Source organism: Pelagihabitans pacificus (genome assembly GCF_009371985.2).
Lineage (GTDB): Bacteria > Bacteroidota > Bacteroidia > Flavobacteriales > Flavobacteriaceae > Pelagihabitans > Pelagihabitans pacificus.
In genome coordinates, this window is the sequence record NZ_VIKU02000002.1 from 632,458 (window position 1) to 690,128 (window position 57,671).

51 protein-coding genes and 2 tRNA genes (1 of these 53 running past the window's edge) are annotated in these 57,671 nt (G+C 44.4%); 21 read left to right on the forward strand and 32 right to left on the reverse strand.

Features of this window, described 5'->3' with window-relative positions; genetic code table 11:
• The 11 genes from FK220_RS10205 to FK220_RS10255 form a co-directional block, all read left to right on the forward strand.
• A protein-coding gene (locus FK220_RS10205; protein WP_152574205.1) for a response regulator crosses the window boundary here: on the forward strand, positions 1-156 show its final stretch. The gene continues 897 nt to the left of window position 1, outside the view; only the last 156 of its 1,053 coding nucleotides appear in the window; its start codon lies beyond the left edge, outside the window; it ends in the stop codon at positions 154-156.
• 77 nt (positions 157-233) lie between these two features.
• A complete protein-coding gene (locus tag FK220_RS10210; protein ID WP_152574206.1) occupies positions 234-1,070 on the forward strand; it encodes a universal stress protein in 837 nt (278 codons plus the stop codon).
• A gap of 93 nt (positions 1,071-1,163) precedes the next feature.
• Positions 1,164-2,009 (forward strand): universal stress protein, encoded by an 846-nt coding sequence (locus FK220_RS10215; RefSeq protein ID WP_152574207.1) that lies wholly within the window; start codon positions 1,164-1,166, stop codon positions 2,007-2,009.
• A gap of 17 nt (positions 2,010-2,026) precedes the next feature.
• The gene (locus FK220_RS10220) at positions 2,027-2,893 is read left to right on the forward strand and encodes a universal stress protein (protein ID WP_152574208.1); all 867 of its coding nucleotides are present in this window, start codon (positions 2,027-2,029) and stop codon (positions 2,891-2,893) included.
• Positions 2,893-3,735, forward strand: coding sequence for a universal stress protein (locus FK220_RS10225; protein WP_152574209.1), 843 nt, complete (start codon positions 2,893-2,895; stop codon positions 3,733-3,735). The genes FK220_RS10220 and FK220_RS10225 overlap by 1 nt, the downstream gene beginning before the upstream one ends.
• Before the next feature lie 151 nt (positions 3,736-3,886).
• Complete coding sequence (locus tag FK220_RS10230) at positions 3,887-4,723, forward strand: universal stress protein (RefSeq protein WP_152574210.1); 837 nt, start codon at positions 3,887-3,889, stop codon at positions 4,721-4,723.
• A gap of 93 nt (positions 4,724-4,816) precedes the next feature.
• Complete coding sequence (locus FK220_RS10235; protein WP_152574211.1) at positions 4,817-5,734, forward strand: mechanosensitive ion channel family protein; 918 nt, start codon at positions 4,817-4,819, stop codon at positions 5,732-5,734.
• Entirely contained in the window at positions 5,718-6,563 is an 846-nt protein-coding gene (locus FK220_RS10240; RefSeq protein WP_152574212.1) for a restriction endonuclease, read from the forward strand. The genes FK220_RS10235 and FK220_RS10240 overlap by 17 nt, the downstream gene beginning before the upstream one ends.
• Before the next feature lie 3 nt (positions 6,564-6,566).
• The gene (locus FK220_RS10245) at positions 6,567-7,937 is read left to right on the forward strand and encodes an MBL fold metallo-hydrolase RNA specificity domain-containing protein (RefSeq protein ID WP_152574213.1); all 1,371 of its coding nucleotides are present in this window, start codon (positions 6,567-6,569) and stop codon (positions 7,935-7,937) included.
• 168 nt (positions 7,938-8,105) lie between these two features.
• Positions 8,106-8,549: a hypothetical protein gene (locus FK220_RS10250; protein ID WP_152574214.1), complete on the forward strand. Its 444-nt coding sequence runs from the start codon at positions 8,106-8,108 to the stop codon at positions 8,547-8,549.
• A 27-nt stretch (positions 8,550-8,576) separates the two neighbouring features.
• Positions 8,577-9,233, forward strand: coding sequence for a hypothetical protein (locus FK220_RS10255; RefSeq protein WP_152574215.1), 657 nt, complete (start codon positions 8,577-8,579; stop codon positions 9,231-9,233).
• Here the strand turns inward: FK220_RS10255 and FK220_RS10260 are convergent.
• Complete coding sequence (locus FK220_RS10260) at positions 9,230-9,379, reverse strand: hypothetical protein (protein WP_166204859.1); 150 nt, start codon at positions 9,377-9,379, stop codon at positions 9,230-9,232. The two genes, FK220_RS10255 and FK220_RS10260, sit on opposite strands and share 4 nt — an antisense overlap.
• Positions 9,380-9,553: 174 nt before the next feature.
• On the opposite strand from FK220_RS10260, the gene FK220_RS10265 reads away from it, so the two are divergent.
• Together FK220_RS10265 and FK220_RS10270 are read left to right on the forward strand one after the other, a co-directional pair.
• Complete coding sequence (locus FK220_RS10265) at positions 9,554-10,234, forward strand: dienelactone hydrolase family protein (protein ID WP_152574216.1); 681 nt, start codon at positions 9,554-9,556, stop codon at positions 10,232-10,234.
• On the forward strand, positions 10,215-10,850 hold the full coding sequence (locus tag FK220_RS10270) for a phosphoribosyltransferase (protein WP_152574217.1): 636 nt from the start codon (positions 10,215-10,217) through the stop codon (positions 10,848-10,850). Before FK220_RS10265 ends, FK220_RS10270 begins: the two co-directional genes overlap by 20 nt.
• Here FK220_RS10270 and FK220_RS10275 read toward each other — a convergent pair.
• The 7 genes from FK220_RS10275 to FK220_RS10305 form a co-directional block, all read right to left on the reverse strand.
• Positions 10,847-12,292: an RtcB family protein gene (locus FK220_RS10275; protein WP_152574218.1), complete on the reverse strand. Its 1,446-nt coding sequence runs from the start codon at positions 12,290-12,292 to the stop codon at positions 10,847-10,849. The two genes, FK220_RS10270 and FK220_RS10275, sit on opposite strands and share 4 nt — an antisense overlap.
• A gap of 10 nt (positions 12,293-12,302) precedes the next feature.
• Positions 12,303-12,716 (reverse strand): archease, encoded by a 414-nt coding sequence (locus FK220_RS10280; RefSeq protein WP_152574219.1) that lies wholly within the window; start codon positions 12,714-12,716, stop codon positions 12,303-12,305.
• Entirely contained in the window at positions 12,713-13,351 is a 639-nt protein-coding gene (locus tag FK220_RS10285) for a class I SAM-dependent methyltransferase (protein ID WP_152574220.1), read from the reverse strand. The genes FK220_RS10280 and FK220_RS10285 overlap by 4 nt, the downstream gene beginning before the upstream one ends.
• 197 nt (positions 13,352-13,548) lie before the next feature.
• On the reverse strand, positions 13,549-13,755 hold the full coding sequence (locus FK220_RS10290; RefSeq protein ID WP_152574221.1) for a dodecin family protein: 207 nt from the start codon (positions 13,753-13,755) through the stop codon (positions 13,549-13,551).
• A 36-nt stretch (positions 13,756-13,791) separates the two neighbouring features.
• Entirely contained in the window at positions 13,792-14,310 is a 519-nt protein-coding gene (locus tag FK220_RS10295) for a nicotinate-nucleotide adenylyltransferase (protein WP_152574222.1), read from the reverse strand.
• A 152-nt stretch (positions 14,311-14,462) separates the two neighbouring features.
• Positions 14,463-15,635 carry a baeRF7 domain-containing protein gene (locus FK220_RS10300; protein WP_152574223.1) on the reverse strand — a complete coding sequence of 391 codons (1,173 nt, stop codon included), beginning with the start codon at positions 15,633-15,635 and terminating at the stop codon, positions 14,463-14,465.
• 128 nt (positions 15,636-15,763) lie between these two features.
• Positions 15,764-16,144 carry a response regulator transcription factor gene (locus FK220_RS10305; RefSeq protein WP_152574224.1) on the reverse strand — a complete coding sequence of 127 codons (381 nt, stop codon included), beginning with the start codon at positions 16,142-16,144 and terminating at the stop codon, positions 15,764-15,766.
• A 296-nt stretch (positions 16,145-16,440) separates the two neighbouring features.
• On the opposite strand from FK220_RS10305, the gene FK220_RS10310 reads away from it, so the two are divergent.
• Together FK220_RS10310 and FK220_RS10315 are read left to right on the forward strand one after the other, a co-directional pair.
• On the forward strand, positions 16,441-17,307 hold the full coding sequence (locus tag FK220_RS10310) for an OmpA/MotB family protein (protein WP_152574225.1): 867 nt from the start codon (positions 16,441-16,443) through the stop codon (positions 17,305-17,307).
• Between the two features lie 45 nt (positions 17,308-17,352).
• Positions 17,353-18,369, forward strand: coding sequence for a S1C family serine protease (locus FK220_RS10315; protein WP_238718972.1), 1,017 nt, complete (start codon positions 17,353-17,355; stop codon positions 18,367-18,369).
• A gap of 905 nt (positions 18,370-19,274) precedes the next feature.
• On the opposite strand, the gene FK220_RS10320 is transcribed toward FK220_RS10315, so the two are convergent.
• On the reverse strand, positions 19,275-20,339 hold the full coding sequence (locus tag FK220_RS10320; RefSeq protein WP_317168324.1) for an AI-2E family transporter: 1,065 nt from the start codon (positions 20,337-20,339) through the stop codon (positions 19,275-19,277).
• Positions 20,340-20,423: 84 nt separating this feature from the next.
• Complete coding sequence (locus tag FK220_RS10325; RefSeq protein ID WP_152574228.1) at positions 20,424-21,116, reverse strand: RNA polymerase sigma factor; 693 nt, start codon at positions 21,114-21,116, stop codon at positions 20,424-20,426.
• Positions 21,117-21,715: 599 nt separating this feature from the next.
• Here FK220_RS10325 and FK220_RS10330 point away from each other — a divergent pair.
• A complete protein-coding gene (locus FK220_RS10330) occupies positions 21,716-22,924 on the forward strand; it encodes an OmpA family protein (protein ID WP_152574229.1) in 1,209 nt (402 codons plus the stop codon).
• A gap of 115 nt (positions 22,925-23,039) precedes the next feature.
• Here FK220_RS10330 and FK220_RS10335 read toward each other — a convergent pair whose 3' ends face one another.
• The 8 genes from FK220_RS10335 to FK220_RS10370 form a co-directional block, all read right to left on the reverse strand.
• On the reverse strand, positions 23,040-23,609 hold the full coding sequence (locus FK220_RS10335) for a lipid-binding SYLF domain-containing protein (protein WP_238718973.1): 570 nt from the start codon (positions 23,607-23,609) through the stop codon (positions 23,040-23,042).
• A gap of 151 nt (positions 23,610-23,760) precedes the next feature.
• Positions 23,761-24,861 carry a CapA family protein gene (locus FK220_RS10340; protein ID WP_317168325.1) on the reverse strand — a complete coding sequence of 367 codons (1,101 nt, stop codon included), beginning with the start codon at positions 24,859-24,861 and terminating at the stop codon, positions 23,761-23,763.
• A 128-nt stretch (positions 24,862-24,989) separates the two neighbouring features.
• Positions 24,990-25,268 carry a hypothetical protein gene (locus FK220_RS10345; RefSeq protein WP_152574230.1) on the reverse strand — a complete coding sequence of 93 codons (279 nt, stop codon included), beginning with the start codon at positions 25,266-25,268 and terminating at the stop codon, positions 24,990-24,992.
• Positions 25,269-25,350: 82 nt separating this feature from the next.
• Entirely contained in the window at positions 25,351-25,803 is a 453-nt protein-coding gene (locus tag FK220_RS10350) for an SRPBCC family protein (protein ID WP_152574231.1), read from the reverse strand.
• A 60-nt stretch (positions 25,804-25,863) separates the two neighbouring features.
• On the reverse strand, positions 25,864-26,595 hold the full coding sequence (locus tag FK220_RS10355; RefSeq protein ID WP_152574232.1) for a DNA alkylation repair protein: 732 nt from the start codon (positions 26,593-26,595) through the stop codon (positions 25,864-25,866).
• 13 nt (positions 26,596-26,608) lie between these two features.
• Positions 26,609-27,235 (reverse strand): hypothetical protein, encoded by a 627-nt coding sequence (locus FK220_RS10360; protein WP_152574233.1) that lies wholly within the window; start codon positions 27,233-27,235, stop codon positions 26,609-26,611.
• A gap of 15 nt (positions 27,236-27,250) precedes the next feature.
• Positions 27,251-27,619 (reverse strand): VOC family protein, encoded by a 369-nt coding sequence (locus FK220_RS10365; RefSeq protein ID WP_152574234.1) that lies wholly within the window; start codon positions 27,617-27,619, stop codon positions 27,251-27,253.
• A 34-nt stretch (positions 27,620-27,653) separates the two neighbouring features.
• On the reverse strand, positions 27,654-28,163 hold the full coding sequence (locus FK220_RS10370; RefSeq protein WP_152574235.1) for a hypothetical protein: 510 nt from the start codon (positions 28,161-28,163) through the stop codon (positions 27,654-27,656).
• A 196-nt stretch (positions 28,164-28,359) separates the two neighbouring features.
• On the opposite strand from FK220_RS10370, the gene FK220_RS10375 reads away from it, so the two are divergent.
• Positions 28,360-29,325, forward strand: a complete 966-nt coding sequence (locus FK220_RS10375) for a ribose-phosphate diphosphokinase (protein ID WP_152574236.1) — start codon at positions 28,360-28,362, stop codon at positions 29,323-29,325.
• A 45-nt stretch (positions 29,326-29,370) separates the two neighbouring features.
• Here the strand turns inward: FK220_RS10375 and FK220_RS10380 are convergent, their stop codons facing one another.
• Positions 29,371-30,246: a universal stress protein gene (locus FK220_RS10380; protein WP_152574237.1), complete on the reverse strand. Its 876-nt coding sequence runs from the start codon at positions 30,244-30,246 to the stop codon at positions 29,371-29,373.
• A 354-nt stretch (positions 30,247-30,600) separates the two neighbouring features.
• On the opposite strand from FK220_RS10380, the gene FK220_RS10385 reads away from it, so the two are divergent.
• Positions 30,601-31,923 carry an ATP-dependent 6-phosphofructokinase gene (locus tag FK220_RS10385; protein ID WP_152574238.1) on the forward strand — a complete coding sequence of 441 codons (1,323 nt, stop codon included), beginning with the start codon at positions 30,601-30,603 and terminating at the stop codon, positions 31,921-31,923.
• Between the two features lie 16 nt (positions 31,924-31,939).
• Here the strand turns inward: FK220_RS10385 and glgP are convergent, their stop codons facing one another.
• The 11 genes from glgP to FK220_RS10440 form a co-directional block, all read right to left on the reverse strand.
• Complete coding sequence (glgP, locus tag FK220_RS10390; protein WP_152574239.1) at positions 31,940-33,604, reverse strand: alpha-glucan family phosphorylase; 1,665 nt, start codon at positions 33,602-33,604, stop codon at positions 31,940-31,942.
• 133 nt (positions 33,605-33,737) lie between these two features.
• Positions 33,738-35,576 carry an SLC13 family permease gene (locus tag FK220_RS10395; protein WP_152574240.1) on the reverse strand — a complete coding sequence of 613 codons (1,839 nt, stop codon included), beginning with the start codon at positions 35,574-35,576 and terminating at the stop codon, positions 33,738-33,740.
• A 20-nt stretch (positions 35,577-35,596) separates the two neighbouring features.
• On the reverse strand, positions 35,597-36,376 hold the full coding sequence (locus FK220_RS10400; protein ID WP_152574241.1) for a universal stress protein: 780 nt from the start codon (positions 36,374-36,376) through the stop codon (positions 35,597-35,599).
• Positions 36,377-36,754: 378 nt separating this feature from the next.
• Positions 36,755-39,049, reverse strand: coding sequence for a glycoside hydrolase family 3 protein (locus FK220_RS10405; RefSeq protein WP_152574242.1), 2,295 nt, complete (start codon positions 39,047-39,049; stop codon positions 36,755-36,757).
• Between the two features lie 23 nt (positions 39,050-39,072).
• Complete coding sequence (locus tag FK220_RS10410) at positions 39,073-40,689, reverse strand: carboxylesterase/lipase family protein (protein WP_152574243.1); 1,617 nt, start codon at positions 40,687-40,689, stop codon at positions 39,073-39,075.
• 159 nt (positions 40,690-40,848) lie between these two features.
• Positions 40,849-41,760, reverse strand: coding sequence for a sugar phosphate isomerase/epimerase family protein (locus FK220_RS10415; protein ID WP_152574244.1), 912 nt, complete (start codon positions 41,758-41,760; stop codon positions 40,849-40,851).
• 34 nt (positions 41,761-41,794) lie between these two features.
• On the reverse strand, positions 41,795-45,418 hold the full coding sequence (locus tag FK220_RS10420) for an alpha-L-rhamnosidase (protein ID WP_152574245.1): 3,624 nt from the start codon (positions 45,416-45,418) through the stop codon (positions 41,795-41,797).
• Positions 45,419-45,726: 308 nt separating this feature from the next.
• Positions 45,727-45,852 (reverse strand): hypothetical protein, encoded by a 126-nt coding sequence (locus FK220_RS20195; protein WP_262887900.1) that lies wholly within the window; start codon positions 45,850-45,852, stop codon positions 45,727-45,729.
• A 446-nt stretch (positions 45,853-46,298) separates the two neighbouring features.
• Positions 46,299-46,376, reverse strand: a tRNA-Pro gene (locus FK220_RS10430).
• Between the two features lie 203 nt (positions 46,377-46,579).
• Positions 46,580-46,663 (reverse strand) — tRNA-Ser (locus tag FK220_RS10435).
• A 124-nt stretch (positions 46,664-46,787) separates the two neighbouring features.
• Positions 46,788-48,836, reverse strand: coding sequence for an HD family phosphohydrolase (locus FK220_RS10440; protein ID WP_152574246.1), 2,049 nt, complete (start codon positions 48,834-48,836; stop codon positions 46,788-46,790).
• 116 nt (positions 48,837-48,952) lie between these two features.
• Between FK220_RS10440 and FK220_RS10445 the strand changes: the two genes are divergently transcribed.
• A complete protein-coding gene (locus FK220_RS10445; protein WP_152574247.1) occupies positions 48,953-50,128 on the forward strand; it encodes an acetyl-CoA C-acyltransferase in 1,176 nt (391 codons plus the stop codon).
• Between the two features lie 22 nt (positions 50,129-50,150).
• Positions 50,151-50,900 (forward strand): C40 family peptidase, encoded by a 750-nt coding sequence (locus tag FK220_RS10450; RefSeq protein WP_152574248.1) that lies wholly within the window; start codon positions 50,151-50,153, stop codon positions 50,898-50,900.
• Positions 50,901-50,956: 56 nt separating this feature from the next.
• On the opposite strand, the gene FK220_RS10455 is transcribed toward FK220_RS10450, so the two are convergent.
• Together FK220_RS10455 and gyrA are read right to left on the reverse strand one after the other, a co-directional pair.
• On the reverse strand, positions 50,957-52,219 hold the full coding sequence (locus tag FK220_RS10455) for a tetratricopeptide repeat protein (RefSeq protein WP_152574249.1): 1,263 nt from the start codon (positions 52,217-52,219) through the stop codon (positions 50,957-50,959).
• A 32-nt stretch (positions 52,220-52,251) separates the two neighbouring features.
• Positions 52,252-54,786, reverse strand: a complete 2,535-nt coding sequence (gene gyrA / locus FK220_RS10460; protein ID WP_152574250.1) for a DNA gyrase subunit A — start codon at positions 54,784-54,786, stop codon at positions 52,252-52,254.
• Positions 54,787-55,045: 259 nt separating this feature from the next.
• On the opposite strand from gyrA, the gene FK220_RS10465 reads away from it, so the two are divergent.
• A complete protein-coding gene (locus FK220_RS10465) occupies positions 55,046-57,595 on the forward strand; it encodes an ATP-dependent Clp protease ATP-binding subunit (RefSeq protein ID WP_152574251.1) in 2,550 nt (849 codons plus the stop codon).
• Positions 57,596-57,671: the final 76 nt, after the last annotated feature.

The following is a 57,671-nucleotide window of genomic DNA, read 5'->3' on the forward strand; positions in this document are numbered from 1 at the left end:
ATCAAAATTTCAAGAAGTGATCTTGCCAGTGTGGCGGGTATTGCAACGGAAACCCTTATCCGAACCCTTTCCGGTTTCAAGAAGGAGGGGCTCATCAGCATTGACGGAAGAAACATAAAAATCAAGGAATTAAAGGCCCTTCATTACGTAAGTTAGAATAAGATTATAGCTGCTGATAAATATCATACTTTGGCCCTCATCAACTTTTTATTTTTGCCGACACGACTAACCAAATGAAGCAAGTTTTAATCCCCACCGACTTCTCAAAAAACGCCTGGAATGCCTTAATGTACTCGGTAAGGTTGTTTGAGGATGTACCTTGTAATTTTTTTATACTACACGTAGCGCAATTGAGGGATTCCCCGGTCGAAAGTATGTCATTTTCCATTCCTATAGCCAAAGCGCGTGTCCATCCGAAGGAAAAGATGAATGAACTCATGAAGGATACTGCTCTACTGGCTACGAACGATCACCACTATTTTTCCAGTTCTTTACAATATGGGAACTTCATCGATGCCATTAGGAAAGAGGTAGTTGAAAAAAAAATAGACCTGGTCGTCATGGGCACGAAAGGGAAAAAAGCCCTTCAGCGACCCATTATAGGAAGCAATACGGCAGATGTGATAACGAAGGTACGTTGCAATGTATTGGCCGTCCCGGAGAAAGCCAGCTTTACTCCTCCCTTGGAAATGGCGTTCCCGACCGATTTCAATATTTTTTACAACTACAGGATTCTGGAAACCCTCTCGGAATGGTTGCGAACCCACAAATCCCATCTTAGGGTAATGCATGTGCTCAGGTCCAATGGCGGACTCACTTCCCTTCAAGAGGAAAACAAAGCCTATTTGAAAGACTATCTGGAAGAAACGTTTCCCGAATACTACAGCTTTCATACCACCGGAAAAAAGAAAATCACCAAGGCCATTCAACTTTTTGTAGAAGCCAAAAAAATAGACATGGTCATTATGGTGGCCAAAAACCTTAATTTCATTCAACAGTTATTATTCGATTCGACCGTGGAAAAAGTAAGTTTCTCCACTACAGTTCCCTTTTTGGTATTGCACGAATAAATCAATACGTATTCGCCTGGTGTAATGACCAATATCATAGTTTTTGATATGCCCTGCCTCTATTTTTGGATTTCCACCTAAATGTTTGGGCCCATGAAAACAGTATTGATTCCCACCGACTTTTCAGACAATGCACTACATGCCATCGAATACGCGATGAACCTTTATAAATGTCAGCGAACCCATTTTTACTTTTTACATGCCTATGCCGATGAGGTTTACGGTCCGTTCAAAAAAAACAATGGCGCTTCCTTTGAGCAACAAAAGGAAACCATCAAAAAGAACACGGACAAGGCTTTGCAAAGTCTTGTGGATCAACTTCGTGAAAAATGGCATAATCCCAAACATGACTATGACAAGGTATCGGCCTTTGAGTCTTTGGTAGATGCCGTAAACGATTTTGTGCAAGAGGTCAACGTTGATTTGGTGATCATGGGTACCAAAGGGCAGACGGCCGATAAAAAAATCACTTTTGGCAGTCATACCGTACAAGTCTTTAAATACGTGCAATGTCCGGTATTGGCGGTTCCCGAGAATTGTGAATACCAACAACCCAAGAAAATACTTTTTCCTACCGATTACATGCTCCCCTACAAAAGAAGGGAACTAAAACTCTTGAACGATCTGGCCGCTGAGTTCAAATCGGAGATTCATTGTCTTTACATTTCCGATTTCGATGTTTTGAGCGACCGACAGATCGACAATAGGCGTTTCTTACGGGAATCTTTGCCCAATTCGTTTCTCTTTCATGAAACGACCCCAGTGACCAACAAGGCGGAGGCCATTTTGGGGTACATTTCTCAGCACGACATTCATTTATTGGTGATGGTGAACTCCCGACATTCATTTTTGGAAGATATGCTTTATCGATCTACGGTTGATGAGATTGGACTACATATCACCCTTCCATTTATGGTAATGCAGAACCTGCCTAGATAACCTATAAATTTCTAGCAATGAAGAATATTTTATTGCCTACTGATTTTTCGGAGAACGCCTGGAATTCCATCTCCTACGCCTTGGAGTTGTTTAAGGCCGAAACGTGCACATTCTATTTGTTGCATACCTACACGCCATCGCTTTATCGGGTGGATTATCTGATCGGCGGACCGGAATTCAGTGTCATAAGAGATCCCAAGGTAGATGAGTCGCTCGAGGGCCTGGACTATACCCTGGTAGAAATCGAGCTCAAATACCCGAATAACAAGCATCGATTTGAGATCCTTTCGGCCTTTAATACCCTCACCGATGAAGTCGAGGAGGTCTGCACCGATAAGCAAATTAATCTCATCGTTATGGGAACCCAAGGGGCGACAGGGGCCAAGGAGATTTTTCTAGGCACCAATACGGTACATGTCATTCGCAAGGCAAAAGTACCGGTCTTAGTGGTTCCAGTAGACTATACCTATCAAGCAATAACGTCCGTTTTGTTCCCGACCGATTATCGGAGCCGTTACAAAAAGGAAGAGCTTCAACTCTTGATGGACTTGGTCAACATGCTCGAGGCCGAACTGATTGTTCTTCACGTGAAGGAGGAATATGAACTCACGGCGATACAGGAGGCGAATCGGCAATCGTTGCGTACCAATTTTGAGTCATTACATCCCTCCTTTGTGGAGCTAAAGGGGGCCTTGATGCCCGATGCCATTCATGAATATGTAAGGGAACGTGAAATAGACCTCTTGGCCATGATGAACCGTAAACACTCTTTTTTGGAACGCCTCTTACTAAAACAGAATGTCGATTCCGTGGGATATCATACCGAAACCCCCTTTCTGGTAATCCCGGAAACCGCACCCATCAACCTTAAAGAGAAGCACTGATGAAGAATATTTTGATACCTACCGATTTCTCCGACAACGCCTGGGGCGCCGTTTTCACTTCCATCAAACTATTTGAGGATATTGAATGTCGATTCTACCTGCTTCATGCCTATGAACCGGACATGTTCAGTCCTAGGGGGAATAAGAAACAACAGGAATTGGCAGAGACCTATGACTCTTTGGCCCAATACTCCGAACAGGAACTGCAAAAGGTACTGGAGTATCTTAGGAAACACCACCAAAACCCCAATCATCGATTTGAGGTTATTTCCCGATCGGATACCTTGGTCAGCTCGGTTAAGAAGGTAATATCCAAACAAGATATCGATTTAACGGTTATGGGCACCCAAGGAGCCTCAGGGGCCAAGGAAGTATTTCTAGGCAGCAATACCGTTAAGGTTATGAAAAAGATTTTGAAATGCCCCTTGTTGGTCGTGCCGGAAAGCTTTAATTTCCAACACCTGAAGACCATTGTTTTTCCAACGGATTTCTCAAAAACCTATGAAAAATTCCAGTTGCTACCACTTATTAAATTAGCCTTGCTTTGGAAAGCGAAAATCCTGGTGTTGTATGTATCCCTTGAACATTCCCTTAAGGAAAAGCAAAAAGACAATAAGAAGTTGCTAGAAGAACGTCTTTACGGCTTGGAAGTAAAGTTTCGAGATGTGGATTACGAATCCAATATAGCCAGGACCATTGAAAAATTTATCGCTGAAAATGATACGCAACTCATGGCCTTGGTGCGCTACAAACATTCTTTTTGGGAAAGAATCCTGAGAGAACCGGTCGTAAAGAAGATAACCTTCCATACTGAAGTGCCACTGCTCGTATTGCCCGAATAAAACCTGGAAAACCAACTATCATAGCCTGCCTTCGTCATGGTCGTGCGGCAAGACCGGAAACCGTATTCGGGGAAATCGACCGACTGACCAATATCATAGGTTTCAGTTTGGTTCCCGGCTACATTTATAGTATCAACATTAATGTACTGTCATGAAAAGAATCTTGTTGCCAACCGATTTTTCGGATAACTCTTTTGAAGCCATTCGGTATGCCCTTTTGGTTTTTAAGGAGGTGGAATGCACCTTTTATCTGTTGAACACCTATACGCCCCCGGTATATTCACCGGAATATGTGTTGTTCAGTCCGGGACAAATCGGATTGGGTGATATTTTCCGGGAGAATTCCATCTCCCAACTGGAAAAACTAAAAAGCCGTTTGGAAAAACAATATCCGAACCAAAAACACAAAATAGTGATTCGTTCCGCCTTGAATTCCTTGCTTAACGAAATTCTGGAAACGACCGAATCCCAAAACATCGATTTGGTGATCATGGGAACAAAGGGCGCTACTGGAGCCAAGGAAATACTATTCGGTACCAACACGGTACATGTCATTAAAAAATCAAAATGCCCGGTCGTCGCCATACCTCCCCATTTTGAATACGTGCCACCAAAGGAAATCCTATTCCCGACCGACTACGAAGTTTCCTATGAAAAGAAAAAGCTAACCCTATTGTTAGAGATTGTGGAGCATCACAAATCCACCGTTCACGCGATGCATGTATCCACGGGGTATGGGCTTTCCGACGAACAAAAAAAGAACAGGAAACAATTGGAACAACTATTGGGAGGCAAGGGGCTTTTTTATGAGGTCCCCAACAATGAGATTATCGCGGCCGTCAACGATTTTCAAGCCAAGGCCAACGTCAACCTCTTGGTAATGATCCAGAACAAGCACACTTTTTTAGAACGCCTGTTCATAGAGCCCATTATCAAGAAAATCGGTTTTCACGTCAATGTTCCTTTTATGGTGGTTCCACAAGTATAAATAAGTGCTTTCCGGGGGATTGTCCTGAAAGCATAGGGCAACCGCAACCCGGATCGGTGTGGGACCCAAAACTGATTTCATAAGTTTTCGTTCATGGATGAATTACTGGATTTCTTCAACAATCCCTTTGTACTAAGGGTGACAAAACTGCTACTTTGGATAATTGTTCTGGTTTTTGCCATTGGTTTTTTACGGAAACAAATCAAAAAGAGAATCAATGACGTTTCGATACGCTATAAGGCCCAAAAAGGGGTCGAGGTCGTGGGTTATTTTATGATAGCCTTATTGCTGTTGGTTTTCTTTACAGCCAAGAACATCTCGGATTACACCATCATCATCGGGCTGTTCACAGCGGGAATCACATTTACGCTCCAGGAACTGATACTGAGTATTGCCGGGTCTTTTTATATCTTTCTCGTACGGGTTTACAAACCTGGAGACCGAATTGAAATTAACGGAATCAAGGGAGATGTCATTGACATTGACAGTATCTACACGACGCTGATGGAAATGGGTGAGTGGGTCAGCAGCGACAACTACTCCGGGCGGGTAGTAAAGATTAGTAATGCCTTTGTGTTTAAAGGGCCTATTAAAAATTATTCCATGGACTTTCCATTTATCTGGGATGAAATAAACATTCTTATCACGTACGATTCCGACATTGCCATGGCTAAGAAAATAGTGGTTGATAGTGCAGTAGACTTATTGTCGGACTATACCGAAAACTCCAGATCTAAATGGAACGAACTTTTAGATCGCTATTACATTGAAAATGCCACTCTGGAACCAACCGTGGCAGTAAGCCTGACCGACAATTGGATTGCTTTGAACCTCCGGTATATCACCGACTATAAACTTAGGCGAAGCACCAAACACCGCTTATTTGAGTATATCGAACAATCGGTGCTGCGAACCAACGGTGCCGTATCCCTGGCCTCGACGACCCTGCAGTTGCTTAAAATACCCGAGGTGGATGTAAACATAAAAAAGGAACATGCCAAAAGAACATAATATTGAGATTATCAAATCATCCGGGGAACGCGTCAAATTTTCCATAGACAAGCTCCGAAACTCCCTTAAACACAGTGGGGCCGACCGGGATTTGATTACCCACATCCTGGAGAAGGTACAAGAAGAATTATACGAGGGCATCTCCACCACCGAAATCTATAATCGGGCCTTTGCCCTACTGAAAAGGAAAAAGTCTGTTTTCGCATCGAAATACAAGCTAAAAAAAGCTATCTACGAGTTGGGGCCAACAGGCTTCCCTTTTGAAAAATTTGTGGGGGCTATTTTAAAATATTCCGGATATAAAACCCATGTGGGACAAATTGTCCAAGGTATTTGCGTGACCCACGAAGTAGACGTAGTGGCAGAAAAAAATGGTCAGCTCACGGTCATTGAATGCAAGTTTCATAGTGAGGAAGGCCGCAACTGCAACGTAAAAGTGCCGCTTTATATCCATTCAAGATATACCGATATACAGGCCCATTGGAATACCAAAAGGAAAGAAACCAAAACGTTGGAGAAAGGGTGGGTGGTAACCAATACCCGGTTTACAAAGGATGCCCTTCAGTATGGGAAATGTGCCGAACTCTATCTGCTCAGTTGGGACCATCCGGATAATGACGGCCTAAAAGATAGGATCGACCGATTAGGGTTATACCCCATCACCGTTTCTACCCTATTGACCAACCGGGAAAAACATTTTTTGTTGAGTAGGGATGTTGTGCTTTGCCGACATTTGATAAAGGATACCTTCTTTTTGGACCATTTGGGAATTTCGCAAAACAGGAAGGAAAAAATACTTCAAGAGGTGCAAATGCTGTGTAACCAATAAGCTATGAACAAAGTTAGGATACACTTTCTAGGTGCTTCCAGAACGGTGACGGGCTCAAAATTCTATTTGGAGACCCCGGAAAGGAACATCCTGGTCGACTGTGGTATGTTCCAAGGGTTAAAAGCACTAAGGGAACGCAATTGGACACCACTGCCGATCGATGTTTCCAAAATCGACGTGGTGCTCCTAACCCATGGGCATCTAGATCATACCGGCTATCTTCCTAGACTGCTGAAAGAAGGTTTCACGGGAAAGATCATCGGTACACCCCCTACCTTGGCCATTACAAAGATAATTCTTCTCGACAGTGCCAAAATACACGAGGAAGAGGCCGAACAAGCCAACAAGGAAGGCTATAGCAAACACCGTCCCGCCCTGCCCTTTTATACCCTAAAGGAAGCTGAGAAAACATTGGCCCACTTTCAATCGGAAGAAAAGGAGAAATGGATTCCGCTATCGACGAATATACGTTTTCGGTTTCGGTATAACGGCCATATCATCGGAGCAACCTTTATCGAACTGGAAATTTTTGGTAAAGTGTGGGTTTTCTCCGGCGATGTAGGCCGATCCAATGATTTGCTCTTGACCCCTCCAAACCGGCCAAAATGGGCAGACTACCTATTTATTGAAAGCACCTATGGCAATAAACTGCATCCCGAGGAAGATGTTGATGAAATTCTTATCTCCCTGATCAACCGTACGATCAGGGAACGGGGTAATCTGATCATACCCTCTTTTGCGGTGGAGCGGTTACAATCATTGATGTACCGATTATGGCAATTGTACAAAAAGAATAAAATCCCGAACATTCCCATCTTTATCGATAGTCCCATGGGGAACAATGTGCTTTCTGTTTTTGAAAGATTTCCGAAATGGCACAAACTGCCAATCAAGGAATATCAGGCTATGTGCCGCCATTTTAACATCATAAGCTCCTACGCAGACACTTGGAAGACCATTGACGATCCCCGGCCCAAAATCGTCATCGCAGGAAGTGGTATGGTTACGGGTGGTAGGGTACTCACGTATCTCAAGCAGTTGATCGATGTTCCTTCCACGACCGTATTATTGGTAGGTTATCAATCGGAAGGTACCAGAGGAAGGCAATTATTGGAAGGTGCACATGAGTTGAAATTATTTGGTAGATACTATCCTGTTAAGGCCAAAATCGAACATTTGGAAAGCCTTTCGGCCCATGCCGACCAGAATGAATTGCTGCACTGGATGACAGCTATCAATAATATTCCCGAGACAGTTTTTTTGGTACACGGCGAACCGAATGCCCTCGATGGTTTTCGCGCCAAAATAAATGCGGTTTTTAAATGGAGGGTTCACATCCCAAAATTGAACGAAGTGGTAGAACTCATCATTTAATCTCTCCGTGCCCATACCCCTTTAGACCACCCTTCCATTGGGCAGCATGTCTATACCGATATTCAATCCTCGCAAACTGATCGTTATCATTTTAAATTTTCCATCGAAAGAGTAAATTGGAAGTTAAAACACAAACAGTGGTACCGTAAATCAAAAAAATAAATGAAAATGGAAACAAAAAAGACAAAACCGCAGTATACCGAATGGTTATACCCCGAAGAAATGCACGAAGCTTCCCTCAATTGGTTCTCGGAGTTGAACTTTATGAGAGATGAACAATTTTTCCTGAACAACCTTATCAAATCGTTTACCTTGCAGTTGGCCGATTCGGAAGTTTTCGAAAAAAGCAAAAAAGTAGTCACCGATCTTCAAAAGGTCGAACAAGAAATCGTTCCTTTGTTCAAGAAAGTGCAGACCCATGAAAACCAACTGGAAATCATGGTCGATGATGTAGATCAGCTAAAAATGGAAAAAGCATACCTAGAAACCCATAAAGAGCTGACAAATGAAATGAGGAATTATTCAACTAAATATCGAAAAATCAAAGAGCGCCTCTTCGAGGTTGTTTCGACGGTAATGAAAAAAGACAAACAAAAAAGGTTGCTCACCTAGCCCCCTAAGGGTTATCAAAACGAACTTATGAAAAAGCTTTTCCTACTATCGCTAATAGTTCTCTTCGGATGTTCTTCCGCCGAAATGGTAGACAACTGGAAAAATCCCGATATCGTTATTTTCGATGCCAGTAAAGTGCTTCTGGTAGGCATGACACAAAATGAGGATGCCCGGGTCGATTTTGAGAGTAGGTTGAAAAAAGAATTTGATGTTCGCGGAGTCGAATCCGTGCGTAGCGTCGATGTGTTCGATGTCGCTTTCACCAATTCGAAACGTACCGAAAAAGAATTGGACGCTTTTGAGCAACAACTGCTCGACAAGGATTTCGACGCTATTCTCCTGACTAAAATTGTAGGTTCGGAAACAAAGCAACCCCTTCGAAAGACGATCGCCCAGCTTTATAGGGAGGGTGATGGCTTTAAGGAAGATTACCGACGCAACCAAGATATTTATTACGACGAGGAATATTATGAGAGATACACCATCTATCATGCGGAGACCTCATTGTATTGCATCTGCGTAGACAAAGAGCGGTCGTTGATATGGAGGGGCAATATCGACCTCCTTGATCCAGAGGATATCGAAAAAACGGTCGAAGACTATGTAGACCTCATTATTACTGCCATGGAAGAACAGGACCTAATTTTTAGGGGTGAAAAAAAGGGAGGTCTGACGGGAAGTTAACCGGGAGCGGCAAGTTTAAGTTGGTTTTTCAACAAAGAGGGCATTTGAAGTATTAAAATTACCCCTTTTTCAACATCCAGAACCTTGGAAAGACCCATATCATCTATTCGGCCTTTTTGCTTATCGGCAAAAACCATGGTTGCCATATATTTTATTTAACAAATAGCACTCACGCAACTCTAACGCCCTCGACAAGTTCGGGTTTCGTGTGCGAAAATAGCCTTCCCAGAGCCATTGCCAAAAAATTGCCAAAATGATCGACATCATTTTGGCATCCGTCATAGTACGCTACTTTTAATTGGATTTAAAGTAATACTAAAATGATGTCGAAACTAACTGATCGACAGGTAACCATCAAGTTGGATGGGCTTACCCTAAACGGGAATCTATCGGTTCCCGCCAATGCCCTTGGAATCGTAATTTTTTCACATGGGAGCGGAAGCAGTCGCCTTAGTCCAAGGAATAACTATGTTGCGCAGATGCTACAGGAAAAAGGCCTGGCCACTTTGTTGTTTGACCTTTTGACCGAAGTTGAGGACCGTCTTTTTCAAAATCGATTCAACATTGATCTGCTGACCATGCGCCTTATTGATGTAACCCAATGGGTGCAGCACCAAAAAGAGACCAAAGATTTGCCCATTGGCTATTTTGGAGCGAGTACGGGAGCAGCTTCCGCACTCCGTGCGGCCGCTTTTTACGGGGAGGATATCAAGGCGGTGGTTTCGAGGGGAGGAAGGCCCGATCTGGCCCTTGATGACCTGTCCAGGGTGACCGCCCCTACCCTTTTCGTCGTAGGTGGTTGGGACAAGGTAGTGATCGAGCTGAACGAGAAGGCCTTTGAAAAACTGCAGTGTGAACGAAAACTGGAAATCATACCCCATGCGACGCACTTGTTCGAAGAGGCCGGCAAATTAGCAAAGGTGGCCAATTTATCGGCTGAATGGTTCGCCGACCATATGCAAATACAAAAAGAGGAGCAAAATGTTCAAAGATCGAATTGATGCTGGCCTACAACTCGCTGAAAAATTGGTGAAGTACAAGGACGAAAACCTAGTAGTCTTGGCCATCCCGCGAGGGGGGTTGCCCTTGGGGGCAATCGTGGCCAAATCGTTGCATTCGCCTTTAGATGTGGCCTTGACCAAAAAAATTGGGCATCCTTACCACAAAGAATATGCGATCGGTGCGGTAAGTTTGGAAAACAGAATACTTACCAACGCCATGGGGGTCACCCAAGGATATATAGAGGAAGAGACTGCCCGAATACGAAAAAAACTGGAGAAACGACATCGTCAATATTATCAAAACCGTTCTCCCGTACCTCTCGAGGATAAAATAGTGATTATCGTCGACGATGGTATCGCCACCGGCAATACCATCTTGGCCACTGTGGAACTGGTATACAAACAACAACCGCGGAAAATAGTCGTGGCCATACCCGTGGCCCCACCCTCAGCAATACGAAAATTGAAAGATACTCCCAATGTAGATGAGGTCATCTGTATCGAGACACCCCGTCATTTTCAGGCGGTAGGCCAATTTTATGAGGAATTCTACCAAGTTTCCGACGAAGAAGCCATATCCTTGTTGGAGGAAACACATACCTCGAAGAAAGCCTAGCCCTTGATGACCGCTACCGGTCTTAGCTTAGCTACTTTCTTTGCGATTCCTGAAATAGCCACGGTTTCAACTACCATATTCACATCTTTATAGGCAATTGGGGCTTCTTCGGCAATCCCTTTGAAGGAACCTGCTTCCACAAAGATTCCCTCTTCCTTGAGCTGCTCCTTTAATACTGGTGCATTTACTTGTTTTTTGGCAGCCGTTCGCGACAAACGCCGCCCTGCGCCGTGGCAACAAGACCCAAAAGTAAGTTCTTGGCTTTTGGTGGTACCCACTAGCACATAGGAACAAGTTCCCATACTCCCGGGAATGATAACAGGTTGTCCTACGGATCGATAAACCTCCGGAAGCTCTTCAAAACCGGGACCAAAGGCCCTTGTAGCTCCTTTACGGTGAACGATCGTCCCAACTTCCTCACCATGTACCCGATGCGTCTCTACTTTGGCAATATTATGGGCGATATCGTACATTAATTTTAAAGATTGATCGGACCCAAAAATGTTTTTCCATGCGGTTCTGGCCTCCCATGAAATTACTTCCCTATTGCACCAGGCGTAGTTGGCTGCAGCGCACATTGCCTTGAAATAGTTTTGGCCTTCTTCGGAGTTGAAGGGTACACAGGCAAGTTCCCTATCGGGCACTTCTATACCATAGTGGGGCATGGCAGCCATAATTCGACGAATATAGTCGGTTGCCACTTGGTGTCCCAACCCCCGTGAACCGGTGTGTATCAAAACCACCACCTGTCCTTTGGAGAGACCAAAGGCCTTTGCAGCGGTAGTATCATAGATCTCCTCGACGTAATCTACCTCCACAAAATGATTTCCCGAACCTATCGTACCCAATTGATCGGTTCCCCTCTTTTTTGCCATCTCGGAAATTAAGGACGGATCGGCATTTCCCAATCTCCCCCTACTTTCCATAAAGGCCAAGTCATCCTTTTTCCCGTACCCTTTTTCAACGGCCCATTCCGCACCGGTTCTCAGTACGTCTTCCATTTCTTGGGGCGATAGTCTAATTTGCCCTCCCTTACCCATTCCAGAGGGAATTTGGGCATACATCTCTTTGGACAGTTCTTCTAATCGGTGTCTTATATCCGTTATCTTCTGATTTGAAGTGAGCAGGCGAACGCCGCAGTTGATATCATATCCGATACCTCCTGGGGAAATGGCGCCATCGGGGTACAAAGTGGCAGCTACACCTCCAATTGGAAAGCCGTACCCCTCATGCACATCGGGCATGACAAGCGAAGCCCCCTGAATACCCGGTAAGGAAGCGACATTCACTAGTTGCACCAGGGAACGATCTTCCATAATGTCGTCAAGTAGTGGTTCAGAAGCCAATACCCTTGCGGGTACACGCATTTTTGGTCGGAACGATTTCGGTATTTCCCACAAATAATCCTCTATTTTATGAATGTCTCCTTTTCTAATTTTCATTTTTTATGTCTCAAATATCAAAAACGACCATCGTTTGCAGACCTCCGATGCCACTGTTATGTACTTCGGCCTCATGGTAGGTAACCGCCTTGATTTCCTCATCAAAACCATCGACCTTCTTCCCATAGATCTCCGCAACACCTTTGACCGATGACAACCCCAAAAATTTTACCTTGCAGAAAACAGATTTTTCCGTATACGAATGGGACAACACTTCGGACAGAAAATCGATAAGCAGGCAGGTGGGGTCGGCAGCAACGATCTCAATTTCGGCCTTCCGATCAAAAATGTGTTCTTGATCACAAATACCCTCTTTTAGAATATTACCCATTCCCAGGACCCCGGCCCGAAACAAGTCCTCCAAGCCATTACCTTGTATTCTCATACGGATATCGGCCGTATGTGGGAGGTACTCTATTTTCATTTTTTGGTTGCTTTCACCACTACGAAAGAACCTTCCCCAAAACCAGTTTTTGGCAGCTGTACTTCGTTGATTTCATTCATATCGCCGAATAGCGTCTGGTTGAATTCCAAATCTTTGAATCCCGCCTCTTTGAGTAATGATCGTATTCGCTCAACAGTATAGAAATTCGCCTTGGCAAAGAAGTTGCTACGATGGCGTTTTTCGATATATTGTTTGGCGATGGGTCGGTCTTTATCCAAAAAACCGATCAAAATAGTGCCTTTAGGCTTTAATACCCTGTGTGCCTGTTTCAAAGCGTGTCTCACGTTGTCCAAGTGACAAATCGTTACGAATAGTACAAAATCGAACTGTAGGTCGCCGTAAGGCAACTGTTCGGCATAGCCTTCTATGACCTCGATTCCGCGATTTATGGCTTTTTCTGCCATGGCTTGTGAGGGTTCAACCCCCTCCTTGATTCCAAGCGGCAGTGCAAACCGCCCGGTACCCAAGCCAACTTCAATACCCCGGATGTTTTCGGGTAGCTTGGCCAACTGTTCCCTGATAGCGGAAATCTCCGATTGGTAAACATCTTGATAATCCTCGTACCACTGCTCATATGCTTCCACATGTTTGTCGAATACTTCTGTCTGTGCCATAACGCTGTAAATTTTAATTTTCCGGAAGGTCTCAATTAATACACGCACTGACAATGATGTATATCAATCAAGCTAATTTTAACAATCACAAAGACGCGCTATCTATGCGGCGAAGACCATACTACAAATAGAAAAGGTATCATACAAAATTCAAATTGAGTATGATACCTTCTCCATGGTTAATCAAGGAATACCCGCTACATCTCTAAAATTCCAAAAGTTACTTTAGTATTTACCCTGTATTCCGAGACCTTGTTATCCTTTACGGTAACCTGCATATCTTGCACATAGACCGATTTGATATCCTTTACGGTTTTTGAAGCTTCGGTGATGACGTTTTGCACCGCATCTTCAAAACTTACCGTAGAATTTCCTAATATTTCAACAACTTTTAAAACTGACATAACGCTATTTTTTTAATTTGATAGAGGGTGAATCCTTTACAGGAATTCCCCATTTTCACTCATTTTAACCCTAAGGATTTGGTCCCCATTCTCTAATTTCAATTTGTATTTTTTGTTAACGCCCTTATGTTCGTGGTAATCGACTAGATATACGTCTTTTGTAATCGTCCATTCAGGAAAACGGTCAAGAACTGCCATCTGGACAGCCTTGGGCAAGTTGACGTTATTAAATCGTTCCACGGTTCGCAACAATTTGCCGTCCTTATCATAGGCCGCGAGAATAGTGCCCTCGGGGATGTAAAAGTTTACTTCATAAAAGTCATATTCGTCTTCATAATAATCGGAATTTTTCACATCAAATTCGGCTACTTTGCGCTCCAACATTTTTACCGGTATGGATGCCGCTTGTTCAGTTTTCACATTTTGCAAATACTTATAGTTCGTAGCATAAACTGTCACTTCCGTAAGCTTTTCCGTTTCGGTCGTTTCAGTGATTTGTGAATAAATTGGGAGGGTCAGCCCTATGGCAATTAGACCTAACAGTACTTTTCTCATGGTTTTGATTTTTAAATTAATATTCAGATAAGCCTGTAATAGAACCTTCGGTTCAACAGCCCAAAAGTAGGTAGTACTGCTTCTCCCTGCAATGATATAAGTCATTTTGGAGTAGGTTGTTTGTCTACTCTATAAGACGTGGATGGTTCTAATTAATACCGAAAAAGTGCGTTCATAACCCGCTCTTTTATCGGCATTTCGGTAGACGGTAAAATATAGACCGCACCGCCCTGTCTATAGGTTTCCAAAGCAGTTAAATTCGTTAATGAGGCGTTATTCGTATCTTTTTTGGTATCTAGGGCCACAACATCGTTTTCCCTATCATAAATACCATACACTTCGGTTCCTTTTTGGATAAAAAGAGTATCGACTTTTCCGTTCAAGGCTGCTTTGATGATACTATCGATTTCGTAGGAGGTCTTGGGGGTGTGGTACGACTCGGTAAACTTGGTCCTTTTTTCTTCCTGTATTTGCTTGAAATACGGTTCTATCAAATCCCACGAAGCTTGATGCAAGCTTGTTTTTCCCTTGAATTCGGGGTCTCCTTCCAAGTTCTTATCAAAAAGGGCAGGGTAGGTACTTGCCTCTTTGTAGACATCGTATACTTCATCAACACAAGCCAAAACCAAGGGTATATTCTGACCGGAAACGACTTTTTTTACACCCTTGTCAATTTCCCTAAAAAAGGTGATGAGCTCTTTTTTACGATCGTCCTTCCCCTCGCCATGACCATGAAAAGAACCTGCGCTATGAACATTTTGACCACTTCTGAATTGAAACATTTTGGGGGCGTAGTCATAGCCTACGGCCTCTTCCAATCGGTGTGGGGCAAAATCCTCGATGTTCTGGTCTTCAAAACCGTATCTAGACGCCTTATAGAGTCGCACATAGTCCTGACTCAGTTCCAAAACATAGTATTGGCCATCACCGTGGTATAAAGGAAGTAAGGGCAAGAGGTAAAAATGACCGGCCACATAGGTTTGTACCTCAAAGGGAATAGGTATTTGAAAATAACGCATTCCTTCCTCCGGATCCAAAAAAATGACCAGTCCGTCCGAGGGATTGCGCCAGAGGGTAACTTGATGTAGCAGTTGTTCGATCGGTTGAAGATATGTGGTTATCTGGTCCTCGTGCATTTGATGTTCGGCCAATGCCCTTTTTACTTCATTGATGCATTGTTTAAGCCTGGCCTGGGCCAGATGTCGATTCTGTTCCTTCCCCTGTTTGTCCATGGGCAGGTAGATCGACACACAATGAAGGGCGCGCCTTTTCATAAGGGATTCAAAAGTCTCTTTTGGTAACGGATGTATTTCAGAAGTATTCATAGTCAGATTATTTTAGACCAAAATACCCATTCAACAAATAATCCAAAATGATTTGAATCAGCTTGGAAGTGGAAACTCATTTGATTTTAAATTGTAAGACAAAGTGACTTTTCAGGAAAAAACCCGATTCAGCGGGAAGTACTTGTGCTATTAAGACATTTTTCAATGGATGCCAATAAATCTTCCAGTTCAAAAGGCTTGGTAAGGTACGCGTCGGCACCGGCTTCCATTCCTTTTTTAACTTCAACTTTTTGCGTTTTGGCACTAAAGAAAATAAAGGGAATTTTTTTTAAATGGGGATTCTTTCCAAGGTGCTTGAGTACCGCGAAACCATCCATTTCGGGCATGCGTAAATCGCACAGTATTACATCGGGCTTATGACGTTTAATTTGTTCCAGCCCTTTCCTTCCATCGGGTGCGGTCAGCGTTGAAAAGCCTTCCAATTCCAGCAGTTCTGCGGTATTTTCCCGTAGGGACGGGTCATCCTCAATGATCAGGATACAAATCATGGAATAACTTTAATAAAGTTATAGACTATGGGGCGTAATAAGGTACGAAAAATAAAGATGTTTGCAAGAATAAACCTATAGAAATCGACAACTTTCCGAAGAGAAAGGGAAGCCATTAACATTCAATTCCAACCTACGATTCCATAGCTTCGAAAATTTTACAATTTTTAATGTTTTGGTGGCGTCGCGATGAGCGAAGGTCAAATTTGTACCCAAGCATGATGTACATCATTTCATAGCACGGCCCCCAGGGTTTCCTTTGTAGTGGAATTTAGTATGAACTAAAACTTGGAGAAATGAACACTTTGAAATTAATCGGGGCACTCGTGATTCTCTTATTGACCTCTTGTGTGAGTCAAAAGAAATATACGGCCTTACAAGATCGGGCGCAACAATGCGAAAATAACTTACGGTCCAGTGAGAGCGCCCGTTCCCTGCTAGAGGTCGATCTCGCTTATGAAAAAAACAGGTCTAAATCATTGGAACAACAAATGGAGTATTTTAAGAGTACCAACACCGATTTATTGGCACGTCTATCCGATTTTTCCGTAGTAAGCAAATCCGGTGCTGAGAGTATTAAAAGATCATTGGAAGCCCTGAACGAACAAAATAAATACATTAAGGACCTAACTAGTTCTATGCAGCGAAAAGACTCCATTAATTTGGTCTTGATCATGAATTTGAAACGATCGTTGGACGATTTTGATGACGAAGACATCAGCATAGAAGTTAAGAAGGGGGTGGTCTATGTTTCCATTTCCGACAAAATGCTGTTCCGTTCCGGAAGTTATCAAATTAGCAATCACGCAGAGGAAGTTATCGGAAAAATAGCGAAGATCGTCAATGACCACAAAGAACTGGATATTCTGGTGGAGGGGCATACCGACAATGTTCCCATTGCCAATGAATGTATGATCGATAATTGGGACCTGAGTGTGAAAAGAGCCACTTCCATCGTTCGTTTAATGCAGAACAAGTTTGGGGTACAACCACAACGGATGACCGCGGGCGGGCGTTCCGAATACCTCCCTAAAACAACTAATGGGACGGTAGCAGGAAGGGCCAAAAACCGTCGTACGGAAATCGTTATTCTTCCCAAGCTCGACCAGTTCTTTGAACTCTTGGAACCTCCTCTAACAAGCATCGGAAATCAGGGTGAGTAGCCTTTAACGAGTCCCTAGCCAGGGCATCTGCATATGAGATATTTTATGTTCATTATCGTTGCTTTATGCATGCTGGACAGCTTTGCCCAAAGCATCAGCGATTTGTATGAACAAGCCAATGAATCGGTTGTTTTGATCAAAACCATACAGCCCGAAGTTTTCGGGGAGGGTCGTATGAAAGCCATGGTCACCTTGGAGGGCATCGGTTCAGGATTTGTTATTTCCGACCAGGGAGATATCATGACCGCCTCCCACATCGTTCAAACCGCAGCCCTTATCCGGGTGGTTTTTTCAGATGGGGAGGAGGTACCGGCAAAAGTGCTGTACTCGTACCCCATGGCCGATGTCGCCTTGATCAAATTAAGCGAACCGAAAAGTACCCCCTTATCGGTAGTTACACTGGCAGATTCCGATAAAGTCAAAATAGGCGATCAAGTTTTTGTTATCGGTTCGCCCTTTGGATTGGGACATTCCCTTTCCGTCGGGTACGTGAGTGGAAAACATTCAAGAAAACATGTGGTCAGCGGACTTATGACCACCGAATTCTTTCAAACGGATGCGGCGGTAAATGAAGGGAGCTCTGGAGGCCCTCTTTTTAACATGGATGGTGAAGTCATTGGAATCGCCAGTTTTATCATTAGTCACTCCGAAGGATTTCAGGGTATCTCGTTTGCCGCCACCTCGAACGTAGCCCAAAAACTACTATGCGAGGGGCAACCCCTTTGGACCGGGATACAAGCCTATTTTGTCTCAGGCCCCTTGGCTGAAATATTCAACGTACCGCAACCTGCCGGGGTGCTGGTGCAAAAAGTGGCACCAAACTCATTAGGTCATATATTGGGGCTGAGAGGAGGTTTCTATCACATGGGCATTGAGGGCGATCAGCTATTGGCAGGGGGCGATATTTTATTGAGCTTGGAAACCATCCCCTTGACCAATGGGGAAAATCTTACGAAAGCCTGGTCTATTTTAGAGCGATTACAGCCGGGAGATATTGTAAGATGTACCATTCTAAGAAAAGGAAAAGTGATGAACTTGGAAGTAATCATTCCAAAAAAGTAGAAAAAATGTCCAAACTGATCTAGGTCATTTTGTAGTTGAATACAACCCGTTATTTTAGCACCATTCAAATAGAGAATATCGTTCTTTGAAAAAATATAGTAGGTTGGGTCTTGTTTTTAGGGGAACTCAAGATCCAAGAAGACAGAAGAGGTTACAGACACCCTTTTATACCTTTTGAATCCTGAACGGGTTTAGTGATTAATCCCGGAAAGGTTCAGTGTAAGTGGAAATCGGGTCGAAGTACGTCTTCTAAGGGACCGGGACATTTCGATGTCCCGGTTTCTTTTCAAAACCTAAAAGCATTGGTCGAATCCATCGTAAGATGGAACCGGTCATAGTAGGGAAAAGGATGCTGTTGATGCCCAAATTCGTCGGTTAGGTCATTTTAGAAATAAAGTGGTTTAAAAGATAAATGAACGGTATTGATGAATTCCCTTTCACTATGGAAAACAGGAAGTTTCGGCTTCCTGTTTTTTACTGTAAACAATCCTAATCCAAGTTTCTAAGCAGCCATGCCTTAGAAACCATACAAAGGTGTTAAGAAACCTTATGGATTATCGCCCTGTTCGAATGTCTCGCTAGTACGTTTGTGCAGGACCAACGATTCAATCGCACAAGGTACCTTACTCCTTACAAAAGGACTGGAACTCTTACGGAATCCAGTCCTTTTTTTGATTTACATTCAAAAGGAGAACAGCATGTCAAAACCTTAATGAAAGTAAAAGTGCGAATGATTTCTTTGTAAGTTCGCCCCTATATCATTTTCATTGGAAGATGACTTAAGGATGAATCGGACCAAAAAACTCAGTTGGACTTTGAAAACAGGAGATTCTTGGGTCTCCTGTTTTTTTTTGAGGTTCTTTAATATGCTTCGGTCGCACTCCCAAGATATCCGTAGTAGGGGATTAGTGTTGCTTCTCCTCAAAAAACAGATTAAAAATTCGATGCTCGCTACGGTCGAACTGTTGAAGAAAAATGTTCTTTTTTCGTGCAAGGCCGTCTTCCATAAGATAACTCAAGGGTGCCAACACGGCAAAACTCCTAAATATTTCCTTTGAAATCGCCAAAATAGGCAAGGCCAATATCATGCCCGATATGCCCCACATGATTCCCCCGACAAACAAACCCATAATCACGAATAAGGGATTGATACGAATGCTTTGCCCCATCACGTTCGGGGAAATAAAATTGCCCTCTATCTGTTGCACCAAAATATACAATCCTACTACCGCCAAGGGTTGCCAAAAGTTGTCCGCTACCATTAGCATATAAAGAAAGGGTAAGATACCCCCTATGGAGGTTCCCACATAGGGTATTATTTCGAGGAATCCTGCGAGGAATCCCCAAAAGAAAGGATAGGGAACGCCAATGATCCACAATCCCGTTCCGATCAACAAACCAAGGATGATGATGACCAATCCCTGGCCCAGCATATACCGTTTTGTCAAATCCTGTAATTTATCCAACAGGCGCACTACGTTTTCCTTGCCCTTTGAATTTACTTGGGCGAGAAAAAAGTGTTTAAATGCGGTCCTATACAACAAGAGAAAGTAGGTAATGAGGATGATCAAAACCATATTGGCCAAGATACCGGTCGTTGACTCCAAACTTTCCCGAATAAAACCTATTGAAAAATCGGAAGCCGCGAGGATATTATCGGAAATCCAGCTTGCAGTGGCATCGGCCTCTAGGTTAAACTTTTGATCGGACCAATCGGAAACCGAAACCATGACCTTATTTAGGCGTTCACGAACCGATGGAAGGTCGTTGAACAAAATTCTGGTTTGGTTAAAAAAGAAAAAAAGTACTGCGAGCAAGGGTATGACCGCCAAAAGATACGAAGTGAATATGGCCAATATCCTATTCCGCAATCTACGTTCAAAAAACGCAGCAATGGGCTTTAACATCAACGCAAAAAAAAACTGAAAACCAGTGGGATAATAATCACCTTGGCCGCCATGAGAATCCAAATCAGCCCGGTAACGATGAAAATGAAGTAAAATGTATTCGCCAGATTGACTGTATATTTTCTCATGGTTGGTTGTTCTGTAAGATTATACGAGTTTAAAACGTTCCTTTACTTTGAAGAAAATACGTTCGATGACCTCCTCGGGAACCCCCAATATTTCGGAAATCTCATGCGTATCCTGATTACCGAATACAAACAATTCGATGACCTTCTTACTTCTTTCCGGTATGGTATTGTATAAAACCCCCAAAAGCTGTCTCTTTTCATCCGAGAGTAGCGAAGCTTCGTGAAGATCAAATTTTGCAATCAGTTGCTTTTCCAACAAGTCATCCAAATAAATTTTTGAGGACCAACCCTGTTTCTGGCGGTACGAAATATCGTCCAGTTCGTCATAAAGTATGGGATCCCCGTCGCCATCGGTGGTAAAATCTTCGTTCAACAACTTCAATTCCCCTTTCAACATTGCATGGGTATTGACCTCATCGGGTATTTCCTCTGCCTCTTTGCCCTCAATTTTTTTAAGGGCCTTCTGAAACAGGGAGCGTCTCAATTTTACGATATCGGTTTCCGATGAAAAATCATTGAATACTTCCAAGTAGACTTCATCGAGCATTTCATCGGCATCGTAGAATCCCCTATCGAGCATTCCCTGCTGCTCTGCTGCCTTTAGGCTTCCGGTCATGAATTGTTTTAATTCGGGCACAAAGGTTTCCAGTTTTTTATAAAACTGTTGAAAGTCGTTTTCTTGTTTGTGCTTAAATAATTCTTTGGTAGGCATAGTATGTAAAATCAAAAAGTTGAAGACAAATGAACCATTTGCCACTTTGGTACTTGCATAAAATTATGGATATATCGATTTACTATATATGATATTGATCAGTCTTCCTGTATGTATATCTATGTCCGCTATATGCCGTTTTCATTAAAATCCCCTTTAAAAAGGCTTAGGACATACTAAAATGAACCCCCGTTCCGATTCCTTATTGCGCCCTTTCCTTTCTTGTCATTCTCCATATAAAAATCTGTTTCCCCCGTTCCGAACCGTGAGGTATCTCTTTTGGACTCAATTTTCTCCCCACTCCGCCAAAATAGTTTTTACCATCTCCAGATTCAACGATCAAATCAAGATGATTTTTTTACTGCGCCCCCCACTTTTTAGGTTTGGGAACTAACGGAAAGATGTCTAAAAAGAATAGGTCACAGAATGACATACATCATTGAACACCGTCGCTGTGGACGCTATATTTGAACGACTACCCCCAAAAAGCGTGGATTATGGAGAACTTTTCGAAATACTATTTGTTGTTCCCAGGGAAATCGAAATAAGTGAAGCACGATGTGCAAAGGCGCACCATCTAGAATTAAAACTATGTAATCATGAAAAAAATACTAGTGTTCTTAGTCGTCGGGCTATTCCTTCAGGCACCTTTGGTCGCAGAGGCCCAAATCTTAAAAAAAGTAGTGAAAAAGGCCAAAAAGAAAACCGAAAGGGAAGTTGAAAAGAAGGCCGAAAAGGAGGTTGGAAAAGTTTTCGAGGAAAAATCCGAGGATTCTATTCCCGGGCAAAAACAACCCAAGGAAAAAGGTAAGGCACAGGAGCCTGCCGTTGCCTCCCAAGAACCAAAACTTGTGTGGGCGAAATATGACTTCGTTCCCGGGCCCGATATTATTTTTGATGATAATCAGGAAAATGAGGAGAACGGGGAGTTCCCATCCCGATGGGATTTAGTAAGGGGAAATGCCGAGGTAGCTGAATTTGGCGGTGATATGGTCATTATGCTGCGGGATGGGGCTCCATCAATTGTTCCTTATTTTAAAGATCCACAGGACGACTATCTACCGGATGTATTCACTATTGAATTTGATCTGTTTTACCCTGGAAATGGAAGATTCGAAGCTTATCTATATGATAGAAAAAATCAGAAATCGGGCAGCCCTACCGGTTATACTTACATAGAAATTACACATGAAACGATGCAATTGGGTCAATCCAGAAGCAAATTGCCTGAAGAAAATATCAAGAAATCCAGGTGGATGCACATAGCCATTGCTTACACCAACGGCAAATTGAAAGCGTATATGGATGAAACCCGTTTATTGAATATCCCAAGGATCGATTTTGATCCGAAAGGGTTGACGCTGTACACGTATCATGCCAAGAACGACAATTTATTCTACGTCAAAAATGTTCGTATTGCCAAGGGTGGTGTAAAATACTATGACCGGATTATGGAAGACGGAAAAATCATCGCTAACGGTATCCGTTTTGATGTAAACAAAGCCACTCTTAGACCCGAGTCTATGGGCGTTATAAATGAAATCCATGGCCTTATGACCGACCATCCGGAGATAAAATTCAGTGTCGAGGGCCATACCGATAGCGATGGTGAATTTGACTTCAATCAAGAGCTTTCAGAACGTCGGGCGAATACCGTAATGATGCAACTTGTTGCCATGGGTATCAGTGCCGATCGATTGGTCTCTAAAGGTTATGGGGAAAGTAAACCCATGGTCACCAACGATACCCCGGAGGGCAAAGCAGCCAATAGAAGGGTGGAGTTCGTGAAGATGTCGGAGGAAGGTTAAATAAAAAGAAGTGGGAATCGACAAAATAGTGCGCCCTTTGTTATCCTCGCTGATGGTTGAGCTGATGTGAACGTTTTAAAAAGGGGTTTCGTTACAAACCCCTTTTTATACCTTTTTAATTTTTGTTCTTTTTGGGCCGGTACTTGAACTTTTGTCCCCCAAGGGAGGCTTCGTACATTAGGCCCGCCTTGGACATCGTAAATACGGCAACGCCATTTTGGTAGGCTACATCGGCCGAGGCACCTACCGTTACCGCCACTGCGGAGACCTGTCCTGCAAATTTGAGTTTGCCCCGTTGAAACCTTTTCATGGCCTGTTCATCCTCAAAAAATATGAGCTCGCTATACGCCTGTCCGCCAAACTGGAAACCCACGGTGATCTGGGTCATGGTGACCTTTCCAATGGGTTCGCCCTTCTGGAAAACAACACCTGAGCCATGGGCACCGCCTACGCCGGCGGCTCCTTTTCCTACCCCTGGAAAAACGGCGTAACCGTATGCTTCCTGAAAGAATAGCTCCAAACCGGGGTCTTTTTCCTTAAACATTTCTATCGTCTCCCTTGCTTTTGTTTCAAGTTCGGGATCCCATCCGCCTATCTGTCCCTGTGCAAAAATACCCGTGTAGGTCAGAAATACGGTTAGACTTAAAAACAATAAACTATTTGTTCTTGCCATTCTTGTTTTCATAATGCGCTATTTTACTATTATTACTATGTGCCGTTTCGATTTTCGAAATCCCAACTTTTATCCTTTGTGGGTGATGAAAACAATGTACCGACCTTTTATCGGATAGTCAATGATCAAAATCATTTTGAAAGTCGCCCTATGCCCGATGCTTTTAGGTCCACTCTAGATTTAAAGTATCCTTGTCGGCCCATTCAACCGTTGTTCCGAACTGTTTGCACTCCCTACTCAACACCTTTTGCATCCGGGCTCGATTCTTTTTATTGGGACGGGTAATTTGAAATTTTTTCACTTCAGTGGGCACCATTTGCAAGGAGACAAGTTGACCTAAAGCGTCAACTTTTACAAAATATAGGAATCCGAGATGGGCCTTGTAGGATTCGTGGCCCGCTATGCCTTCATAATCGTTCAATAAATCACCGCAACCATAGATAATGGCTTTTCGTTGATAGACTTCAATGCCCAAAAAATGATGGGAAGAATGACCATGGACAATATCGACCCGGGCAAAGTCAATGAGATCGTGTGCAAACTGCCGATGTGCTTTGGGAATGTCATACCCCCAATTACCGCCCCAATGAATGGAGGCTATGGCCACATCCCCAGGCTGTTTGTATTTGGTTATCAGTCGACTTATTCGTTTAATCGTTTCCATCGAAAAATCATTCAACAAATTGACTCCGGGCCTATTTTCAGTTGCTTTCCAACCATGCGAAATACCACTTGAAGTAGTCCCAAAGGAAAAAACCAATACACGGCCTTTTTTCCCTACTTGAACAACAGCGGGTGTTTCTGCTTCCTTCCTATCCCGGCCTGCACCACAACAGGCGATACCCACCTCTTCCAAGGTTTCCAATGTCTCCAATAATCCCTCTTGACCCCAATCCATGATATGATTGTTCGCCAGCACACAGCAATCTATGTGGGCAACGGTAAGACAAGGGATATTTTCGGGATGCATACGGTAGTTGATACCCTTATCTGCAAAATGTTCGCTGTAGGTGATACTGGTTTCCAGATTGATAATCCTTGCATCTGCCTCGCGTATCTGTTGCAATTTGTCTCCCCAAAGATAGTTATAGGTAACCGGGCGGTCTATGGGTCCGTTTACCTTTTCTGCCAATTCCACGTAGTGTCGCGCATCCTTCACATAGGATTCGTACAGCATGGGATGGCTCGGATGGGGTAGTATCTGGTCAACACCCCTACCGGTCATTACATCCCCACAAAGGAATATGTTTCGTTCTTTTTCCACCTCAAAATTCCTGAACTATATTCTAATCAACGAGCCAGTTTCTTCCTCGCCCGAACCCTTGCCCTCCAAATGACGACGACACCGATTACTCCGAGTACCGACATGATAGAGGCAAAATATACTTCGCCTCACGTCCACCGGGTATATTGCAAGTACCTGTGTTGCTGTCGTACATCAAAATCAAACCAAGGACCCACCCTACCAAGCACGAATACCACTACCAGAAAGGCGCGAATCATGGCCGCCGCCGCCCCTAGTCGAAGGGGAAGCCCATCTTTGTTCGATTCATTGGAAAGGAACCAGGGTACGCAGGCCACCATGCATGCTAGGTCAATTAGAAATTCCCTTAGCAACAAGGCCGACACCCATGGGACCAGTATCCCCAACGTTCCTTGTGAAAGCATCATGATGGTTCTTAGGAGCATTCCCGCGCCCAGAACAAGCGTTGCTTGGATTGGGTCAAAATCGTTTCTTACAATATGGCATGTCCTATTTCATTTCAACCAATGCTTTGAGATTTTCCCCCTCCTCTTTCATATGTCTTTTAATAGCCTCGATACGAATTGGGGCAATTTGGGAAAGCAAATGGCCGAAATTAAACGAAAGCGTTGCTGTGAAAATGCTACCTTCTCCTTTTGGTTCGATGACAAAAGAACCCTCAGGGCAAAGAATCCCTATTGGAAATAAAAATCGATAGCTCACTTTTCTTTTCGGTTCTATCTCGGTAAGCCGCGTTTTGAGTCGATGTAATTTCCCATGAAGGTATTCCTCGCAATAGAGAATGGATCCTACCTCATTCGGATTTCCCTTTATCCACTTGCAACTCACATGTTCCCCATGCCATTTCCGATAATCCTCATTCGATGAGAACAATTGCGCCAACATATCAAACACCTTGGTCGGTGCTGCATTTATCTCTATGGTATCCTTTATGAGCGCCATACAACAACTTGATGATTTGTACCCTGAATCTTTATGTAATCGAAATAGGTCGAAGCCGTATCAGGTTTGCAATTTCCTTTTTGCTTTTCGAAACCGCTTCCTATACTCTTTATCCATTTTTTCCGTCGCGTATTGAACGATCAGGCGTCCACAACGGTCTTTCCACTGTAGGAGGAAATCTTCGATGTCTTTTGGATATTTTTTCCATAAACTCCGCAATAAGGTTCCGATTCCTTTTTGCACGTATTCGGAATCGTCCAACATCAAAGGTTCGACCATCGATAACGCTACTTCCGGTTTCAATTCGTCTTTTGCCAATTCTATAAGCGTTACCGGAACCGCCCTTCTTTGCCACTGCGAGTCTGCCGAGGTCCATTCCTTTAGCTTTTCATAGGAAATGACACCATCCTTTAGAAAACTGGAAAGTACCAACATGCAGAGCACATCGGTGGTTGCCCAATTGTCAATACCGGTCCCGAACCAATTGCCGATTCTTTCAAAAGTGGATGTGGTATAATGCTCCCTTTCGGATTGTAGCAAGGCGATTGCCATGGATTTTTCTTCGAATTTTCCTTGTTCCATCAAAGAATCCCCAAGATTCAGGTAGTCTCTAAGCGACATTTCATTTTTCCAGCCTTTGATCCAGTCATCTCGCTGTTTTTCAAAAACCTTGGTTTCTATTCCGTACCCATCAAACCCCTCCTTGAAATAGCGAGCATATTTTTGGACGATTGCAGGATTGGAATTTCGGATAAAAAAATCACGGATTTCGGTATGTTTTTGCTCAATCATTTTCACAATTTTTTTATTGGGCTATTTTATTTAGAACTTTCTGTAGTCGTTTCATTTGTGTAGCTTTTTTACATTCCCCTTTTCGTTTTTCCAACAGATTTCGGTAGGCCTCCCTGTTTTTGTCGGTAATCGATGCGAAAGCTTTTTCGGCATAGGAAGCCAGTTGTTTTATTGGACATTTCCAAAGTTGCTCCAATAGTAAGGGATCGGTAGTATCGAAATACGCTTCATAGCAATTTAATTTTGCCAATATTCCCACGCCACAATCAATGGTAATTACCGAGCCTTTTTGAACCGTTTCCATGATCAAATCCAAGGCTGCAAAGACTTCTTTGGACTTTAGATCGGTAATGGTAAGCAATGCAATCATTCCACTCCATACCATACGGTTGTTCTTCCTGGACAGAAGCCCCAGAAAGTCAGCATGGTAATCGGCGATCAGTTCCGGCTTTATATAGCCTATCTCATAAAGTGTTTTGATACAATCGCCCTGTATCCTATTATCCTTATTCCGCAAATTGACAATAAGTTCATCTATTGCCTCGTGATTCTCGGAGGAGGCTATTTGTTGCGCCAAGGCGATGTTCGCTTCGCTACTTCTTGACCCCAATGCAGATGCCAATGAAGGTAGTACGGACATGGCGTATCGATTGCGTTATTCTTCCTTGAGCTCCATGATACCAAAGATATTACCTTCGGTATCCCTGCATCCGGCAATAAATCCGATGTTGGGGATCGTAGACTTGGGTTCAACGATTTCCCCTCCCAACTCCTTTACCTTGGCAATCGCCTCATCGATGGCGTCTACCTGGATGAAATTGGTAATTTTCTGATAGTCCTTTTCCCTTTTGGCCAATCCACCCCCAATTCCTCTTTCCCCTGTCGCGGTATTGGTCTCAATGAGGTAATACTCCACCGGACCCGCAGGAAATTTTTCGATTTTCCAACCAAATAATTGCTCATAGAAATTTTTCGCGCGAAGGACATCTTCGGCAGAAATGTCGAAATGTATAATGGAAGTCATTGTTTGTTCCTTTCTTAATTTATCAATCGTTTTCTTAGGGTTGGGAACCTATTGTTACGGTGGCATTGCCGTCACCCACCATGACCATCACGTTCAATTTCCCTTTTTCGGCAGCAAGATGACCCCCTGTACCTGCCACCGTGGTATAGTTTATTTTGAAGCCTTTGGCCTCCAGTTCTTTCTTGTAGTTCTGCAGTGCCGTTTGTGGCACTTCCTCAAAAATGACGACCCAATTTTTGGTGTCGTCCATTTCTTGAGTGCTAACGCTCATCACTTTGCCTTCCGCAAACTCCGGCACCTCTTCGGGGGCCTCATCGGGCCAACTGTGTACCGTAGCATCGGTAGTGAAGGTTCCCTCCTCTGTCTCGATCGTTACTTTTTCATTATCGATGTCTACTTTGGCTTTATCACCTATCGACTTTTCTATCATCTTTTCGGTAGTCTTTTCCGCAGCCTTTTTGCAGGATTCAAATATAGCTGTGGCACTAACCAAGAAAAGTAACATCATTATATGCTTTAAATTAAACTTGTTGGAATGTCTCATAGGATATTGTTTTAGTTTGAAAACCTTGTTATCGATCAAAGGACGAAATCCCACAATCGCCGTTTCAAAAGTAGGATGGCGATGAAATCTCGGCAATGATGTAGATCAGCTGTAGTCCCTGACCTTAATCATTTCAGTACAAAGTCATTTTATGCAATTTTGAGGCAATACTTCCGCCCCTGATAAATAAAGCACGATGGCCGCTACTAAAAACCTGATTTTTGCATTGGATTCGAGCAAGGGCTTTGGCTCGACGGTCGCAGAAGTGGTGGGTATGACCTTAAGCGCACATGAGGAACGGGATTTTCCCGGGGGGGAACACAAAACACGATCCCTGGTCGAGGTACTGGGCAAGCATGCCTTTATTATCCATAGTCTTTATAGAGAACCTGGTCGAACGGTCAATGACAAACTTTGCAGACTGTTGTTCTTTATCGGTTCATTAAAAGATGCGGGTGCCTCCGAAGTAACCGTAATCGCTCCTTACCTGTGTTATTCGCGAAAAGATAAAAAGACCAAGCCTTATGACCCGATTACCACCAACTATGTTGCCCGACTATTCGAGGCTATGGGGGCGGACCGATTTGTGACCTTGGATGTACACAACGTGCAGGCCTTTGAAAACGCTTTTCGCATTCCCACCATACATCTGGAAGCCAAAGCTGCTATGGCATCCTATTTCGTCACATCTATAAAGAATCGGGAAACCGTCGTTTTATCCCCGGATATCGGGGGAGTCAAAAGGGCGATGGGGTTTGCGGAAGTACTCGGCAATAAATTGAAAAAATCGATTTCAGTAGCGGTCATGCACAAAACCCGGAGCGAGGGGGTCGTTGGGGGTACAGAACAAATCTTTGGGAACGTTCACGGGAAAATGGTTATCATTCTAGACGACCTTATTAGTTCGGGCACCACCCTATTGCGAGCGGCAAAATCCTGTAAAAAGGCAGGGGCGAACAAGGTATATGCCGCTGCTACCCACGGTGTCTTTTCGAACGGGGCCAATACCTCGTTAATAGATCCAGCTTTCGATAAGATTATTATTACCAACAGCATTCCGCCCCTTTGCCTGGAACAGGAAATTGTGGAACAGAAGGTCAATATCCTCGATGTGGCGCCTTTAATCGGAAATCTTATCGGTGAGCTCATGGAGAATTCCTAGGGAATGTCAATCTTTGACAAAGGTTACCTACCCTTTCGACAATTGCTATAATGCTGCTTTAAAATAAAATAATTGATGGTTGCCTTCACGAAAACTCAAAAGAGGCACCTTGCCATAGTCTTCCATTTTTTTAACCAAATCTTGGTGGAACAATTTTCGGAACACCCCGACTTTTTCCCTTTCCAACATTACCACTAAATCGGCTTCGATGTCTTCCAGATAGGTTCTGAGCGATTCAAAAATATTTTCGGAGAATACGAGTTCAAATTCCAAAGCGTCATAAGTGACCTTTTCCTCCAATTCATCCTTGAACCATTCCAATTGCATCTCTCCTTTATACTCTTTTTTGGTCGAGATATGCACTACCCTAATTTCAGCATTGAACGGTTCGGCGATTTCGGCCAATTTTCGAATGGCATAGACATCTTCCTCCTCAAAATCGGAGGCGTATACAATGGTTTTTATAGAAGTGTACTCGGTATCTGCCGGAATTGCCAAGACGGGGCAAGGCGCCTTGTCAATAAGCTGCTTGGTCGTGCTTCCGAGTAAAAGTTCCCGTACGGCACTCTCTCCTTTAACCCCAACGACAATCAAATAGGCATGCCAATCGTTGGCTTTTGAAATAATTCCCGTCACCGCCGATTTTTCCGTTACCGGCTCGCATTGTAGTTTCGGGGATGTACACTTTTCGCCCAAATGCTCTTTACAGAACTTCTCCAATCGTAAACGATGGCTTTTCATGGACGCTTCCTCGGAATGTGGAAAAGGCTCATCAAGCCCCTCCAAACCAACAATGACCGGGTAGCCAAAGGCATGGGTAACAACCAAACGGGCGTCCATCTGCATTGATAAACCGTAAGCGTATTTTAAGGCGGCTACAGAGTTATCGGAATAATCGGTGGCATATAAAATCGTTTTCATATTTCGCTTTTTTAGCTGTCAGAACCTAAAGTTAAGTACTCATACCCACCCATTAAATGACCAAAGTCATCTTAAGAAAGATGAAGGGCCAATAGATGGGGTTCCCAATTATGCAGGCAAGTGCTATATGAACAATTCATAACCAACCGATCCATACCGGGAATAACCTGAATTTGTACGAGCATAGGCCTTGATGTGAATCCGGTCGGTATTGCCTTAATTTTTTACGTGGTTTTCAATTGTCAATGTGTATTTTTATGACCAACTTTTGAAATCATCAATCCACCAAAAATGGGTGTATGATGAGAAGTAAATGTTCCGTAATACATCGGAAAACTACAAAATACTAGCGCTATGAATCCTGAGAACAACTTTGAGATTGCAACCCTTGGGGCTGCGACCAATTCTTCACCGCTCCACTTGAGCAAGACCATAGGTGATCAAATATTCAATTTCGTAGAAGACGACAATAAAATCCTAGCCGATATCTCCCTCAATGGCTTTAATGTGTGCATTCAAAACAATATACAACCGGCATGCCTGGAAAAAGCGGGACCAAGGGAAAAGCTTTTTTTCAAGCCAAGAAATACCACAGCGGCCATTGTGACCTGTGGCGGACTTTGTCCCGGTATCAACAATGTAATTCGTAGTCTGGTAATGGCCCTGCATTATTTTTACGGGGCGAAACGGATTATTGGCATCCCGTACGGGTATGAGGGCCTCATCCCCAAATACGGGCATGGGTTCCGCGAACTGACACCGGAAATAGTCAAGGATATTCACGAATTCGGAGGCACCATGTTGGGTTCTTCCCGAGGAGGACAGCCTGTTGATGAAATGGTCGATACACTTGAAAAGAATAATATCGACATGTTATTTGCTATCGGGGGCGATGGTACGTTAAAAGGAGTGAATGCCCTCGGGGAAGAAATTGAAAAGCGAAAGCTGCCAATTGCCGTGGTGGGCATACCAAAAACAATTGATAACGATATCGACCTGATCGATAAATCATTCGGATTCGAAACTGCCTTTGATGTTGCGAGCCCCATTATCAGGGATGCACACAATGAAGCTACCGGGGCCTACAATGGCATCGCCATCGTAAAATTAATGGGTAGGGACAGCGGATTCATTGCCGCTTCAACTGCTATTGCCATGCCCGTCGTCAATTTTGTATTGGTTCCTGAAATGGGCTTCGCCCTGGATGGTGAAAACGGGTTTCTACAAGCACTAAAAAAACGGCTTCAAATGAAAAAGCATGCAGTCATCGTGGTGGCCGAAGGTGCCGGACAACATCTGTTCGAAGGAGGAGAGCGATTAACCGATGCCTCCGGGAATGTACAGCACAAGGACATTGGGCTACACCTGAAACGGCGTATCAAGGAATACTTTGATGCCGAAGGAACCGAAGTAACCATCAAATATATCGATCCTAGTTATATCATACGCAGTGCGCCCGCTAATACGAACGACAGCCTTTTTTGCAACCGTATGGCGTACCAGGCGGTACATGGGGCCATGGCCGGTAAAACCAAATTTGTGGTAGGTAGGCTCAATAACCAATTTGTATATCTTCCTATTTCCAGAGTGGTCAACAAAAGGAAAAAAATAGATTTGGAAGGGGAATTTTGGTTTGCTGCCTTACAAAGCACCGGCCAACCCTTTTCACTACAGTAGAATCAATATTAGGGATTCAATATAATTCTTTGTAATACTGTCTCGCCATTCTTTCACTGCCAAAGTCGGGCACTACGTCATCCATTGCATTGAACACAATTTTTTGCCATTCGTTCGGGGTTTCGTAAAAAGCAGGCAATACTTTTTGTTCCAATACCTCGTACAAGTGGGCTCGGTCTAGCCGATCTTGTTCCTCGACAGGCAATGCGTGGTCGATTTCAGGTAAAACGAAGCAATTTTTACCGTTTTTGGCAAACTCGGGCATCCAGCCATCATTGATGGAAAGATTGACCGATCCGTTCATAGCGGCTGTCATACCACTGGTACCGGAGGCTTCACGCGTAATTCTTGGGGTGTTCAACCAAACATCAGAGCCTGCTTTCAACTGTCGGGAAAGCTCGATTTCATATCCGGTGAGTACAGCAAGATTAGACACCTGTTCGGTACGAAATACCAATCGATTGAAGATTTCAATGGCATCAAAGTCCTTTGGGTAAGGCTTACCTGCCCAAATGATTTGAATAGGATATTCATCATTGGTGATCAGCTTTTCGAATCGTTCGGCATCTTGTAATAGCAAATCGGCCCTCTTATATCCAGCAAATCGCCTGGCCCAAACCATGGTCAAGATATTAGGGTCAAATACCTTTCCCGTTTGGTATAAGACTTCTTCGAAAAGTTTCGTTTTTAACTCACGTTTCCTTCTGCGAAAGGCGTTCGTATCCTTTCTTTTCCAAGCATTTTTAATCTTTCTATCCTGCCAAAAGCCTTGATGCTGGGCATTGGTAATCGGTATGATCTTATCGGTCCCCTCAAAGTTTTCCCACATGCGTTTTGAAACCTCGGCGTGTAATTTTGAAACGGCATTGGCCTTTTTGGCAAGTCGTAATGCCGCCACAGTATAATTCAGATTATCACCGTTTGTCAACTCCCTTTGAAGTTCCTCGTTCGAAAGTCTTCTTCCAAAAAAACCAAAGTCGTTCAAATGATAACCATTGCGTTCTTCGTTCCCCCCCTTTTCAGGTGTATGGGTCGTAAAGGCCTTATGAACTTCAAGCCCCTTGTCACGCAGGTAGTAGAATGCGGGGAGCCCATGGCCTTCGTTTAGATGGTATACATCGGCACCACCCAAGGCCTCTACGATCTTGGCACCACCAATCCCTAAAATAATACTCTGGGCGACGCGGGTCTCCTCATTGGCATCATAGAGATAATCGGTTATGGTGCGGGACAGATAATCGTTGCCCTCGACATCGGTCGTCAAAAAATAAATAGGAGCCGACCCAAATACATTTGGTTTTAAGACATAGGCACGAACTTTGACAGAGGGGTTGTCGTGAATACGTACCTCAACCTCCAAACCGGAATCTTCCAGAAAACTGTAGTGTTTTTCGATAAACCGGGTCTCCAAGGTGCGGTCTTTCTTTCTTCCCTGGTCGTAATAGCCATACTTCCAAAGCATTCCTATCCCGATCAAATTCTGTTTTAGCTCATAGGCCGATCGCATATGGGAGCCCGCTAGGAACCCAAGACCGCCCGAATAGGTCTTCAATCCTTGATGCACCGCGAATTCCATACTGAAATACGCTGTTCTTTTTTTAAATTCGGTTGCCGGGTTGTACGGATGGTACCAGGTGGCAAATTTACTGATGGTACCATTGATTCGGTTCGGTTCTTTCATAGCATAAAAATAACATCCTTTATAATCATCATCATTACCTTTATGTAAATTAACAACGTGATTTCATTTGGTGGGTATAAAAATAGAAGTTTCTACTTATTATACGAACGTGTAACTGGTTTTGTGCGTCTTTTCAGAAAGGCCATACATACGGTACAACCAGCATCGTAAGTACAAATAGTAGGAGCAACAACGGACCGCCTACTTTCACGTAGTCAAGGAACTTGTAACCACCGGCACCCATGACCATGGCATTGGTCGTGGTGCCTACGGGGGTCAAAAAAGCGGTCGACGCGCTGATAGCCACTACCATCATAAAAGGTTTTGGGGATACACCCAGGGATACTGCCGCCATGAACGCAATGGGCGCCATCAGCACCGCCGTCGCCGAATTGTTGATGGTTTGGCTAAAGACCATGGTCACTAAAAAAATCCCTCCCAATAACATCGTAGGGTGAATGGTGCCCAAATAATCGACCAATCCGTTGGAAACCATTTCGGCCGTACCCGTTTTCTGTAGGGCCAACCCCATAGGAATCATCGCTGCAATCATCACTACGCTTGTCCAACTGATACCCTTGTAGGCTTTTGTGATAGGCACACAACCTGTTAGCATCATAATTCCACCACAGATCAGTGCGGCTATAGCCCCCGGAAAAACATCGAAAACCAAAAGCAATATCATAAGTACGAGCGTTCCCAAGGCGATATAGGATCGGGGAGTCAGCTCGTCTACATCCTTAGCCATGGCATCCGGACTACCGGAAATGACCAAATTCTCATAGACCCCCTTCAGCGATTCTATGTTCTCCCAAGAGCCCCTGATCACGAAGGCATCACCCGCCTTTATTTTGATATTCTTATCCGCCAAGGGTTTACCATCACGCGATGCTCCCAATAACTGGATACCCGATTTCTTAAGGTATCGCCCCAAGGGCAACGTACGCCCCACAAAAAAGGAGGTGGGGGTAATGATCATTTCAACCATTCCGATTTCTTGGTTGATGAGCTCCTTTTTCAATTCGGAAGGCTCAAAGGCTTGTGGAATCAGACCCAGTTTCAATGCGATGATCATTTCGTCCACGTCCTCTGCCGTTCCTTTTACCGTTATAATATCGTGGTAGCGCATTTCGGTGTCAGGTTCGGGAAGTTCTACAAAGGGGGCCGTACCTTTTAACACATTAGGGTGTCTGCGGCGAAGACGCATCACGGATATGTTGTGTTTTTCCTCAAACTGCCAATCCCCTATCTTGGTACCGATCAAGGGTGACATCGATCGAATTCGCAAACGGTACATATTGTCCCCGATGCTATAGTTGGAAATCCAGCGATGAACCTCGGAATCAATACTCACTGGGCGGTTCTTGGTCTTATGATTGGGCAACAGTTTGTACCCTATGTACCTAAAATAAAAAATACAGATAACCAAAAGGGGAAGACCGATCAAGGAGAACTCAAAAAACGAAAAACCATTTATTCCTTGTTCCACCAACACATTACTAACGATGATGTTGGGAGGCGTACCGGTCAAAGTTAGCAAACCGCCTGTGTTGGAGCCAAAAGCTACCGGCATCAGGAGTTTGGAAGGCAGTGTCCCGGCCTTCCATGCCGCAGATACGGTCACCGGTAAAAGGGCCGCCACTGTACCGGTATTGCTTACAAAGCCGGAGAGTACACCGGATCCAAAAGTGACAAGAATCAATAATTTAGGGATGCTTTTGCCTGCCCAAAAAACAAATTTTTGACCTGCCAAGGCCGTCCATCCCGTTCTGGCAAGTCCTTCTCCCACGATAAAAAGCGCGGCGATCATCAGCACCGTAGGATTGCTGAAACCACTCAAGGTTTCCGATAGATCCAGGATTCCTGTGAGATAAAGCGCCAACATCGACATGAGGGCGACCACATCGGGCGGGAACTTTCCCCAAATGAACAAGGCGATGGTAATGGCCAAAATGACCAATAAAATAATCATTCAAAGAGAATAAAAGAGGATTAATTGATCGCCAGCAGTGGAACCTTGGAATGAAGTGTTAACATCTGGGTCAATTGCCCCTCGGACGGTTCACTGCGTTTGGTGTGATTTCGGGGCAGGATCGCTATGACATCGATCTCTTTTTGGGTGGCATACCCCAAAATACCCTCAACCACATCGGGGTTTTCGATAAAGGTATGTTCCGAATAAAAACTCTCCAAATAGTATTGAATCGCATTTTCGTTCTTCTCGTCGGTCTCGGAGTACCCATAAACATCGGGTTTATTTTCTATTGTGAGCACGTGTACCTTCGCGTTGAACCTTCTTGCCACGTCCAAGAGCGTGCCGAGCACTTTGGTATCGTCGATTTCCTCCCTACCCAAGACCAAGGAAATATTCTTGATCTGGAATTCCCCTAAACCTTGAGGCACTACCAAAACGGGGCAATCTGCCTCAGCGACCAATTTGGAAGTGTTGGTAGAAGCGGAATCTTCTTCCCCGGAAATTCCATGGGTACCCATGATAATCAGATCCACCTGCTCCCTTTTTTGAATATCCATCAGGGATTCGGTCAACGAGCCACTGCCCGACACAAATTCTATTGGATGCTTTAGAATGCGTTTATAGTTCTCTTCAATACTATTAAAAGCGTCTGGTGCCACTTCACTTCCATTTGCAATGTGGGCCACTATAATTTTAAGGTTTTCGTCTCTTCCTACGTATCCTACAGCATATTCGAGGGCTCCTTGTGAAACTTCCGAAAAATTGAAAGGAACAAGTATGGTCGCTATTTTATCCATTATGCAAGTCTGTGTTGTTTGTTTCCGTAAAAATAGGGGGCGAATTTAAATGAAAACATGACGGTTGTCAGATTTTATTAACAAAGGTCTTTATCCGGACTTGCGCAGACCTTGAAATCTAGTGTTATGAAGAAAATCGAAAGAGCCTATTCATCACGCCCTATCCAAGAAAGATAGTATTGAATACTACCCGCTTTCCCCATCAAAACCATAGCCCCTTCTTGTGTGGTATCCGTAGAGCTTCCTGAAGTTTGAGATAGCACTGCTTTTTCCAAAATTCATCGAGCTTGCGGTTATTGTGCTTGCTATCCTGCTACCTACCGGCACCAAGCCTAAAGCAACAAACCTTAGACAAAAAAGCGGCTCAAGGTTAACAGATCATTGATAATCTTTTACCCTTTCATCTTCTATTTTTCCTTTCCAATTTAACCCAAAAGCAAAATCATAGGTATTTCCTTCGGAATCGACATAAGCTTCCATATCCCTCGGGACATCCTCAAATTGTAATTCCACCGTTTTCATGTTGGCTGGCATTTGAAAGGGCAATAGTGCCGAGGGCTCCGACCTGCCCGATATCATATCCATCAACGCCTGATCTTGTACCCCCATGTGCCCAAGAATTGCGGAAGCGTTCTTCTCGATTTCGTTAAAGACCATGGGATTTGAAACATGAACAACGACCACGACCGGTTTATCGCCCATTTTTTTCTTGGTATCGTTGACCAATGCCATGTCTGTAGTATTGTTGGCAGCTACCGATTTATTCCTGTAGGTACGATTGGTAAAATCCTCTAACGGACTTCCACCGGCCAAACTGGTCTCTCGGGCATCGGTCGCGGTATAGGTATCGTACTGCAAACTTATAGGCACGTAGCCGTTGCCGCCTTTTTCCAAATCTTCACGGTTGTACCCAACACCCCCATCCGGACTTTTGATGCCGACCAGGGCAAAATCGGCCTCCTCAGGGTCATTGACGACCTCGAAATACTTGGAAACCACCTCCATGTTAAAAGGATATTCCGTTTTTTCGGGCGTTACCACGCCCCACCAATTCGTACTCTGCGCAATATAGCGTTGTGGCACATACACTTTTTGTTTTTCCTTTAATGGAAGTGTGTTTTGTTGGTTCTTAAGGAGTACAATGGATTTTAATTGTGCCTCGTAACCCGCTTTCATATAGTCGGCATTACCTACTATTTTTTCAGTTTCCGAAATATCCAAATAGGGATTCTCGAACAATCCTACTCTAAAAATATTCTTAAGCAAACGAACTGCGGATTCCTCAAAACGCTTGCGCATATAATCCTCACCATGTTCCGTAACCCCCATTTTATAGGCTTCCAATACGGGGCCCATGGCGTTATTACCGCCAAATTGGTCCATGCCTGCGGCAATGGCCTTGTAATGGCGTTCGGCTTCGCTCAACGTCTCAACGCCCCAGGGTTTGCCTTCGAATTTATCAATAGCGGAAACGTCCCTGGTAATGCCCCAATCCGTACAAAGAACTCCGTCATACCCGTATTCTCCCCGTAGCACATCGGTGATCAGGTATTTGTTGTAGCCATTGGCCACCTTTTCGCCTTCGCCTGTTGAAATGGTATAGTACGGCATCACGGCCGAGGCCATTTTGGTCGCACCTGCTAATTTAAAGGCACCTTCGGTGAACGGTTGCATATGATCTTTGATGTTTTTTCCAGGATAAACGGCATAGGCCCCATAACCAAAATGACCGTCACGACCACCTTCCTCTGGGCCACCGCCCGGCCAATGTTTGACCATCGCATTGACACTTTCAAAGCCCCAACCGTTTCCATCGGTTGACTGAAATCCATCGACATAAGCTCTGGCCAGGTCGGTCGCCAAATCGGGGTCTTCGCCCATGGTGCCATCAAAGCGGCTCCATCTTGGCTCGGTCGCTAGATCTATTTGTGGCGAAAGGGCAGTGGCAATCCCCAAAGCACGATATTCCTTTGAGGCGATTTCCCCGAACTGTTTCATCAAATCGGGATCAAAGGATGCCGCGATGCCCAAAGTACCGGGCCACATGGAAATTTCTCCTCCGGCACCAGCGTTGAATTCCGCATAGGAATCGCTTCCATGTCTGGGATCCGAGCTCGTATTTACCGGAATTCCAAAATCCAAACCTTCCGCGAAAGCCTGTGCGTTATTGTTCCATTGCGCCGCGATTGCGGGCGACTCCACACGGGTGATCAATACGTGCCGTAGGTGGTCGTCTTTCAAAAACGCTTTTTGCTCATCGGAAAGATCGCTTGCAATTGCCCCGCTTTCGGGGAATGGTTTGCCGTTGTAGTTGGAAGAACCAAATCCACGGCTAGCACCCGGCAAAGATTGATGTGAACTGTACAACATGAGTCCCGCGATATCCTCCAAGGCCAATTTAGCAGCCAAATCTTTGGCACGCTCGTCTGCTGATAAGCGCCAATCTTCATAGGCATCCAAGGTTCCGTTTTTGTTCAGATCCTTGAAGGCGTACTGATCGACCGTCAATAGTTTTACGCCGGAATTCGGGCTGTAGCCCAAAGTACTTCCGCCCTCATTTTTTACTTTGGTAAAGTCCTCTTTTTTTTCTTCCGTGAATTTTGGGCTACAGGCGGTTACCATTGCGAGTAGGACCAAACCCAATAGTAGTACTGATTTTTTTAGAGTTTCCATTTTGGGCAAGTTTATGTTTTTTATTATCGATTGTTGACCAAGTCGAACAATTCCTTGTCCAGTTGCTGCTTGACCTCACAGGTTTTGTCCAAATGCATGGTAGCCGTATTGGTCGTATTGTAGGCAGGCCAATTGGGCAATCCTCTGTGGTTCGGGTTTCCAGTCTTGGCAAAATTGATCCAGGCTTGGCTTACCGTATCGGCAAGCTTGTGTGCTTCCTGCCCGCCCCCTGTCATATTTTTGGCGCGTTCAATGTTATCGAATACGAACGGAAGCTCCATACAATGTAGGGATTTATACTTTCCGTCAAAAACGGGGGATTGCCAGGTAAACAGGTACATGTATACCGGGGCACCTCCTTCCAGGGAAGATTTCTCGTTTGCCTGGACAACCGCTCCCGGCCGAAACATGACATCCACATCCAAAAGGTCTTTGGGGTCCGTGTCATTTGGATAGGCCTTTTTGACCGCTTGTATATAAGCATCCGACTTTTCCCTATACGTTTCCTTAATGTGGTTCATGATGGTTTCTTCAGACGCTCCGACAAAACGCATGTTGGCAAAAGGAGCAAACTCGTTTTTGACCGTGCCGATCAACAACGGGATATTTTTAGACAGTTCAAAGGCTTCTTTAGAAAACAACTGATAAGGAATATCTTCGCCATCCACACTGGGTCCCCACCCCAAACCAAAGCCCGAAATAGTTTTGCCTTCCGCTTTCATCTTTTCCTCTACTGTTTTAAGGGCCTTGGTGCCAGCAGCACTCAATTTTTCAAAAGGGAGGGTCTGCAGACTATCAACCTGATCGCTAGTTAAGTCCAATTCCGCAAGTACCCCGGCCCCGATAGCCCGGGTATCTTCTTTTTCAAGAATATCGGTGCGAAAAGAGCCACTCTGGTTGACCGCCTTATGAAAAAGACCTTTTGCTTTGGGCATCGCCATTAAGGTATTCACTTTGGCGCCACCGCCTGATTGACCAAAGATCATCAGGTTATTCGGATCGCCCCCAAAGTTGGAAATATTATCGCGGACCCACTCCAAGGCCGCGACCATGTCCAAAATACTGTTGTTGGCCGAATGCTTGTATTTTTGACCATAGGCGGATAAATCTAGAAATCCCAAAATGTTCAATCGATGATTGATGGAAACCACGACCACGTCGCCTTTCTTACTTAGATTTTCGCCGTCATAGGAAGGCAATTCCTGACTGGAGCCTGCAGTAAAACCGCCTCCGTGGATCCAAAACAGTACGGGTCGCTTTTTATCGTCAATACCAGGTGTCCAAATATTGATACGCAGACAGTCCTCGTTGGTATAGCCCCAATCATGATCGAAAACAAATTCGGGTTCATCCTGTACTTCTGTGGTAGGGTTCATTAAAGGTGCGACCGGCCCGTAAGTCGTTGAACTTCGAATCCCCTCCCAAGGCTTGGCCTTTACCGGGGGCATAAACCGTTCCGCTTGGGCATAGGGAATTCCTTTATAAGTATAAATACCATTGTGGATGTAACCACGAACTTTCCCGGATTCGGTGTCGGTTACCGCAACGCTTTTGCCTGTTTTGACTTCGCTTTGCGCATAGGGTTTTAGGCTCGAAAGTAAAAAAGTCCCGAGCAGTAGGATTACAAGGTTTTTATTCATTTTCATTTGATTTAGAGGTTCTGTAATGTACCGTACTACCATTTTTTGGCAACTAAATATATCCGAAGTCAGGGGGAACCCTTGGGAAAAATCCGCTAACGACATGATTAAGCCAGTAAACGGCAAATCACTAGTATTTTATATGAATGTGGGGGAATTTCACTCGAACCCGATTTCCTTCAAACCCTCATGGCTTATCTTAATGGCTTCCAACGGATCCAGTCCGTCGAAGGTTATATCCTGTTCTACCATATAGTATTTCATGCCTGATACTTCTTTTTGGGCAAGGATTCGGGAAAAGTCGACGGTTCCCTTGCCGACGGGAGCAAAACGCCCTTGCTCGTCCATATCCTTTACATGCCACATCTTAAAACGGCCAGGGTACTTTTTAAAATAGGCGACGGGGTCGGCCCCCGCCTTCGTAACCCAATACAGGTCCATTTGAAAATCGACGAATTCGGGATTGCAGTTTTCCAGGAGGTAATCGATGATAACCAAACCGTTCTTACTTTCCTTAAATTCAAAATCGTGGTTATGGTAGAGTAATTTGAGTCCGGCCGCATTGGCCTTTTCGCCCAAGGTATCCAGTATTTTCACCAATTCGGCGGCGGTTCCCTTCATGTTCATAGTGCGCTTTTCCCTATTAAATTCAAACATGCCCATGGGCGGAACCGGTATTACAAAATACTCGAAACCCGCCGCCTTCACATCGGCCATCATGCTATCGGCATTGTCCAGCGTTACGCCACCCTGATGGGTACTGATCGGGATGAGCCCCAATTCGTTAACGTAACTTTTAAAATCCTCTGGGGACATACTATAGAATTTTCCATCGGCATAGCTAGCGGCCTCGATGTTTTTGTAACCCGCCTCGGCCACTTTTTTTAAGGTGGCCTTTGCATCTTCACCCATGGCATCCCGTACGGTATAGAGGGCCAGCCCCCCGAAATTTGATACTTCCTTGACCCTGTTTTCGGTAGATTCGTCGTTTTCTTGTCCTTTTTTACCTTCCTCTTTGCACGAGAGGAACGCGCTAAGGATTATTCCTAAAATTAATATTGATTTTTTCATGTTGTTCTTGTTGATAATTGATATTCAATCCATACTATTTCTTGATTTCAAAAACATAGCTTCCCGAAGCTAGTTCCAAGACGACTTGACTGTCTTGCATGGGCAAAATTTTGATGCCTTTTGATTCTTTCAATTTTATTTCCCCTTCGGTAATGTTTTCCACGGAATTGGCATCCAAATACAGCGTGGCCGAAGTATTCGGAGGTATCGTCGTCTTGAATATCCATCCCGTTTCGTTTGACTTCCATTCACTTTTTATTCTTCCATACATGGAATCATAGTACCCTTTGGCCCAAGTCATCTTCCCCGTCGGGTCGGGAACGGGCCTCAAAATGAATTGTTTGAAGCCAGGGTGTTCGGGGTCTCTTTGGATGCCTAAAGAATATTCGTACATCCATCCCGCTACTGCTCCAAAAGAATAATGGTTGAAGGAATTCATACTATTGTTGCCCCCAAATCCATCTTCGACCGTATAGGAATTTAGACGCTCCCATATGGTGGTAGCCCCATTTTTTACGGAATATAACCACGACGGGTACGTCTCTTGCTGTAATAGGCGATAGGCCAAATCATGACGGCCATTCTCCGAAAGGGCATGGTTCAGGGATGCTGTGCCGATGAAGCCGGTCATCAGGGAATATTCGGGACGCCGGATGCCCAATTCATCTTCATTGCTGCGTTTTATGCTTAAAGCCAGACGTTCCACAGTTTTTTTTCTGTTTTCAGGGGTTAAAACCCCCAGATGCAACGGTATGGCATATGAAGCTTGGGTGTCTACAAAATCGCCTGCTTTCTTTCTTTTATCCTCCGCTATCGGTGGCCCGAACCGTAGGCTTTGGTTGCCCAGATGTAGTGATTTTCCAGTCGTGGCATCGACATAGGTCGTATTGAAAAATGCCTTTCGTACGGCATATTGTTTCTCGAATTCTTTGGCATCATCGGCCTTGCCCAGCATACGGGCGGTCTTCGCCAGAATTTCCAAATCGCGTAAATGATAGGCGCTCCAAAAAGAGGTATCCTCGTTTTTAAAACCTTCGGGACTCAACCAATCGCCCAAAGGCCCTTCGTTCAAAATGCCAGTTTCTGGATTGATTTTGGATGTTAGGAATTCAACATATTTCTTCATGGCCCCATAGTGTTCCTCCAGCACCCTTAAATCGCCGTACTGTTGATAGAGCTCCCAAGGAATGATGATACCGGCACTTCCCCAGAGGGTGCCCCCAAAGCCCCCACCGACGGGCGCGACATCGGTAAAACGGCCGTCTTCCCGCTGCATGTCACGCATTGCCAATAAATGCCGTCTTAAAAAAGGCTCCACATCGGCCAGATAGGTCGAGGCCTTGGAGAATACATTGATGTCGCCGCTCCAACCCATCCGTTCATTACGTGCTGGGGTGTCGGTCGGAATCGACAAAAAATTGCCACGTAACGACCAGGTTATATTTTCCCAGAGTTTGTTGACAAGCTCGTTGGAGGTTTCATAACGGGATGCCAGTTCATCGATGGAGCTAATGACCAGTCCCTTTATATTTTCCAAGGGAACAGGTGCCTCAACGCCCGTAACCTCCAAAAACCGATAGCCATGAAAGGTAAACCGTGGCCGAATGGTTTCTGCCCCACCTTTTCGAATATAGATATCCTGCGTCAGGGCCGCACGGATATTTTCCAACATTATCATACCCATGTTGCCCTCATATTCGGGCAGGTCGGGATATTTTACCTCGGCATACCGAAGGATTACGGTGTCCCCCATTTTTCCAGGGGGAAGCTGTATTTCGGGAAAACCTACCATATTCTGGCCCATATCATAGACATAAACCCCTGGTCGGACTTCCTCCATGCCAATCGGATCCAATCTTTCGACGATGGTCGGGCTTTTACCGATTTTACCAAGCAAAGCGACATCCTCGTAATCAAAACCCGCTGCCTGAAAGGTGGTTCCCTCTATCGGAACTATCGCCGCATTCTTCCATCCGCTATCATCAAAGCCCACGGTAGCCCAACCTGAAATCGTTTCTTCCTTTCTAGCATCATAGACTTCACCTTGAAAAAAGCTGCCATAGCGTATGGGGCCGTCCGTATTCAATTTCCAATCGGTATCGTTGGTAGTTATCACTTGTTCCGAACCATCCCCATAGGTAATTACCAATTGTGCCAACAAGGATTGCCGGTCCCCAAAAAAGTTCCAATTTTCCCCTAAGTACGTTATGTTCCCGCTCCACCAACCTTCCCCTAACCAACCGCCCAAAGCGTTTTCTCCGGAATTGACCAATGAGGTTACATCATAGGTCTGGTACATCTGGGTCTTATTGTACTGCGTAAGACCTGGAGTAAAATAATCGGCCCCGATCCGCTGGCCATTCAGGTACATTTCATAAATACCCCTTGCGGTCACATACAGGCGGGCCTTGGTCACTGTTTTATTCCCGGTCTTGAATTCGGCCCGTAGCATTGGGGTTGCGTTTCTACTGGGATCGGCCAAAACCATGGCTTCGTTTTCACCTCCTCCTATTTGATAGGTTTCATCCGAAATCGAAAAGTTGGCATTGTCTTCCAAAGAAGCTTTAAAAATTCCTTGGTAGGTTTCTTTTGAGTTTAAATTTTCCGAAAATAACGTATTGGAAGGTTCCCGAAAATTACGGATATAAACATCTGAAAACCGGGCCTTTTGCTTTGCATCTAGATAAAAACCGATATCCCCCAGCATCGGAAAACTAATATAGTCGTTCCCGAAACCGACCGGATTTAAATTGAACCCGATCTTACCAAAAGGGGAGGGATTCTTGTCATCATTGTCCGATATTTTGTGTTCCTCGTCCGTACCATCCAAAAAAGCCTGAAAGAGCCCGAAAACACCTTCGACGTAAAAAGTATGCTTATCGTATTTGTTGGCTTCATGGATCAAATGGGAGGGGATATCATAACTTCTAAATGGTTTTACGTTGCTATCGTCGGTTGTGTATCCCACACGATACACCTTGAATTTCGCCAATCCGTTGTCTGCACCGTTCACTGCCGAAATATCCAATTCGAAACGTATAAAGCTTTCGTTTTCACCGTTTTCGACCCCTTGAATGTTCAAATCCTTGTTTAGCAATCGTGGGTCATTTCCGCCAAAAACAAAGGATGCCTTGGTACTTTTCGACGCTTCGTCTAACTGTAATGCGTACTCCAATTTAAAAACCGAGAGATAATGGGAATACAATACCATGTCTTCTTCTCCGCCGCCAATCCATTTAGCATCGTTCCAGCGCTGCGAAGAGGGGGTGGAATCCAACAATCCGGTTTCGAACCAAGCGGAATCGGTCAGGGTATTTCCTTTAGTATCCCAGACCGTTATGGTGTAGTCGTATTTTGTTCTAGGCCGAAGTTCTTTTCCCTTGTATCGAATGCCCAGGGAGCTGTCATCTTCTACTTTTCCGGAATCCCAAACGGTCGTTCCTTTTTCGTCGACCACTACGATTCGATAGGCCTCTTGGGTCATTCCCCTTTCCGAAGTAGTTGTAACCATTTGCCAACTGAATTGAGGGGTTTCCACATCGATGCCCAGAGGGAGGGTTTGATAGTCTACCTGAAGCTCGGCAATAGACTCTTGGGAAAAACCCAACATAGTAAGCAACGAAAACAACAAACCAAGGAGCACAGTTTTAGGCTTCATTACGAGATTTTTTAGTGTTTCATGGAAACGATATTTCTTTCAAATTCTTCACTCTCTTAAAACTGTACAAGTAAGGTACTTTGTGCCCCCTGCCGTTGAATAATTTTTCATAGGGGACCAGAATATGCTTGGACAACATTTTACGCTGAAAGCCGGTATGCCGCAATTTTTCGCCCAACACGGCCTAATATACTATTTGTAGCTCTTTTAACTTGAATTTTGGGGAAGTAAATTTATGCCTACCAACTTCTTTTCCGGATTTTCACCTTAGGCTTTCAAGACTTTACCGAAAATCGTTTGATAATCCATCAGTAAGGATGCAGTTCATTAAGGCGGTACCCAATGATGGAATCGGAAAGCTCGTCCGGTCGTAGACTTACCTCCTCATAGTTGATGAGTGCATCATAGGCAATAAGTATAAATTGGTCGAACATCCTGTGCCGGACGGGGAAACAACCGCGAAAATGGAAGACTGTTCCAGATAAATGTTCTCTAGGTCTTTTTTCCGTAGTCTCCTTTTTAACGTCGCCGTCAACACTTTCATCCCGTTTGACAAAACCGCCCTATAGGGCAAAAAGTTCGGTATAATAATACTCCAGCACAAGGATTTTTAAGTGTTTCCCCGTTAAATCCCAAAATGACCGAATCATAAGCCCGGTGAGGCGTCATTTTTTCATTTGATGGAGGGTGCTAGCTGTTTTGGATTCTACAAACTTGGTTTGCAAAGACAATTTTGATTAGGACTATCCGTTACCAAAATTATGCACAACCATCGTACCGACACATTTACCGTCCCTACACGATTCAAATGATACGGAGATAATATTGGATGAATTCATTAAAAACAAAAAATCCAACCACTCCCGTGATTGGATTTTCTTGGTCGGGGTGGCAGGATTCGAACCTGCGACCTCCTGCTCCCAAAGCAGGCGCGATAACCGGGCTACGCTACACCCCGAATGGTGTAAACTCCAATAATTAAAGGTACAAATCCCAATTGAGAACGTCCCCATTAAACGTCAATCGGCGGCACCGTTTAAAAATGCCCCAGAATGAAATCAGTATGGCACGCCTTCATTTTCTAAAGCGGATTTGTCCGCCGAAGTCGGCCTAATTTTTTATAAGCCGGCCTTTGCCGTTAAAGGCTTCGGCCGGCAAAGGCGGAGAGACTGGGACTCGAACCCAGGCGACACTTGCGCGTCGACAGATTAGCAATCTGCTCCGTTACCACTCCGGCACCTCTCCTAATATTACTTAGATGAACGTATACACATTCCCAATGGGGAAAATGCGGTTGCAAATGTACTTTTTCCTGTACTAGCACGCAACATTTTAAACAGTTTTTTTGAATGAAAATCCACCCCTAATCTTATTCAGGATACTCAACCCTTAGATGGTAAATATTGGTTAATTTTTGCTTGAAGATTTTTTTAATGCTTTCGATTTCCTTGAAAGTGATATCCGCATTTAAAAATTGATCTGCGTTCATTTGTCCGGCAACAATTTTGTCCACAAATTCATCAATAATCAAAAAAGTAGGGTTCTTTAAACTCTTGGAGGCGGCTTCTACCGAGTCGGCCATCATTAGGATGGCAGTTTCCTTCGAAAAGGGAATCGGGCCCGGATATCTAAAGTCTTCCTCATTGACCCCCTCCCCACTCTCTTGCTGCTTTTTATAGAAATAATATACCATGGAAGTTCCGTGATGGCTTCTAATAAAATCGATTACCCGGTCCGGGATATTGTTTTTTCGGGCAATCTCGATACCTTCTATTACATGGTCGATAATAATTTTAGCACTATCCGTAGGCGGTAACTCGTCATGCGGATTTACATTGGTAATCTGATTTTCAGTGAAGTAAGTGGGTCGATTCATTTTACCGATATCGTGGTACAAGGCCCCTACCCTCACCAACATAGCATTGGCACCGACCTCGTTTGCGGCCGCTTCCGCAATATTGGCCACTTGCAATGAGTGATGAAACGTTCCCGGAGCTTTATTGGCCAATTCTTTCAGTAATCTTGAGTTGGTATCGGAAAGTTCCAACAAAGAAACGTCCGACACCAGTCCGAACAGCTTCTCATAGGCATAAATCAATGGCTGTGCAAACAAGGTAATCATACCGTTCAAAAGAAAAAGCCCCAGGGTCGCCAGGACGATGTTATCCAAATTTCCTTCATGGATGATATGAAATGCCAAATAACCGATAATATAGATCAACGTAATCTGGCCTACCGAAATAAAAAGGTTGGCCCTTTTGTAAAGTTCGGTTACGGCCAAGATGGTTACGATACCGGCGATAATCTGTAAAAAGATGTACTCGAAGCTATTGGGCACCACAAAGCCCAAGATCAACACAGTGAGTACATGCACAAAGAGTCCCAACCGAGCGTCAAAAAAGGTTTTGAGAATTAACGGCAGAATACAGAGAGGGACCACAAAAATATAAGCTTCGTTATACTTTACGACCAGGGTGGTAATAAACACCATCAAAAGAATATTGAAAAAAATGAAAGTGACCTTTACGTTATTCGAATAGATCGCCGGGCGATACTTTTTGATGAAAAGAAATAACATCATCAATACCAAGGCCACCAATATTGTATAACCAAAAAGTATGAAATAGTAGTTGTTTGCGGTCCAAAGTTCCGACTCGTATTCCTGCTTCAGCGAATCCAAAATCTTCAGGTTCTCTGCTTCGACAACCTCCCCTTTGGCAATGATAAGTTTTCCTTCATCGACCGTGCCCCGGGTACTTGAAAGTTTTGAGAGTGCTTCCGTCAGTGCCCGATCTGTGAGACTCTTATCCAAATCGACGTTTGCCTTTATCAGGTCTCGGAAAAGCCTTCGGAAAGCCGTTGAAAAACTCCTCAGCCCTTTTTCCCGCAAAAACAAATCGATCTCATTGCCAATACCATTGATTTCATGTAGTTGATCAACGTCGATACGGTCGGCTTCGTTTTTTTTGACCAGGTATAGGGTCTCCGCTCCGTTTTTACGAACCGTTTCCTGTAAAACGCCGAATTCGTAAAAACCATCTAACAGCTCCTTACCAGCTGCATACAATGTTTTTATCTGTGTCGTATTGAATTGGTCCTTCCCAAAAACAGTAGGAAATTTGGATTCGTAATCCTGGTAGACTTGTCGTACGATACCTTCATCGTAACGATAGTAATCCAATTGGCGCGAACGTAATTCCCTTTTCTCCTTTTCTATTTCCTCGTTGGTTTTTTTAATGGAAAAATCAAATGGGGCATACAGATTGTCGTGCTGCCAAGGCTTTCCCTTTTGAAACTCATACTTGAACTGGCCACCTTTAGGAAAGAAAAAAACGATACAGCAAACGGTAGCTATATAAAGCAAATACTTATAAATAAGGGATTGGCTTTTAAAAAGAGTATCGAAGAGTTTTCGCATGGAGCAACTATCTATACCAAAAATAGAAAAATATAATAGGATATCTTCTTATTGATAGTGCTACCGAACCGATTGTTCTTTATTTTATTAATTTCGCAACATCAAAACATTCTTAGATGAAAGAGGTAGTAATTGTATCGGCAGCAAGAACCCCCATAGGAAGTTTTATGGGAGCGCTTTCAACAGTCGCCGCACCGAAATTGGGTGCTGCTGCAATAATGGGAGCCTTGGAGAAAATAAGTCTGGATCCTAATTTGGTAGAGGAAGTCTTGATGGGCCATGTCGTACAGGCGGGTACGGGCCAGGCACCTGCCAGACAAGCTGCTATTTTTGCCGGAATTCCCAATACGGTACCCTGTACGACTGTTAACAAGGTTTGTGCCTCGGGAATGAAAGCCGTGATGCTGGCCGCCCAGACAATTGCCCTGGGAGATGCCGATATCGTGGTCGCGGGAGGAATGGAAAACATGAGCCTTATTCCGCATTACGTGCAAATGAGAACCGGACAAAAGTTCGGTCCGGCCTCGATGATCGACGGAATGCAAAAAGACGGGCTCGTAGATGTGTACGACCAGCAGGCTATGGGAGTCTGTGCCGATGCCTGTGCCACGGAGCATAACTTTAGTCGTACAGACCAGGACGCTTTTGCCATACAGTCATACCAGCGGTCTGCCAATGCCTGGAATAACGGTAAGTTTTCCGATGAAGTGGTACCCGTCTCGGTACCGCAGAGACGGGGCGAACCAATTATAGTCTCCCAAGACGAGGAATATAAAAATGTAATACTCGAAAAAATACCGAAGTTAAGGGCCGCCTTTTCCAAAGATGGTACCGTAACAGCGGCCAATGCCTCAACCATCAATGACGGTGCAGCTGCCTTGGTCTTATTGAGTGCGGAAAAAGCGAAAGAACTAAGTCTGACACCAATGGCCACTATTCGAAGTTATGCGGATGCGGCCCAAGAACCCAAATGGTTTACAACGGCTCCTGCCAAGGCATTGCCAAAAGCATTGGATAAAGCAGGCATTTCCATCGACCAGGTGGATTACTTTGAATTCAACGAGGCTTTCGCGGTGGTGGGGCTTGCCAATATGAAATTACTCGGGCTAACCGATGAAAAGGTAAACGTGAACGGGGGGGCGGTTTCCCTTGGACATCCTTTAGGGTGTTCGGGAGCGCGAATCCTTGTCACCCTTCTCAATGTATTGGAGCAAAACGATGCGAAGATCGGCGCTGCCGCCATTTGCAATGGTGGTGGAGGTGCTTCCGCATTAATTGTGGAGCGAAATTAACCTCTTCCTGTAAAGCAACTTTATGCAATACGGCATTTGTTCCCTGAGTCTCGTTCCGGTTCGTATGGCGGCCGACGAAATATCCGAGATGGTCACCCAACTGTTATATGGGGAGCATTTCAAAGTGTTGGAAAGCCGGAAATACTTCAGCAAAATTCGGGTTGCCTACGACGGTTGTGAGGGCTGGGTGAACAACAACCAGATAATCCGTATAGAGGAAGCGGTATTTGAGCGGTTGCAGACTGCCACGCCTGCCTTTGCTTCCGACCTGGTCTCCTACCTTGAAACCGATAAAAAAAGGCTCATCCCAGTGTTATTGGGGTCCTCCGTTGCCTCCCGTGACTTGTGGCATCATCATTTTGATGGTAAGGTCACCGAAGGCATCCAAGACAAAGCCCACCTTGTCGAAACATCTCTTTACTTTTTGGGTGCTCCCCAGCTTAGGGGCGGCAAATCACCTTTTGGCATCGATAGTGCGGGATTGACGCAAATGGTCTATAAAATAAATGGCCATCGATTGTTGCGTACAGCGCAACAGCAATCGGGCCAAGGGGATGCACTGAGCTTTATCGAAGAGAGCGAACCTGGTGATTTGGCCTTTTTTGACAATCGGGACGGGGAAATCGACCATGTAGGGATTATAATGAAAGATAATCACATCATACACGTTCATGGCAAGGTTCGCATTGATCGCCTAGATCATACCGGTATTTTCAATGGGGAGTTGGGAAACTATACCCACCAACTGAGGGTCATCAAAAAACTAATATAGAAAAAGCCCCGTAGGCGGAACCGCCTGCGGGGCTTTTTGTTAGGGAGAAAAAAACCTTATTCCCCCAATAGCTTTTTAAGGCGCATAAAATTCTCGTTGTCACCCATCGCCCCATAGATATTCTTCAATTGGGTAAGTATACTTTTGTTGTCCGGACTATCTTTCAAAGCTGCCTCCAGTACATCGGCTCCCTTTTTGAAAAGATCGTCTTTCTGTTGCTTAAGCTCATCATATCGAGCGATATCGGCTCTTGAGTTCCCCAACGAATTCATTTCGTCGATCAAACCATTGCCCTCGTTTACGTACGTCGTAGAGAGGTTTAATTGGGCGTTCGTATAATCAGGGTCGATTTCCAACGCTTTTAGGTACGATGCCCTGGCCTCTTCCAAATTACCCTGTTCCATTGAAATCACACCAATATTGTAATGTAAATCCGCATTATCCGGAGCCATGGCAGCTGCCTCCGACATCAATTCCTTAAACTTTTCCTTATCGCCTATTGTATAGTAAAGATTGGCCTCGCTAAGCACCAAGTTTACATCATCAGGATTGCTGGCCCGTGCATTTTTAAAGGCCTCTTTTGCTTTTTCGTTATCCCCCGTTTGGGTATAAATCAGTGCAATGTTCTTGACGATCTCCGATTTCTTGGAAGGTACTTTTTCATCTATTGGATCTGTATAGGTGCCCGATTTCACCATCAAATCTCTCTGGAGCTTGTCCATTTCCTCAACTTGCCCCGTAGCTGTATTGGTAGCTTTGTACATGACACCACTACCGTCGTATCCTATTTCGTATAACTCATTGTAAAACTTCAAGGACTGGTCATAATCGCCTCCTTGAACAGCACTATTGGCTGCATAATAAAGGTAAGACGTGTCCTGAGGACTTAACTTGTAGCTCATATACAATTTATCGGCCGCCTCTTTGAACTTCTTATTGGCATTGTCCTCCACCGCCGAGTTGACCAAATCGGCAGTTATGGCCTGCATCCTTTGGGCAGTTTCATCGGAATACTTCTTCTTTCCACTTTCACCTTCGATATCCAAGACCTTTTGAAACGAGGACGCGGCTTCCTCAAAAGCAGTATCATCCCCTTTCTTTGCCAAATCGGCATAGACCTGCCCCCTGACATAATGATATTGTGCCTGTACTTTTGCATCGGCGCCCGAAATCATACCGGCCGCACCTTCAAGAGCGGTTTTGGCCGCCATTGCGTCACCGCCCTTTAATGCTTTTTCCGCTGCTTTTATCTCGTTTTTTTGAGCAAGAGCGACCATACTGAAGCACATGGTCGCAAGTATTAAAATCTTAGTTTTCATTTCTCTGTCAATTAAATATTAGTGTTAATAGATTATTTTTTTGTTTCATCCGTACCCTCATTATCAAGAGCCGTGCCATCTTCGGTATTCACCTCTATATCATTGATATCGACCTCTTCCAATGTATCTTCATCTTTCATAACCTTGGCCACGGCGGCAATACTATCATCGCCTTTGATGTTGATAAGTTTCACTCCCTGGGTAGCGCGGCCCATCACCCTCAAATCCTCGACACTCATTCGAATAGCGATTCCCGATTTGTTGATAATCATCAGATCGTCCGAGTCAGAGACGTTTTTAATGGCTACGAGTTTCCCGGTTTTATCGGTGACCGAAATAGTTTTTACACCCTTTCCGCCCCTGTTGGTTATTCGATAATCTTCAATACTGGAACGTTTGCCATAACCATTTTCCGAAACCACCAGGATATCATCCTCGAAGTTATGGACCGAAACCATGCCTACCACCTCATCGTTGTCATCGGCAAGGGTAATTCCTCTAACTCCTGAAGCATTTCGTCCCATGGGGCGTGTCTTGCTCTCCTCAAAACGGATGGCTTTTCCCGATTTCAATCCCAGGAATATCTGACTGGTACCCGTTGTCAACTTAGCTTCCAATAGTTCATCCCCTTCACGGATTCCGATTGCATTGATACCGTTCTGACGGGGTCGGGAATATTGCTCCAATGACGTCTTTTTAACCACACCCTTTTTGGTAGCCATGATCACATAGTGACTATTCACATATTCCTCATCTTTCAAATCCTGGGTACAGATAAAGGCCTTGACCATATCATCTTGTTCAATGTTGATCAAGTTTTGAATAGCCCTTCCTTTTGAGGTTCTACTTCCCTCCGGAATTTCATAGACCCGCATCCAGAAACATTTTCCTTTTTGGGTAAAGAACAACATATACTGGTGGTTGGTTCCCACAAAAAGGTGTTCCAGAAAATCTTCGTTCCTGGTTGAAGAGGCTTTCTGTCCTACCCCTCCCCGATGCTGTGTTTTATATTCGGTAAGCGGGGTTCGTTTGATGTAGCCTGCGTGTGAAATGGTGATGACCACCTGCTCGTCCGGAATCATATCCTCTATGCTAAGATCTCCACCGGCAAAATTGATTTCGGATCGTCGTTCGTCTCCATATTTCTCTTTCACCTCGAGCAACTCGTCCTTGATGATTTCCATTCTTCGCTCTTTCTTGGCCAAGATATCTTTCAAGTCGGCAATGGTCTTTATAATTTCCTCGTATTCGGAACGGAGTTTGTCCTGTTCAAGACCGGTCAACTGCCGCAAGCGCATTTCTACGATGGCCTTTGCCTGTATCTCGGAAAGCTTAAAACGTTCTATAAGATTCTCCCTAGCCTCGTCGGCATTGGAGGAAGCCCGAATGATCGCAATCACCTCGTCGATATTATCAGAGGCTATAATGAGGCCCTCCAAAATATGGGCACGGTCTTCGGCCTTTTTCAATTCGAATTTGGTACGGCGCACCACTACCTCGTGACGATGCTCCACAAAATAATGGATCATCTCCTTGACGTTGAGCAATCGTGGTCTACCGTTGACCAAGGCGATATTGTTGACACTGAACGAGGACTGAAGTGCGGTATACTTGTAGAGGGTATTCAGCACGATGTTCGGAATGGCGTCACGCTTTAAGATGTAAACGATACGCATCCCCTTTCTGTCCGACTCGTCCCGGATACTGGAAATACCGTCTATTTTTTTATCATTGATCAGGTCGGCCGTTTTTTTGATCATATCCGCCTTGTTTACCTGAAAAGGAATTTCGGTGACTATGATACACTCCCGGCCCTGGACTTCTTCAAAGGAGGCCTTTGCACGCATTACCACACGGCCTCGACCTGTATGAAAAGCTTCCCTTACCCCGTCATATCCGTAAATGATACCTCCCGTGGGGAAATCGGGTGCCTTTATGTGTGTAATGATCTCATCGATCTCAATGTCATTATTATCGATATACGCTACTACACCATCAACCACTTCTGAAAGATTATGGGGTGGCATGTTGGTAGCCATCCCTACCGCGATACCGGAAGCACCGTTCACCAAGAGGTTAGGTACTCGTGTCGGCAATACGGTAGGTTCTTCAAGCGAATCGTCGAAATTCAACTGATGGTCCACCGTATCCTTATCGATATCGGCCAACATGTCATCCGCTATCTTGCGCATTCGTGCCTCGGTATAACGCATGGCGGCCGGACTATCGCCATCAATCGAACCAAAGTTTCCCTGACCATCGATGAGCATGTAGCGAAGACTCCATTCCTGGGCCATCCGTACCATCGTATCATAAACGGAAGTGTCTCCGTGTGGATGATATTTACCCAATACTTCCCCGACGATACGTGCTGATTTCTTGTGCGCGCTGTTGGATCGAACCCCAAGCTCGTGCATACCATATAATACCCTCCTGTGTACCGGCTTCAAACCATCCCTGACATCGGGAAGGGCACGTGACACAATGACCGACATTGAATAATCAATGTAGGCAGATTTCATTTCATCTTCAATATTTATAGGAATCAGTTTTTCTCCTTCAGCCATTTGAAAATCTTATGTATTTATTATCGTTAAAAAAGCATGCCAATATAAGCAAAATCATGCCTTTCCATGCAATTCTCCATGGTTTTATTCAATAATTTATCAACACATTTCAACACCCTTTTCGTTGATACTCTGAATGTTAAATATTTTACAAACAGGTGCTTTTTTCGTGATTTCGTACTAGTTTGTCGATTATAGGTATAGTATTTGCCCTAGATTGAAGTAGTTTTACTAATTTTATACATGTTAAGGATAGTTTATGGACGATAATTTTTCACCAAGGGTAAAAGACGTAATTGCTTACAGTAAGGAAGAGGCCCTTCGATTGGGCCACGACTTCATCGGGACCGAGCACTTGATGTTAGGTCTTTTACGCGATGGAAACGGTAAGGCAATCAGCATCTTGGATGCCATGGATGTAGACTTGGACCACCTGAGAAGAAAGGTGGAGATCTTGAGTCCCTCGAATCCAAGCCCCAGCAATGTGCAAAAGGATAAAAAAAATCTGCATTTGACCCGCCAAGCGGAACGCGCTTTAAAAACTACTTTTTTAGAGGCCAAACTTTTTCAGAGTTCTTCGATCAACACGGCACATCTGTTATTGTGCATCCTACGCAACGAAAATGATCCAACCACCAAACTGCTCCACAAACTAAAAGTGGACTATGATGGGGTAAAGGAACAGTTTAAATTTATGATTACCAGTGATGACGAAATCGTCGATGCGCCCACCTCGGAATCCTTCCCGAACGAGCCTGAGGATAGTGGCGATGGTAAGGAAGGAGGATTCGGTTCTTCCAGTACCCAAAAAGGAAGCAAAAAATCAAAGACCCCCGTGCTTGACAATTTTGGACGGGACCTCACCCGATTGGCCGAGGAAAATAGATTGGACCCTGTTGTAGGTAGGGAAAAGGAAATTGAGCGGGTTTCTCAAATCTTAAGTCGTAGAAAAAAGAATAATCCTCTATTGATAGGGGAGCCCGGAGTGGGTAAAAGTGCGATTGCCGAAGGACTTGCCCTGAGGATAATCAATAAAAAAGTGTCGAGAATCCTTTACAACAAAAGGGTCGTCACCTTGGACTTGGCATCTTTGGTCGCCGGCACCAAATATCGTGGCCAATTTGAGGAGCGCATGAAAGCGGTCATGAACGAATTGGAAAAGAATGACGATGTTATCCTGTTCATCGATGAGATCCATACGATCGTAGGCGCGGGTGGCGCAACGGGTAGCTTGGACGCCTCCAATATGTTCAAGCCGGCCCTGGCACGAGGCGAGATACAGTGTATCGGGGCAACCACCTTGGACGAATATCGGCAGTACATAGAAAAAGATGGTGCGCTGGAACGACGCTTTCAAAAGGTAATCGTAGAACCTACCACTGTCAAGGAGACGATAGAGATACTGGAAAATATCAAGGGAAAATATGAAGATCACCACAACGTAAGCTACACCGATGAGGCAATCATCGCCTGTGTTAAGTTGACCAATAGATACATGACCGATCGATTCCTTCCGGACAAGGCCATAGATGCCCTGGACGAAGCAGGTTCCAGGGTGCATATCGTAAATATGGATGTGCCAAAACAGATTTTAGAGCTCGAAAAGCAGCTGGAGGATGTGCGCGAACTAAAAAACAGCGTGGTCAAAAAACAAAAATATGAAGAGGCTGCCAAGCTGAGAGATGATGAAAAAAGGTTGGAAAAGGAGTTGGCCGTTGCCCAGGAAAAATGGGAAGAGGATAGCAAACTGCATAAAGAAATCGTGACCGAAGACAACGTGGCCGACGTGGTCTCGATGATGAGCGGTATTCCCGTAAATAGGATTGCGCAAACCGAAAGCAACAAGTTAGCTGAACTGCCCGAGTTGATTAAAGGAAATGTCATCGGTCAAGACGAGGCCGTGGCGAAAGTGGCGAAAGCTATACAACGAAACCGGGCCGGACTCAAAGATCCCAATAAGCCTATTGGGTCGTTCATCTTTTTAGGGCAGACAGGGGTGGGAAAAACACAGCTGGCCAAAGTACTGGCCAAAGAATTGTTCGATTCCGAAGATGCATTGATTCGAATCGATATGAGCGAATACATGGAAAAATTCGCTATTTCAAGACTCGTCGGGGCACCTCCGGGGTACGTGGGTTACGAAGAAGGCGGACAACTAACCGAAAAGGTGCGTCGTAAGCCTTATTCCGTCATTTTGTTGGACGAAGTTGAGAAAGCGCATCCCGATGTCTTTAATATGCTCTTACAGGTATTGGATGACGGTTATCTGACCGATAGCTTGGGTCGTAAAATCGATTTCAGGAATACGATTATCATTATGACCTCGAACATAGGCGCCCGTCAGATAAAGGATTTCGGACAAGGGGTCGGTTTTGGTACCGCAGCAAAACTTTCGCAGGCAGATGCCAACCAGAAAAGTGTCATTGAAAATGCGCTTAAAAAAGCGTTTGCACCGGAATTTTTGAATCGCATCGACGATGTGGTCGTGTTCAACTCTCTGGAAAGGGAAGATATACACAAGATTATCGATATAGAATTGGCCAAATTATTTGACCGAATCAAGGATATTGGCTATCACCTTAATCTGACCGAAAAAGCCAAGGACTACATTGCAGAAAAAGGCTTTGACAAACAGTATGGGGCAAGACCCTTGAAAAGGGCCATCCAGAAATATATAGAAGATGCACTTGCCGAGGAAATCGTGAACAGCAAACTGGAGGAAGGCGATAGTATTTTTATGGATTTGGACGAAAAGAAAGATGAGCTGACAATCAAGATAAAGAAAGCGGCCAAGTCTCCAAAAGCCTGATATTTAGTAAGAAAAACACACCAAAGGGGCCTCACGATTCGGCCCCTTTTTTTATTGGGGACTTTTGGCAGGTAGG

Coding starts and splice junctions, on each gene's coding strand:
- FK220_RS10210 (WP_152574206.1), top strand. CDS start 234: ATGAAGCAAGTTTTAATCCCCACCGACTTCTCAAAAAACGCCTGGAAT.
- FK220_RS10215 (WP_152574207.1), top strand. CDS start 1,164: ATGAAAACAGTATTGATTCCCACCGACTTTTCAGACAATGCACTACAT.
- FK220_RS10220 (WP_152574208.1), top strand. CDS start 2,027: ATGAAGAATATTTTATTGCCTACTGATTTTTCGGAGAACGCCTGGAAT.
- FK220_RS10225 (WP_152574209.1), top strand. CDS start 2,893: ATGAAGAATATTTTGATACCTACCGATTTCTCCGACAACGCCTGGGGC.
- FK220_RS10230 (WP_152574210.1), top strand. CDS start 3,887: ATGAAAAGAATCTTGTTGCCAACCGATTTTTCGGATAACTCTTTTGAA.
- FK220_RS10235 (WP_152574211.1), top strand. CDS start 4,817: ATGGATGAATTACTGGATTTCTTCAACAATCCCTTTGTACTAAGGGTG.
- FK220_RS10240 (WP_152574212.1), top strand. CDS start 5,718: ATGCCAAAAGAACATAATATTGAGATTATCAAATCATCCGGGGAACGC.
- FK220_RS10245 (WP_152574213.1), top strand. CDS start 6,567: ATGAACAAAGTTAGGATACACTTTCTAGGTGCTTCCAGAACGGTGACG.
- FK220_RS10250 (WP_152574214.1), top strand. CDS start 8,106: ATGGAAACAAAAAAGACAAAACCGCAGTATACCGAATGGTTATACCCC.
- FK220_RS10255 (WP_152574215.1), top strand. CDS start 8,577: ATGAAAAAGCTTTTCCTACTATCGCTAATAGTTCTCTTCGGATGTTCT.
- FK220_RS10260 (WP_166204859.1), bottom strand. CDS start 9,379: ATGGCAACCATGGTTTTTGCCGATAAGCAAAAAGGCCGAATAGATGAT.
- FK220_RS10265 (WP_152574216.1), top strand. CDS start 9,554: ATGATGTCGAAACTAACTGATCGACAGGTAACCATCAAGTTGGATGGG.
- FK220_RS10270 (WP_152574217.1), top strand. CDS start 10,215: ATGTTCAAAGATCGAATTGATGCTGGCCTACAACTCGCTGAAAAATTG.
- FK220_RS10275 (WP_152574218.1), bottom strand. CDS start 12,292: ATGAAAATTAGAAAAGGAGACATTCATAAAATAGAGGATTATTTGTGG.
- FK220_RS10280 (WP_152574219.1), bottom strand. CDS start 12,716: ATGAAAATAGAGTACCTCCCACATACGGCCGATATCCGTATGAGAATA.
- FK220_RS10285 (WP_152574220.1), bottom strand. CDS start 13,351: ATGGCACAGACAGAAGTATTCGACAAACATGTGGAAGCATATGAGCAG.
- FK220_RS10290 (WP_152574221.1), bottom strand. CDS start 13,755: ATGTCAGTTTTAAAAGTTGTTGAAATATTAGGAAATTCTACGGTAAGT.
- FK220_RS10295 (WP_152574222.1), bottom strand. CDS start 14,310: ATGAGAAAAGTACTGTTAGGTCTAATTGCCATAGGGCTGACCCTCCCA.
- FK220_RS10300 (WP_152574223.1), bottom strand. CDS start 15,635: ATGAATACTTCTGAAATACATCCGTTACCAAAAGAGACTTTTGAATCC.
- FK220_RS10305 (WP_152574224.1), bottom strand. CDS start 16,144: ATGATTTGTATCCTGATCATTGAGGATGACCCGTCCCTACGGGAAAAT.
- FK220_RS10310 (WP_152574225.1), top strand. CDS start 16,441: ATGAACACTTTGAAATTAATCGGGGCACTCGTGATTCTCTTATTGACC.
- FK220_RS10315 (WP_238718972.1), top strand. CDS start 17,353: ATGTTCATTATCGTTGCTTTATGCATGCTGGACAGCTTTGCCCAAAGC.
- FK220_RS10325 (WP_152574228.1), bottom strand. CDS start 21,116: ATGCCTACCAAAGAATTATTTAAGCACAAACAAGAAAACGACTTTCAA.
- FK220_RS10330 (WP_152574229.1), top strand. CDS start 21,716: ATGAAAAAAATACTAGTGTTCTTAGTCGTCGGGCTATTCCTTCAGGCA.
- FK220_RS10335 (WP_238718973.1), bottom strand. CDS start 23,609: ATGAAAACAAGAATGGCAAGAACAAATAGTTTATTGTTTTTAAGTCTA.
- FK220_RS10345 (WP_152574230.1), bottom strand. CDS start 25,268: ATGATGCTTTCACAAGGAACGTTGGGGATACTGGTCCCATGGGTGTCG.
- FK220_RS10350 (WP_152574231.1), bottom strand. CDS start 25,803: ATGGCGCTCATAAAGGATACCATAGAGATAAATGCAGCACCGACCAAG.
- FK220_RS10355 (WP_152574232.1), bottom strand. CDS start 26,595: ATGATTGAGCAAAAACATACCGAAATCCGTGATTTTTTTATCCGAAAT.
- FK220_RS10360 (WP_152574233.1), bottom strand. CDS start 27,235: ATGTCCGTACTACCTTCATTGGCATCTGCATTGGGGTCAAGAAGTAGC.
- FK220_RS10365 (WP_152574234.1), bottom strand. CDS start 27,619: ATGACTTCCATTATACATTTCGACATTTCTGCCGAAGATGTCCTTCGC.
- FK220_RS10370 (WP_152574235.1), bottom strand. CDS start 28,163: ATGAGACATTCCAACAAGTTTAATTTAAAGCATATAATGATGTTACTT.
- FK220_RS10375 (WP_152574236.1), top strand. CDS start 28,360: ATGGCCGCTACTAAAAACCTGATTTTTGCATTGGATTCGAGCAAGGGC.
- FK220_RS10380 (WP_152574237.1), bottom strand. CDS start 30,246: ATGAAAACGATTTTATATGCCACCGATTATTCCGATAACTCTGTAGCC.
- FK220_RS10385 (WP_152574238.1), top strand. CDS start 30,601: ATGAATCCTGAGAACAACTTTGAGATTGCAACCCTTGGGGCTGCGACC.
- glgP (WP_152574239.1), bottom strand. CDS start 33,604: ATGAAAGAACCGAACCGAATCAATGGTACCATCAGTAAATTTGCCACC.
- FK220_RS10395 (WP_152574240.1), bottom strand. CDS start 35,576: ATGATTATTTTATTGGTCATTTTGGCCATTACCATCGCCTTGTTCATT.
- FK220_RS10400 (WP_152574241.1), bottom strand. CDS start 36,376: ATGGATAAAATAGCGACCATACTTGTTCCTTTCAATTTTTCGGAAGTT.
- FK220_RS10405 (WP_152574242.1), bottom strand. CDS start 39,049: ATGGAAACTCTAAAAAAATCAGTACTACTATTGGGTTTGGTCCTACTC.
- FK220_RS10410 (WP_152574243.1), bottom strand. CDS start 40,689: ATGAATAAAAACCTTGTAATCCTACTGCTCGGGACTTTTTTACTTTCG.
- FK220_RS10415 (WP_152574244.1), bottom strand. CDS start 41,760: ATGAAAAAATCAATATTAATTTTAGGAATAATCCTTAGCGCGTTCCTC.
- FK220_RS10420 (WP_152574245.1), bottom strand. CDS start 45,418: ATGAAGCCTAAAACTGTGCTCCTTGGTTTGTTGTTTTCGTTGCTTACT.
- FK220_RS20195 (WP_262887900.1), bottom strand. CDS start 45,852: ATGTTCGACCAATTTATACTTATTGCCTATGATGCACTCATCAACTAT.
- FK220_RS10440 (WP_152574246.1), bottom strand. CDS start 48,836: ATGCGAAAACTCTTCGATACTCTTTTTAAAAGCCAATCCCTTATTTAT.
- FK220_RS10445 (WP_152574247.1), top strand. CDS start 48,953: ATGAAAGAGGTAGTAATTGTATCGGCAGCAAGAACCCCCATAGGAAGT.
- FK220_RS10450 (WP_152574248.1), top strand. CDS start 50,151: ATGCAATACGGCATTTGTTCCCTGAGTCTCGTTCCGGTTCGTATGGCG.
- FK220_RS10455 (WP_152574249.1), bottom strand. CDS start 52,219: ATGAAAACTAAGATTTTAATACTTGCGACCATGTGCTTCAGTATGGTC.
- gyrA (WP_152574250.1), bottom strand. CDS start 54,786: ATGGCTGAAGGAGAAAAACTGATTCCTATAAATATTGAAGATGAAATG.
- FK220_RS10465 (WP_152574251.1), top strand. CDS start 55,046: ATGGACGATAATTTTTCACCAAGGGTAAAAGACGTAATTGCTTACAGT.